The sequence below is a fragment of the Cerasicoccus frondis genome, from assembly GCA_031296915.1.
Lineage (GTDB): Bacteria > Verrucomicrobiota > Verrucomicrobiia > Opitutales > Cerasicoccaceae > Cerasicoccus > Cerasicoccus frondis.
Genome location: JAVDPC010000022.1, coordinates 57,672 through 112,821, shown reverse-complemented (window position 1 = coordinate 112,821; position 55,150 = coordinate 57,672). Strand labels below are relative to the sequence as shown.

At 53.8% G+C, this 55,150-nt stretch carries 48 protein-coding genes and 1 other RNA gene (1 of these 49 running past the window's edge); 16 read left to right on the top strand and 33 right to left on the bottom strand.

All coding sequences use genetic code 11. The annotated features are described in order from the left end of the window. The 5 genes from RBB63_RS16725 to RBB63_RS16705 form a co-directional block, all read right to left on the bottom strand. Positions 1 to 1,850: Ig-like domain-containing protein (locus tag RBB63_RS16725; protein ID WP_309386122.1), on the bottom strand; the 1,850-nt coding region annotated here is incomplete at its 3' end. Between the two features lie 494 nt (positions 1,851 to 2,344). Further along, a complete protein-coding gene (locus tag RBB63_RS16720) occupies positions 2,345 to 3,403 on the bottom strand; it encodes a hypothetical protein (RefSeq protein WP_309386121.1) in 1,059 nt (352 codons plus the stop codon). Between the two features lie 88 nt (positions 3,404 to 3,491). Next, the gene (locus tag RBB63_RS16715) at positions 3,492 to 3,635 is read right to left on the bottom strand and encodes a hypothetical protein (protein ID WP_309386119.1); all 144 of its coding nucleotides are present in this window, start codon (positions 3,633 to 3,635) and stop codon (positions 3,492 to 3,494) included. Positions 3,636 to 3,650: 15 nt separating this feature from the next. Continuing rightward, entirely contained in the window at positions 3,651 to 4,460 is an 810-nt protein-coding gene (locus RBB63_RS16710) for a hypothetical protein (protein ID WP_309386118.1), read from the bottom strand. Between the two features lie 84 nt (positions 4,461 to 4,544). Next, a complete protein-coding gene (locus RBB63_RS16705) occupies positions 4,545 to 5,162 on the bottom strand; it encodes a hypothetical protein (RefSeq protein ID WP_309386116.1) in 618 nt (205 codons plus the stop codon). A gap of 179 nt (positions 5,163 to 5,341) precedes the next feature. On the opposite strand from RBB63_RS16705, the gene RBB63_RS16700 reads away from it, so the two are divergent. Further along, the gene (locus RBB63_RS16700; RefSeq protein ID WP_309386115.1) at positions 5,342 to 6,694 is read left to right on the top strand and encodes a radical SAM protein; all 1,353 of its coding nucleotides are present in this window, start codon (positions 5,342 to 5,344) and stop codon (positions 6,692 to 6,694) included. A gap of 14 nt (positions 6,695 to 6,708) precedes the next feature. Here RBB63_RS16700 and RBB63_RS16695 read toward each other — a convergent pair whose 3' ends face one another. Further along, a complete protein-coding gene (locus RBB63_RS16695; protein ID WP_309386114.1) occupies positions 6,709 to 7,401 on the bottom strand; it encodes a hypothetical protein in 693 nt (230 codons plus the stop codon). A 173-nt stretch (positions 7,402 to 7,574) separates the two neighbouring features. Here RBB63_RS16695 and metK point away from each other — a divergent pair, with 173 nt between their 5' ends. From metK to RBB63_RS16665, 6 genes are all read left to right on the top strand, one after another. Then, the gene (metK, locus tag RBB63_RS16690; RefSeq protein WP_309386113.1) at positions 7,575 to 8,750 is read left to right on the top strand and encodes a methionine adenosyltransferase; all 1,176 of its coding nucleotides are present in this window, start codon (positions 7,575 to 7,577) and stop codon (positions 8,748 to 8,750) included. Between the two features lie 90 nt (positions 8,751 to 8,840). Beyond that, entirely contained in the window at positions 8,841 to 10,280 is a 1,440-nt protein-coding gene (gene ahcY, locus RBB63_RS16685) for an adenosylhomocysteinase (protein ID WP_309386112.1), read from the top strand. Positions 10,281 to 10,408: 128 nt separating this feature from the next. Beyond that, entirely contained in the window at positions 10,409 to 11,593 is a 1,185-nt protein-coding gene (locus RBB63_RS16680) for a DUF3095 domain-containing protein (protein WP_309386111.1), read from the top strand. 68 nt (positions 11,594 to 11,661) lie between these two features. Then, the gene (locus RBB63_RS16675; RefSeq protein WP_309386110.1) at positions 11,662 to 12,564 is read left to right on the top strand and encodes an HAD family hydrolase; all 903 of its coding nucleotides are present in this window, start codon (positions 11,662 to 11,664) and stop codon (positions 12,562 to 12,564) included. A gap of 90 nt (positions 12,565 to 12,654) precedes the next feature. Further along, positions 12,655 to 13,011, top strand: a complete 357-nt coding sequence (locus tag RBB63_RS16670) for a hypothetical protein (protein WP_309386109.1) — start codon at positions 12,655 to 12,657, stop codon at positions 13,009 to 13,011. A gap of 39 nt (positions 13,012 to 13,050) precedes the next feature. Then, complete coding sequence (locus tag RBB63_RS16665) at positions 13,051 to 13,830, top strand: endonuclease/exonuclease/phosphatase family protein (protein ID WP_309386108.1); 780 nt, start codon at positions 13,051 to 13,053, stop codon at positions 13,828 to 13,830. A gap of 70 nt (positions 13,831 to 13,900) precedes the next feature. Here the strand turns inward: RBB63_RS16665 and RBB63_RS16660 are convergent, their stop codons facing one another. The 3 genes from RBB63_RS16660 to RBB63_RS16650 form a co-directional block, all read right to left on the bottom strand. Continuing rightward, a complete protein-coding gene (locus tag RBB63_RS16660) occupies positions 13,901 to 14,266 on the bottom strand; it encodes a hypothetical protein (protein WP_309386107.1) in 366 nt (121 codons plus the stop codon). A gap of 88 nt (positions 14,267 to 14,354) precedes the next feature. Then, entirely contained in the window at positions 14,355 to 14,717 is a 363-nt protein-coding gene (locus RBB63_RS16655) for a hypothetical protein (RefSeq protein ID WP_309386106.1), read from the bottom strand. 454 nt (positions 14,718 to 15,171) lie between these two features. Further along, positions 15,172 to 15,954: a glycine zipper family protein gene (locus RBB63_RS16650; RefSeq protein ID WP_309386105.1), complete on the bottom strand. Its 783-nt coding sequence runs from the start codon at positions 15,952 to 15,954 to the stop codon at positions 15,172 to 15,174. A 195-nt stretch (positions 15,955 to 16,149) separates the two neighbouring features. Here RBB63_RS16650 and ssrA point away from each other — a divergent pair. The 3 genes from ssrA (at position 16,150) to RBB63_RS16635 (ending at position 18,294) form a co-directional block, all read left to right on the top strand. Next, positions 16,150 to 16,519, top strand: a transfer-messenger RNA (tmRNA) gene (ssrA, locus tag RBB63_RS16645). Between the two features lie 150 nt (positions 16,520 to 16,669). Beyond that, positions 16,670 to 17,842, top strand: a complete 1,173-nt coding sequence (locus RBB63_RS16640) for a tyrosine-type recombinase/integrase (protein ID WP_309386104.1) — start codon at positions 16,670 to 16,672, stop codon at positions 17,840 to 17,842. Continuing rightward, on the top strand, positions 17,839 to 18,294 hold the full coding sequence (locus RBB63_RS16635) for a helix-turn-helix domain-containing protein (RefSeq protein ID WP_309386103.1): 456 nt from the start codon (positions 17,839 to 17,841) through the stop codon (positions 18,292 to 18,294). The genes RBB63_RS16640 and RBB63_RS16635 overlap by 4 nt, the downstream gene beginning before the upstream one ends. Here the strand turns inward: RBB63_RS16635 and RBB63_RS16630 are convergent, their stop codons facing one another. The 11 genes from RBB63_RS16630 to RBB63_RS16580 all read right to left on the bottom strand — a co-directional run bounded on the left by RBB63_RS16630 (position 18,295) and on the right by RBB63_RS16580 (position 27,040). Further along, on the bottom strand, positions 18,295 to 18,510 hold the full coding sequence (locus RBB63_RS16630) for a hypothetical protein (RefSeq protein ID WP_309386102.1): 216 nt from the start codon (positions 18,508 to 18,510) through the stop codon (positions 18,295 to 18,297). Next, complete coding sequence (locus tag RBB63_RS16625) at positions 18,507 to 18,971, bottom strand: signal peptidase I (protein WP_309386101.1); 465 nt, start codon at positions 18,969 to 18,971, stop codon at positions 18,507 to 18,509. Before RBB63_RS16625 ends, RBB63_RS16630 begins: the two co-directional genes overlap by 4 nt. A gap of 2 nt (positions 18,972 to 18,973) precedes the next feature. Next, positions 18,974 to 19,453 (bottom strand): hypothetical protein, encoded by a 480-nt coding sequence (locus tag RBB63_RS16620; RefSeq protein ID WP_309386100.1) that lies wholly within the window; start codon positions 19,451 to 19,453, stop codon positions 18,974 to 18,976. An 81-nt stretch (positions 19,454 to 19,534) separates the two neighbouring features. Next, positions 19,535 to 20,866, bottom strand: coding sequence for a LamG-like jellyroll fold domain-containing protein (locus tag RBB63_RS16615; RefSeq protein ID WP_309386099.1), 1,332 nt, complete (start codon positions 20,864 to 20,866; stop codon positions 19,535 to 19,537). Next, positions 20,863 to 21,714: a hypothetical protein gene (locus tag RBB63_RS16610; RefSeq protein ID WP_309386098.1), complete on the bottom strand. Its 852-nt coding sequence runs from the start codon at positions 21,712 to 21,714 to the stop codon at positions 20,863 to 20,865. Before RBB63_RS16610 ends, RBB63_RS16615 begins: the two co-directional genes overlap by 4 nt. 2 nt (positions 21,715 to 21,716) lie before the next feature. Then, positions 21,717 to 22,079: a hypothetical protein gene (locus RBB63_RS16605; protein WP_309386097.1), complete on the bottom strand. Its 363-nt coding sequence runs from the start codon at positions 22,077 to 22,079 to the stop codon at positions 21,717 to 21,719. Then, on the bottom strand, positions 22,080 to 22,982 hold the full coding sequence (locus tag RBB63_RS16600; protein ID WP_309386096.1) for a hypothetical protein: 903 nt from the start codon (positions 22,980 to 22,982) through the stop codon (positions 22,080 to 22,082). Then, on the bottom strand, positions 22,979 to 23,683 hold the full coding sequence (locus RBB63_RS16595; protein WP_309386095.1) for a hypothetical protein: 705 nt from the start codon (positions 23,681 to 23,683) through the stop codon (positions 22,979 to 22,981). Before RBB63_RS16595 ends, RBB63_RS16600 begins: the two co-directional genes overlap by 4 nt. A 5-nt stretch (positions 23,684 to 23,688) precedes the next feature. Next, a complete protein-coding gene (locus RBB63_RS16590; RefSeq protein WP_309386094.1) occupies positions 23,689 to 24,312 on the bottom strand; it encodes a hypothetical protein in 624 nt (207 codons plus the stop codon). A 66-nt stretch (positions 24,313 to 24,378) separates the two neighbouring features. Next, entirely contained in the window at positions 24,379 to 25,857 is a 1,479-nt protein-coding gene (locus RBB63_RS16585) for a DUF4043 family protein (protein ID WP_309386093.1), read from the bottom strand. Between the two features lie 58 nt (positions 25,858 to 25,915). Then, entirely contained in the window at positions 25,916 to 27,040 is a 1,125-nt protein-coding gene (locus RBB63_RS16580; protein ID WP_309386092.1) for a hypothetical protein, read from the bottom strand. Between the two features lie 62 nt (positions 27,041 to 27,102). Here RBB63_RS16580 and RBB63_RS16575 point away from each other — a divergent pair, with 62 nt between their 5' ends. From RBB63_RS16575 to RBB63_RS16560, 4 genes are read left to right on the top strand one after another with little or no spacing between them, the layout of a single operon-like run. Further along, the gene (locus tag RBB63_RS16575; protein WP_309386091.1) at positions 27,103 to 29,049 is read left to right on the top strand and encodes a hypothetical protein; all 1,947 of its coding nucleotides are present in this window, start codon (positions 27,103 to 27,105) and stop codon (positions 29,047 to 29,049) included. After that, positions 29,049 to 29,540 (top strand): hypothetical protein, encoded by a 492-nt coding sequence (locus RBB63_RS16570; RefSeq protein ID WP_309386090.1) that lies wholly within the window; start codon positions 29,049 to 29,051, stop codon positions 29,538 to 29,540. Before RBB63_RS16575 ends, RBB63_RS16570 begins: the two co-directional genes overlap by 1 nt. Then, the gene (locus tag RBB63_RS16565) at positions 29,521 to 33,036 is read left to right on the top strand and encodes a hypothetical protein (RefSeq protein WP_309386089.1); all 3,516 of its coding nucleotides are present in this window, start codon (positions 29,521 to 29,523) and stop codon (positions 33,034 to 33,036) included. The genes RBB63_RS16570 and RBB63_RS16565 overlap by 20 nt, the downstream gene beginning before the upstream one ends. Position 33,037: 1 nt before the next feature. Beyond that, entirely contained in the window at positions 33,038 to 33,403 is a 366-nt protein-coding gene (locus RBB63_RS16560; protein WP_309386088.1) for a hypothetical protein, read from the top strand. A gap of 4 nt (positions 33,404 to 33,407) precedes the next feature. Here the strand turns inward: RBB63_RS16560 and RBB63_RS16555 are convergent, their stop codons facing one another. The 13 genes from RBB63_RS16555 to RBB63_RS16495 all read right to left on the bottom strand — a co-directional run bounded on the left by RBB63_RS16555 (position 33,408) and on the right by RBB63_RS16495 (position 53,276). Continuing rightward, on the bottom strand, positions 33,408 to 33,683 hold the full coding sequence (locus RBB63_RS16555; RefSeq protein WP_309386087.1) for a hypothetical protein: 276 nt from the start codon (positions 33,681 to 33,683) through the stop codon (positions 33,408 to 33,410). Positions 33,684 to 33,685: 2 nt separating this feature from the next. Further along, positions 33,686 to 35,872: a portal protein gene (locus tag RBB63_RS16550; protein WP_309386086.1), complete on the bottom strand. Its 2,187-nt coding sequence runs from the start codon at positions 35,870 to 35,872 to the stop codon at positions 33,686 to 33,688. Positions 35,873 to 35,898: 26 nt separating this feature from the next. Next, positions 35,899 to 47,322: a sigma-70 family RNA polymerase sigma factor gene (locus RBB63_RS16545; RefSeq protein ID WP_309386085.1), complete on the bottom strand. Its 11,424-nt coding sequence runs from the start codon at positions 47,320 to 47,322 to the stop codon at positions 35,899 to 35,901. Positions 47,323 to 47,852: 530 nt separating this feature from the next. After that, positions 47,853 to 48,152 (bottom strand): hypothetical protein, encoded by a 300-nt coding sequence (locus RBB63_RS16540; RefSeq protein WP_309386084.1) that lies wholly within the window; start codon positions 48,150 to 48,152, stop codon positions 47,853 to 47,855. Between the two features lie 98 nt (positions 48,153 to 48,250). Further along, positions 48,251 to 48,613 (bottom strand): hypothetical protein, encoded by a 363-nt coding sequence (locus RBB63_RS16535; RefSeq protein WP_309386083.1) that lies wholly within the window; start codon positions 48,611 to 48,613, stop codon positions 48,251 to 48,253. 47 nt (positions 48,614 to 48,660) lie between these two features. Continuing rightward, positions 48,661 to 48,840 (bottom strand): YegP family protein, encoded by a 180-nt coding sequence (locus tag RBB63_RS16530; RefSeq protein ID WP_309386082.1) that lies wholly within the window; start codon positions 48,838 to 48,840, stop codon positions 48,661 to 48,663. Positions 48,841 to 48,842: 2 nt separating this feature from the next. Then, positions 48,843 to 50,714 carry a hypothetical protein gene (locus tag RBB63_RS16525; RefSeq protein ID WP_309386081.1) on the bottom strand — a complete coding sequence of 624 codons (1,872 nt, stop codon included), beginning with the start codon at positions 50,712 to 50,714 and terminating at the stop codon, positions 48,843 to 48,845. A 33-nt stretch (positions 50,715 to 50,747) separates the two neighbouring features. Next, positions 50,748 to 51,155 carry a DUF1064 domain-containing protein gene (locus RBB63_RS16520; protein WP_309386080.1) on the bottom strand — a complete coding sequence of 136 codons (408 nt, stop codon included), beginning with the start codon at positions 51,153 to 51,155 and terminating at the stop codon, positions 50,748 to 50,750. Continuing rightward, the gene (locus RBB63_RS16515) at positions 51,152 to 51,412 is read right to left on the bottom strand and encodes a hypothetical protein (protein WP_309386079.1); all 261 of its coding nucleotides are present in this window, start codon (positions 51,410 to 51,412) and stop codon (positions 51,152 to 51,154) included. The genes RBB63_RS16520 and RBB63_RS16515 overlap by 4 nt, the downstream gene beginning before the upstream one ends. After that, complete coding sequence (locus RBB63_RS16510) at positions 51,409 to 52,032, bottom strand: recombinase family protein (protein ID WP_309386078.1); 624 nt, start codon at positions 52,030 to 52,032, stop codon at positions 51,409 to 51,411. Before RBB63_RS16510 ends, RBB63_RS16515 begins: the two co-directional genes overlap by 4 nt. Further along, the gene (locus tag RBB63_RS16505; protein ID WP_309386077.1) at positions 52,029 to 52,301 is read right to left on the bottom strand and encodes a hypothetical protein; all 273 of its coding nucleotides are present in this window, start codon (positions 52,299 to 52,301) and stop codon (positions 52,029 to 52,031) included. Before RBB63_RS16505 ends, RBB63_RS16510 begins: the two co-directional genes overlap by 4 nt. Next, entirely contained in the window at positions 52,298 to 52,792 is a 495-nt protein-coding gene (locus RBB63_RS16500) for a hypothetical protein (RefSeq protein ID WP_309386076.1), read from the bottom strand. The genes RBB63_RS16505 and RBB63_RS16500 overlap by 4 nt, the downstream gene beginning before the upstream one ends. A 73-nt stretch (positions 52,793 to 52,865) precedes the next feature. Then, positions 52,866 to 53,276, bottom strand: coding sequence for a hypothetical protein (locus RBB63_RS16495; protein ID WP_309386075.1), 411 nt, complete (start codon positions 53,274 to 53,276; stop codon positions 52,866 to 52,868). Positions 53,277 to 54,127: 851 nt separating this feature from the next. Here RBB63_RS16495 and RBB63_RS16490 point away from each other — a divergent pair. Then, positions 54,128 to 54,952 (top strand): hypothetical protein, encoded by an 825-nt coding sequence (locus tag RBB63_RS16490; RefSeq protein ID WP_309386074.1) that lies wholly within the window; start codon positions 54,128 to 54,130, stop codon positions 54,950 to 54,952. Between the two features lie 22 nt (positions 54,953 to 54,974). Further along, positions 54,975 to 55,150 carry the 5' portion of a hypothetical protein gene (locus tag RBB63_RS16485; RefSeq protein ID WP_309386073.1) on the top strand. 118 nt of this gene lie beyond the right edge of the window, so only the first 176 of its 294 coding nucleotides appear in the window; it begins with the start codon at positions 54,975 to 54,977; its stop codon lies off the right edge, out of view.

The window sequence follows — 55,150 nt, the reverse complement described above, 5'->3', positions numbered from 1 at the left end:
TCGCTGGTGGTAACGGTGATGACGTCGCCTAGGTCAGGATCGCTGGTCGTAACTACGTAGCTGTAGAGTGCATCTTCGTCGATGGCGGTGATCGGCGCGCTGGTGATGCTGGGTGCGTCGTTGACGTTGCTGACGGTGATGGTGAATGCTTGCGTGTCAGTAGCGCCTTCGAGGTCTGTGGCGTTGAGGGTGATGTCGTAGCTCCCGACGTCGTCATTGGTGGGCGTGCCGGATAGCGTGGCCCCGTCGAAGGTCAGCCAAGTGGGCAGATCGCTGGTGGTCAAGGTGACGACGTCGTCTAGGTCTGGATCGTTGGTCGAGACTGCGTAGCTGTAGAGTGCATCTTCATCAACGGCGGTGATTGGCGCGCTGGTGATGCTGGGCGCGTCGTTGACGGCAGTAATGGTGAAAGTCTCCGTTAGCTCAACGGGTTCGGCGATTCCATCGCTGACTGAGATGGTGAAACTAGCGGGGCCGGAATAATTGGCGTCCGGAGAAAAAATAAACCCGGTGTCCAATGCCCCGGTCAGGTCGCCGCCTGCAGTGTTTTCTACGGCAATGCTTAGCGTGTCGCCGTCGATGTCATTTGCCGTAATGTCAATGGCGGTTGGTGTGTCTTCGCTTATCGCAAATGCAGTAATTGAAGCCGTTGGGGCATCATTGACGGGCGTTATGGTTAAGGAAACGGTTGAAGGCGCAGATACTGCTTGGCCGTCATCGACCTGAAAACTAAAGGCATCGGCGCCATTGTAGTTCAAGGGCGGGGTGTAGGTGAAGGCGCCATCCGCTGCGAGTGAAAGAACGCCGTGGCTCGGTTGACTGGCCAAGCTGAATGTCAATGTATCCCCGTCGGGATCTGTGCCCGAAAGTAAGTTGGACAGCTCGGTGTCCTCCGCCAGTGTAAAGCTCGCTGAAGTTGCGATTGGCGCCTGGTTTTCCCCGCTATCATTTTCAGGTGAAACTAAGTTTGCTCCAATGACGACTCCGCCGCTATTCAGGGTAAAATACTTGCTGGAGCTGCCGCCTTGTAGCGTGGTGTTTCCGTTGACCGTGACGCGGCCATTGGGGGCAATCACGAGTCCGTCGAGCCGGCTGCCGCTGTTCAGGGTAAAGCTGCCCGTTGGCAGGTGTAGTTCGAGCCATTCAGGATGATCTTGGTTGCCGATTTGGCCGTTGGGATACCAACTGTTTGCAACCCGAATTTCTACTGGGCCGACCGCATTGATGCGGCCTGTGCCATTCAGGTTGAGGCGTTGAAAATGATAGACGACTGGTTCGGTCGCGCCAGCAACGCCAAGTTCTAGCCCATTGTTCGCGTTGATCGTAAAATTGCCGTAGGCGCCCGGCGGCACGGCGACAGTTCCCACCTGATTCTGTATCGTTAGATTGAGCAGCGTCGTGAAATCCCCGGCAGAGTCGGATGCGGAGTTTAGGTGGACGGTTCGGGCGCCGGTTGGGCTCTCGACTGGATTTGCCGTGAGGAGTGGGAGAGGGTCCGTTCGCGTGCGCAGGTAACCCATCGTTGTGCCACTGTTTAAGTACCAGCGATAGCCACTGGGCGAGGCGCTGCCGTCGCCCGGTTCAACGCCACTGTAAGTTGGCGAGCCGTTGAGCCGAAAGTCTGGTTCGCCGGGAAAGCGCCAATCGCCTTGCAGTGTGAAGCCGCTATTGACGCTACCGCCCTCGCCGTTGAGCTGCCATAAGTCACCCTGAATCAGCCCGGCGCTCAAGGATGGCGCATGGTAGACCTGAACCGCAACTTGTGATGCCGATGCTGGAGCAATAAGAGCCAGTAAGGCGATTAAGCAGAATAAATACGGCTTAGATTTTAAATGCTTGAATGTGTTCACGATTAAAACTAACAGAATTGCCCTAGATTTTATGCCAAGTGATCAGTTCAGGTATGGGAGAGAAGGCAATTAGGTGCTGTAGTTTTCAGTATCATTTTATAAGTGCAATTAAAAGTTATTCACAATTACGGAAAAACATTCCATCGCTTAATTAACTATTAATTCTATCCGCTCACCCTGTAAGCCGGGAATGTGTTTGGCTGGTTCAGCTGCAGCAGATCTTAGAGCAATTTGCTCAATCTCAACGAATGTAAGGCAGTTGTTAGGGCCTTCGGTGGAAATAGATCCACGAGCGGATGCTCATCATGCGAAGCATCCGCATGGCAGCTCGCTATCAACGTTGGACGTAAGCGCTCGGTAATGGCTTTGGGCCGGTTTGGAAGTTCGCTACGTTGACATTTCAATCACAGACTTGCAGCCTGCTCAATCAATGAACCTTGCGCTGTATCCAATATTATTCCTACCTGATTCAGCCAAGTCAGATGAGAAATGCGCTAATCTTCGATGAGCTCTTCGGATGAAGCTCGCGAGGACTCGTCTGTGGCTTCGTCGGTTTGGTCCTTTTGGTGCGCCGCATGCTCTGCAGGTGTTTCGCCCGTGATGAATTTATCGATTGCCGGCAGGGCGAAGGCGAGGGCGATGCTGATGGCCAAGCCAATAAGCGCCTTGATGGCGTCGCGTCCGCATTTGGCGTAAGCTTTCTTCATTTTCTGGTGATTCAGGCCCATGGTGAGCGCGAATTCACGGCCAGCCAACAGCCCCAGGAACACCCAGGTGGTGCTCATGGGCACGTTGTTAAGCTCCTTGAAGAAGTAAAGGACTAGGCCGTATTGGAAATCAATGATCGTTGCGGCGCGGATGTCGGTCATGTTGGTTTTGGACGCGACAATGTTCTGGATGGCGCCGCCTCGCTTGTAGAAAATCCAGGCATGGAGTATATACATGACCGCCATTGCCAGAATGAAGTGGACCAGTGTCAGCTCGCGCGGAAGGAAAGCAAATATGTTGGCTAAGTCCTGGATCAACCATTGACTCCAGAGCCAGCCGGTGGCGCACCATTGCAAGAACACCCAATAGCCTTCGACGGGCCTGTCTGCCTTGTTGCTGGCCAGGAAACGCTTTTCGAGGAACAGTAAAACAAAGCGAGCAATGATGAATGCCGAGGCGAACGCCACTCCATAGCCCAAGAGGCTTTTCTCAAGCATTTTGGGGAGATTGGTCGCTGCAAAAACGGTGAGGACCAGAAAGGTGGTGCTGACGGGCACGCCAAAACGCGTGAGGACCAAAATGAAAATCGGCGGAACGATCTGCACCCAGGTGATGCCGCCAGGGGGGAGGGGAAATTTGTTCAAACGGCCATACGCGACGTCGCCGACGACGAAAAAGCCATAGCACATAACCACTGTCAGAATGCCGCAGGCAAACAGCCAGAGGACCCACCAAGGGCGCTTCTCATTGGAGGAGAGAAACGTGCCCAGGGTTTGGATGGCGTCATTGGCAACGATGGAATACGAAGCCAAAAGAAACCCGACGATCATGAAAATTTCCTGCATGCGTGTATAAAGCCGAGCACAAAGTCGTGGTTCTGTCGCTGTAGGTCAATCTTCGTCCGCGCGGTCACAGACTCGTAACACAAGGCAGTCATTCCGCCTGGTGAATGGCCATGTTGTCCTCTGGCTCTTTTTCATTGCCCCAGATCATGAGTCCCATCAAGCCTGCAAGCAGGATGAGCAAGAGCACCGTTAGCGTCCGCGCTTCCTGGGGCGTGAGGCGAAACGGGCCCATGATCAGCCACCCGGATTAATCGAACAGGCCCTTGATCGCCTTGCCAGCCTTGTCCACGGCATCGCCTGCATTTTCGAGGGCTTGTGCGCCTTCACCGCCGGTCACGCTTTCGAGCACGGCGTTGGGGTCGTTGGTGATCTCACGCACCAGAACGGCGGCTTGCTCAACGACCTTCTCCAGCACTACGCTCAAGACGTAGTCGGCTGCCTCGGCGGGCGTAACACCCTGACCGCCAAAGTCTTTATTGATCTCTGGCAGGGCAATTTCGCGGCCTGTCTTCATCACGGCGAGATTGAGCGAGAGGTCGACCTTGGCTTCCTGCACCACCAGTTTGTGCAAAATAAGCGTTTTGGATGGCTGCTCTTCAGCGGGAGCTTCTGCGGGTTGATCGGAAGGCTTGTCGCCCGCCTTCTTAAATTTCTTCATGTTCTCATCAATCTGCTTTTGCAGTTTGGTGAGGTTGTTGGTGGCTAAATTCTGATCGTAGGTGAAGAGGGGCTTCACAATGCGGATTTCGTTCACCACAATGGTGTCGGAGAAAAGGCTGCTCGGCTCGATATCCACGTAGATCTCACCGCATTCGACGGCGCTGGGTTTTTCGAAGCCATCGGGATTGCCGATGAACAGGCCGTTGATGCCGATGTCGCCATCGAACACATTTACCCCGGTGCTTTCGATGAAGGTTTTAGTGCCAGTGACTTCTGGTCCAAAGCGGTTGAAGCCCTTGGTCACAGCGCCGCCAACAATCGAGTTGATGGAAAAGTAAACGGCGACCAAGCCAATGATGATGAGCAGAAGGAAAGCGATGAGAATCTTTTTGATCATAATGTCCCTATCAGTCTCAGTATTTTCAGACCCGGCGCGAGCCTAAAACTCAACCGTCAGCCACGGCAATTCAGGTGGAAATATTTATGGTTCACTGGTTTCGGAGCCGTCACTTCCTTTGGGCATGAAGCGCCAAAATTCCTTGGCGGGAATCGATTTCAGGTAGCTGAAGCCCGATTTTTTGAAAAAGAAGGCAATGCGCGAGTTGCCTGCATCGAGTGGCTCCACCCAAAAGCATTCGAAACGCTCCTGCCCAAGATCATTGAGCATGGTTTCGATGGCAGCCGGGTTTTCCCGGATGTCAGCCTGTTCGACTACCACCACGCGGTAATGCCAGGAACCGGCCTTTTTAATATCTTCCTGAGTCCAGTCTCGCGCGTCTTCATACCAACCGGAGGTCGTTTCCTTGGCCTTATCGTAGGCGTCGCTGGTGGCGCCTTTGGCTTTGTCGTAGTAGGCGCCGGTCTTGTTTTTGGCCTTGTCGTAATAATCGCCTGTGGCCTCTTTGGCGTCCTCATACTGAGTGCGAACGCGCTCCCAATAGCTCGCCTTTTCCTCCTCGCTGGCGTCCTCGGCGGGGGGAGTTTCCTCCAGTATGATGACCTCTTGCTTGGCAGGAGAGGTCTCCGGCGTATCGGCGATCACCGCGAGCACGGAAGCGAACAGAAGCAAACTTTGAGACAGGCAATGACGGATGAGCATGCTGTTACGCTACTCCGTGACCTGGGGGATGCAAGCATGTTGCCCCATCCTGTATGTAACCTCGGAATAGCCAGCTTGGGGTATTAGCGCAGCTAAAGCCGCCGTTGATTTGCGCTGCAAATGAGACACGTTATCTTATTTGAGTTGCGCAATAAATCAGCAATGCTAATCTGTTTGGCATGAACGAGCCTGCGACTACACCTACCAATCCAGCCTATGCGCGCGTTGGGGCGCCATTGTCCGAAATTTTTCCTCCGTCCAAGCGTCCTGGTGGACATGGGCATGGTGCGATGGGAGGTGGAAGCGAAGTTGGCGAACCGTTTTGTGAGTGGGCGCCGGAGCTTAATTCGCAGCGGCGTGATGTCCCGCTGAACCTCTATCTGCACACGCCTTTTTGCCATCATCGCTGTGCGTTTTGCCCGTTTTTTCAGAACACCACCAAGCCCGGATTCAGCCCGGCATATGCCGATCGGCTGATCCGTGATTTGGAGCAAAAAGCGGAATGGCTGGGAGACTCGCTGAATACACGACGCATCAGCTCAGTCTTTTTTGGCGGGGGCACGCCGAGTGATTTGGAGGCCGAAGATCTGGCCCGCGTCATCCGCACTTTGCGCCGACTGTACCCCATCGACAGCGAAACAGAGATTACCGTCGAGGGCCGCATCTGGGGCTTTACTCAAGCAAAGGCCGCCGCCTGGCGTGAGGCTGGCGCGAATCGCATTTCGATCGGCCTGCAGAGCACGAATACCCGCATTCGCCGGTCGATGGGGCGTCTCGCTGACCGTGGGCAGATCCGCCAAACGCTGCAAAATTTTGTGGATCTCGATTTTGTGACCATTGTGGACCTTATTTACGGTCTGCCTGGTCAGGACGTTGCATCGGTGGTGGAAGACGTACGCTTCCTAGGCGAGGAAACCGGGATCGATGGGCTCGACCTGTATGCGCTGAAACAATTCCCGGGCAGCCCCTTGGCCAAAGCGGTGGAGCAGGGCAGGATGAAGTCGCCCGCCGACATTCACCTGCGCGCCGCCATGTTCACGGCGGCCTCAGCGGAGCTGGATCGCCACGGCTTTGAACACTTCACGCCGCAGCACTGGCGCCGCAACGAGCGCGAACGCTCCATCTATAATCAGCTGGCCAAAACAAGCGCCGATATCCTGCCCTTTGGCTCCTCGGCTGGCGGGCGGTTGGGCGATGTCAGCATCAGCGGATTCCGCACATTGAGTGACTACGAGAGCGCCATTGACGGCGGTGAAGTCGGGGCGCGCTGCAACTTGGGCAAACCAAAGCCAGGGCAGGCCTTCACGGACGCGATAGTCGAACACATTCAACGCCGGATGCTGCCACCGTTGGCGCAATGGCCTGATCACGCCGCCGCTGTGTCCCTCATTGCCAACTGGCGTGATGCGGGGCTGGTCGGGGCGCCCGAAACCGATGGAATACCGCTGACGCAAGCGGGCTGCTTTTGGTTCCCCAAGCTACAGTCTCTGCTGGCAATGTGGTCGGCGCAGGCCGCGAGCCGCGCTGCCTGAATGCCGGTTGGATTTTAATATTTGCGCATTTCAAAAGACCGATCGCCGCTTTCAATTTGTTGCAGGAAATGAAGGTCGGCTGAGCTTAGATCGGCCTTTTGCATCTCATATTCCTTGCCGTCGAAACCGCGTATGCGGACAAATGAATTTCCCTGGCCCAAATATTTCCCCTCGATGAAAGTCTGCTGCTCCTGATGCTGCCAGAGGCGCTGTTGGGCCTGGTAGCCGGCTTCTTGAAAGATGACTCGGGTTAAATTTTCACCTTTCAGGTTGGCGATGTCCGTGCTGATTTCATGACAGTAATCAACGATGGGGCCATGCAGCCAACTCTCGTAGTTGCCTTTTTTATCCGATCCTGTGCTCCACGACAGGCGCATGTAATGTGGTAATTCGTAGGGAGTGTGACTGCCTTTGGTTCGCCCCTTGGCGACGCGCGTATACTGCGTTGCGAAGGTATATTCTTCGACAGGCGAAAGCGGTTGACCATTTATTTGGTAACGGATCGCAGCTGTTTGCCGGTACTCCCAGAAGGTCTCGTTGCCGTGATAGCGAACCTTGGGCTCGGGAGACAGGAATTTAATGAAAAACAGAATTTTCTCCGTTTTCAGCACGTAAGTTTTCTCGGTGATAAAGCCATAATACTGTGCTGCTGAAGCTGGGATGCAGAACATTAGTAAGCAGCTAAAGCTGAGAATGCGTCTAAACATGAGGTCTGCGTGGTTGGGCTGGCCGGACGGGCATAGCCTTGGGGTGTTTTAGGCAAACAGTGAAGCATTGGCTCGGCGAACTCTTATTGTTGGCAACTTCACATCAATAAATCTAGATGTATTGATTTAATGGCTTGATTTTCCTCAAAGGCTGCGCACTTTGTTGGACCCTTATGAGTAAATCTTACCACTTTTCTTCGGAATCCGTGGGTGAAGGTCACCCCGATAAAGTTGCCGATTACATCTCGGACAGCATCTTGGACGCCTGCTTGGCGCAGGACCCCAAGAGCCGCGTGGCTTGCGAGACGCTCGTTAAGAGCAACGTCGTGACCGTGGCTGGTGAAATCACCACCAACGCCAAATTTGACTACAACGCCGTCATCCGCGAAGCGATTCGCGACATCGGCTACATTAACAACGACGACGTATTCCACGCCGACGAAGTTTTCATCAACAACATCCTGACCAAGCAGTCTGGCGACATCGCTCAGGGCGTGGACGCCGCAGGCGCCGAAGGTAAGGACACGGAAGAGCAGGGCGCTGGCGACCAAGGCATCATGTTCGGCATTGCCTGCAATGAGACACCCGAGCTCATGCCCGCGCCGGTCATGTATGCGCACCGTTTGCTCCGCAAAATGGCGGAAATCCGCAAGGCCGAGAACAGCCCTGCGCCATGGCTCCGCCCCGACTGCAAGAGCCAGGTCGCCGTTGCTTACGAAGACGGCAAGCCGGTTAAGATCAACAACGTCGTTATTTCCACCCAACACGCCGAAGCCGTCACGCTGGCCGAAATCAAGGAATTCCTGATTGAAAACGTCATCAAGCCTGAGCTGCCCGCCGACATGATCGACGAGGACACCCAGTTCCTGATCAACCCGACCGGCCGTTTCGTCATTGGCGGACCTCAAGGCGACGCAGGCCTCACCGGCCGCAAGATCATCGTCGACACTTACGGTGGCTATGGCCGTCACGGTGGTGGCGCTTTCTCCGGTAAGGACCCGTCGAAGGTCGACCGCTCGGCCGCATACATGTGCCGCTGGGTAGCAAAAAATATCGTGGCCGCCGGCCTGGCCGACAAGGTTGAGCTGCAGGTCGCTTACGCAATTGGCTACCCGCACCCGACTTCGATCCACATCGACGCCTTCGGCACCGAAAAGGCTCCGCTCGAAGACATCGTTAGCGCCGTGAAGAAGGTCTTCAGCTTCAAGCCGGCAGACATCGTCAAGCAGCTTGACCTGTTGCGTCCGATTTACCGCGAAACCACGCACTACGGCCACTTCGCCAAGGAAGGTTTGCCGTGGGAATGCACCGCCAAGGCCGAAGAACTCAAAGCCGCCGTTGGCAGCTAGAAATTATGAATGATGAATGCTGAATTATGAAAATTACGTAGTTCAGCATCTTTTCATCATTCATACTTCATCATTCAAAATTACACATTCATGAGCACCGCAACAGAAACAACCACTGACTATAAAGTTCGCGACATCACGCTGGCCGACTTTGGCCGCAAGGAAGTCGAGATCGCTCAATTCGAAATGCCGGGCCTCATGGCCACGCGCGAAAAGTATGCCGGCGAGCAGCCCCTGAAGGGCGTCCGTATCATGGGCTCGCTGCACATGACGATTCAGACCGCTGTTCTGATCGAAACCCTGAAGGCACTCGGCGCTGACGTGCGCTGGTGCTCCTGCAACATTTACTCCACCCAGGACCACGCGGCGGCTTACGTCGCAAAAAACCTCGGTGTGCCGGTCTTTGCCTGGAAGGGCGAAACCCTCGAGGAATACTGGTGGTGCACCGAGCAGGCCCTCACATGGCCGGACGGCACGGGCCCGCAGCTCATCGTTGACGACGGCGGCGACGCCACACTTCTCATCCACAAGGGCTTCGAACTCGAAAACGGCGACAAGTGGGTCGACAGCGATTCCAGCAGCCTCGAAGAGCAGGTCATTAAGAAGCTGCTCAAGAAGATCAACGCTGACAAGCCGAACCACTGGCACAGCGTGATGGAAGACTGGAAGGGCGTTTCCGAAGAAACGACGACCGGTGTTCACCGCCTCTACGAAATGCACAAGAAGGGCAAGCTCCTCGTGCCGGCGATCAACGTCAATGACTCCGTCACCAAGAGCAAGTTCGACAATCTTTACGGCTGCCGCGAGTCCCTCGTGGACGGCATCAAGCGCGCCACCGACGTGATGATCTCTGGCAAGGTTGCCGTGATCTGCGGTTACGGCGACGTGGGTAAGGGCTGCGCTCAAGCCATGCGCGCTCAAGGCGCCCAGGTCGTGGTTACTGAAGTTGACCCGATTTGCGCACTGCAAGCTGCGATGGAAGGCTTCCGTGTATTGACCGTTGAAGACACTCTTGGCTGGGGCGACATCTACGTCACCACCACGGGTAACTTCGGCATCATCAGCGCCGCCCAGATGTCCAAGATGAAGGACCAGGCGATCGTCTGCAACATCGGCCACTTCGACAACGAAATCGAAGTCGACAAGCTCAACGACATGCCCGGCGTCGATCACGAGGAAATCAAGCCCGACAATCAAGGGGCGGTGGACAAGTACACCTTCCCGACCGGCAACTGCATTTACCTGCTGGCCAAGGGCCGCCTCGTCAACCTCGGTTGCGCAACGGGTCACCCGTCCTTCGTGATGTCGAACAGCTTCACCAACCAGGTTCTCGCGCAAGTCGAGCTCTGGAAGAACGTCGAAACCTACAAGCCGGGTGTTTACATCCTGCCGAAGCACCTCGACGAAGAAGTTGCTCGCCTGCACCTGCAGAAGATCGGCTGCAAGCTGACCAAGCTCTCGCCTGAGCAGGCTGAATACATCGGCGTAACGGTCGAAGGCCCTTACAAGCCCGAGCACTACCGCTACTAAGCGGAGCCGCTTTCAACAAATCCCTTTCAAACGGCTGCTCATGTGAGTGGCCGTTTTTTTGCATGAGTTAGTCAGAGATTTCGAATCCGCTCGCCATTTCGTCTAGAATCGAGTGGGTTTCAGAGCCCATGTCAAATTCCTCTGAGAGCTTTGTCGAACGGCTGCCCCTGATTAAATCGCTTCGTGAAGCGGTGGACCCAGGCGTTTATCGCCGTCTGCCGCAAGACTGGCTCATTGCGCTGACGGATGTGCAAGGCTCGACAGAGAACCTAAGCAAAGGGCGCTACAAGGAAGTAAGCGGCGTGGGCGTGGCTGCGATTGCTGCGGTGCGCAACCTGCATAAGCCGGAGGAAATTCCGTTTGTCTTTGGTGGAGACGGAGCAACGTTCTGCCTGCCGCCGGAGCGCCGGTCGGACGTCGAGGCCGTGCTGCGCGCGAGTTCGCGCATGGCGCGGGAGGAGTTTGGGCTCACGTTGCGCATTGGCATTGTGCCGCATGCGGACATCATGGCGCAGGGCAGGGAGGTGCGGGTCGCCCGGCTTCAGCTAAGCGACTGGGTCACGCAGACGATGTTCATGGGCGGCGGCCTGGAAAAAGCGGACGAACTGGTCAAAGACCCGCGACCGGACAACCCCTACCGGTTGTCGGAAAACGGTCCGCAGCGCGCCGATTTTTCCGGGCTGGAGTGTCGCTGGGAAAACGTTCCCAGCCGTCATGGCGAGACGGTGGCTTATATTTTCCGAGCCATGGGCACGGAGCATCAGCGAGCCTCGATTTTTCGTCAGTTGATCAGCTTGGTCGAGGAATGCTATGGCGACGCCGAGCAATCCAATCCTCTGCATTTGGGCGGTCTCAAACTAAGCAGCCAACCGGCCTTGCTGCGGGTGGAGCATCGTGTGCGGACTTTTGCGCACAACTGGGTGAAGCGGTGGAGTTATAGTAAATATCTCCAACTGCAAATTTTTGCCGGCCGCATCATCATGAAATACGGGCTGAAGTTCGCTGGGGCAGACTGGAGTCGCTACCAGCAGGACCTCATTGCCAACGCTGATTTCCGCAAAATCGACGACTGCCTACGTTTCGTCCTCTCCGGCAACCAGGCTCAGCGTGAGCAGTTACTGGCCCGTGTGCAGGAGTTGTTCAAGCCACAGGAGCTTGTTTACGGGAGCCATGTGGCGAAATCTGCAATCATGACCTGCGTCATCGACAACTACCAACACGAGCACCTGCATTTCGTTGATGGCGCAGACGGTGGATACGCGCTGGCCGCCAAGCAAATGAAGGCCGCCCTGAGGGCCCTGCAACCTGCCTGATGGCTGGAAGGTAAATTTAGGAGCAGTTTCAAATTGCCGCCGGTGGATCGCCACGCAATATTCCCATCATGGCACTTAAGCTGAAACCCGTTGACATCATACGTAACAATTCCCCGGAAATGGAACCGGTTCCGACCGGCCAGAAGCCCAAGCTCAAGAAGCTGAAGGGCATCCGCGCGGTGTTGTTTGATATTTATGGCACGCTCTTCCAGAGCGGTGTGGGCGATATTTCGCTCGTCGCCAACGACAAATCCAAATCCCGCGAGAAGCTGATCCGCCAGTCGATTGAAGAGGTCGGCTTCATGCTGCAGGACGAGAAAACGCCGATCAATGAGCTGTTTCTCGACACCATCAAGGCCGAGCAGGACATCCGCCGCGATCAGGGAACGCCGCATCCTGAGGTGGATATCATCGGCGTGTGGGAGGACTTGATTGGCCAGCTCGAAGCTTACGAGTTGATCCGCGGCCGCACCACACGCAACAACCTCATGCAGCTTGCGACGCTGTTCGAGGTCCGCGTGAATCCTGTTTATCCGATGCCAGGCGTGCTCGATGTGTTCGAAAGCTGCCTGGACAAGGGCAAGAGCATTGGCCTGATTTCCAACGCGCAGGCCTTCACGCCACTGCTGTTCGAAGCGTTTTTCGAAGACAGTCCGCACGACCTCGGCTTAGAGGAACTGCTTTGCATCTACTCTTACGAGCACAACGTCGCCAAGCCCGGCCTCGCCCTGTATGAGATTGCCCAGGAACGCTTGCAAGCGCTTGATGGCATTTCCCCCGCCGAAACGCTCTTCATCGGCAACGACCTGCGCAACGACGTCTGGCCCGCTCAGCAACTCGGCTTTAAGACCGCACTCTTTGCCGGTGATGACCGCTCCCTGCGCCTGCGGGAGGACGATCCGGACTGCAAGGACATCAAGCCCGACGTGATTGTCACCGAGCTTGAGCAGATCCCCGAGTGCTTGGGATAGCCGTAGGTGATATAGCCAACTAAGATGAAGTTGGCGCGTCTGATAACTTTTGGCCTGCTGGTTTTGATACTGGCAGGCCTCATTTTTGGCATGAAGCGTGGAACATGCGGTGGGGTTTCAGAAGAGCACCGCAAAAAGGTTTACCAAGCCTACTTTTACCATGCGAGTCATGGTGTGGTGGAGAGGCCACTATCCATGGCCGAAGTGCAGGGGCACTACTACACTGAAGAAAACTACAGGCCAGCAATTCGATTTATCACGAATTCAATGATCGAGGTGTATTACGAGCCAGACACCTCGGTTTGGTATGAGGTCCATTTCAAGCAAACTGAAAATGGTCGCCGGGTTGAGGGCTTTGCTGAAAAGCACCGTTTTAGAAATGGCGATTACTACACGCTGCCTAGTGAAGAGAAAGTCGCGCCGCGAACACGGAGTGGATCGCAGTAACCGCTTGCGCGATGGGTAGATTTACGCACCTTTACCGACGTGCCTGACAAACTACGACTCGTCACCTTTAACATCGCGCATGGGCGCGGGCTGTCGCTGTATCAGAAATTTACCTCGCCGGTGCGCATCCGCAAAAACCTGCGCGCCATCGGCGAGCTGATGACCAAGGTCAACGCCGACATCGTCGCCATGCAAGAGGTCGACGAGGATTCGCACTGGAACTGGAGCATCAATTTGCTCAAGGAAATTCAGGCCGCCACTGGCTTCGAATACGCGGAGCTTGGCGTGACGAATCGCCGGGAGGGCAAGCACCCGCTCGCCTATGGCAACGCCATCCTCTCGCGCTACCCGCTGGAGCACTGGCATAACCAGGCATTTGGGCAGGCGACGCTGGGCGAGAAGGGTTTTCTCTACGCGGAAATCAATTACCAGGGCAGGGTGGTGCCGCTCCTCAATGCTCACCTGGATTTCCGTTCGCGCAAACGGCGTGTGGAGCAGGTCGAGCAGATCGTGGATTACATCATTGAGAACGCCCACCGCGGACCCGACGAACGGCCCTTGGCGCCGATCATTTGCGGTGATTTCAACAGCCGTTCGCGGCCCAAGGCCGACGCGGTCAATCACTTGTTTCAGCACATTCTTAAACACCGTGAATACCAGCTTTATCCACGAGACAAGCGCACCTTTCCATCGCACTTGCCGAGCAAGATCATCGACTTCATTTTCCTGCCCGAGCCTTATCGCATGACGGCTTGCGAGGTGCTGCCGGGCTTCCTCTCCGACCACAAACCAGTGTTGCTGGAGTTTGAGGTCGGGTAGGGGCGCTTGCCCTCATTTGTCCAGTTTTAGTGGATGGGGCAAAAGTCAGAAATTCTTTTCCGGTCGCGTCTTAATGATAGGCGCAGTCCATCGATCCGACTTGATCGCAGCTAGAGCAGTCTCCAGATGGTTGCAGGGAGTCGGGGTCGTCAAAATGCATGAGGTAATGAAACTCGATGGCGTATTCGATTGAGTCGAGGCCGTCATAGTCAAAAAAACTGTATTCATCGGACAATGGCTTGCCGAGCAGCACATCGTGCATCGCGCATTGACGAACGTTGCCGTACTTTTGATCCAGCTCGGCCAAGTGCCCGGCGATGTCGACAACGAAGGCGTCATTTGCCGTTTCGTGGAGGGCATCAAGCATCTTGCGAATGCGCTGTATGCGGCAGATCATGTGGGGAGAATTAGGCTCAAAAAAGAGGGAAATATTCATAGCAGGATTCAGGGAACAAATGGATGTTGGGGGAGGGGTTTAGCAGTTCTGCAGGGCCGACTTGAGGGACCACAGCACTGAGCATCAGTCACGCGCTTAGAGCGCTCATGCTGAGCGACGCACGCTTGGGGGAGCGCTGTAAGGAAAGCGATTGCTCGCTTGGTCTTACTGGCTTGGGAAGCGTGCTCGAAACCTTGTTCAGATTCTCTTGGAGAAAACGCTCGACCGAGCACTCGCCAGGAAAATCAAACTGTTTGCATTGCTCGGGGGGAGAGCCGCCGATCAACACATGATAAAGCAGGTAATTTTCGGGGGTCTGATGAAGCTGGCGGATTTTTTGGTGGTGTGCGAGCACCTCGCTGTGGAACGCGTAATCCGTTTTTTCATAGATATCAAGCAGCTGTTGATATAAACTGGGTAAACGAGAATTGGTGGGGCGATAACTATCCATAGGGGTAATACGGTAGTCTATTTGTGGGGTTCAGACGTTAGAGTGTAGGTCAATTGAACGGCGTATGAAAGTAAAAATTAATCAAAAATTTCTGCTTCAGCGATTTTTGATGCATGCCATTCATTGATCCGATCGATTGATTCGATTCTGGGGCCGGAAATTTTTAACTGAAACCTAAACCACTCGTGCTGCGCAGTTGCTGGTGTTGGGTGAAACTCCGGGTGGTTTTTCGGATTGAGGATAACGAATTCGAAGAATCGAAAAAACTCCTAATGTGTGGTCAGCGGAGTTTGGTTCATTATTCTTCCTGTTTCAAGGTGGAGCCTGGTGTCCCTATCAAGCTCTATTGTGACACAGTAAACAGGATGAAGCAGCCCGGGCGGGACGCCGGGCTACATCTTTTAGATCAATCGAACTTGTCTAGCCAACCGCCGCTCAAATCTGCATGACCAGCCTACAGACGCACCGAGCTTTCGAGGGTGAAGGCCAACACCGATCCGGATTGGTATTCGACGTTGTCCCCCTTGCGCAGCAAGCCACTGGCGCTGCCAGCCGCCGCACCCGCGGCCGCCGCATCTCCCGCGTCTCCATCGATTGCGCCGACAATGGCTCCCAGCGCGGCGCCTTTGGCGGCGCCCCCGAGAATGTCACGACCGCCGTGACCCTGTTGGGTCTCCTGCTGGGGGCTGGTTCGCACGGCGATCAGTTGCCCTTGGTAGTTGATGGCGTCGATGGTTAGCGTGAGGTCAGCGCCCTTGCGAAAACGCCCAGCCGACTGCGCGCTGACTACCTGCCCCTGCAGGGTGGTTCCCGCTGGCAGGACAACTTCATTGCCGATGCGGAGGTCTGACACCAGGATTGCCGGAAAACTGGAACCCGCCTTGACGCTGCCGGAATTAATCGACGTCTGCAACGAGGCCACCAGCGTGGCGCCAGCCGGAATTTCCGCCACTGCGCTCGTGGCAGGGGCTGCGGCTGACTCAGCAACGGTCGATGCTGAAGCTGCTTCGATGGGCCTGCCCGGCGCCTCTTTCGAGAACGTCAGGCTGGCAATGTCCCCCCGGTTATATTCCTGGCTGGAGCCATTGAAATAGAAGCGCACGACATCAGGAGTCCCCCCCTCGTAGGCGCCCTGTAGAGTCGAGCCGTTACGAAGCTCCAGCGTATCAGCATTGAGCATTGGCAGAGAGGCCGTCAGGCCAGTGAGCAGTAAGGAAAAACAAAGTGGTGCTTTCATGAGGAGAGCTTAGCTAAATTGCCTGCCTCGCGAAAGCGTAAACTACCGCTAAAAGCCCCCTGGGAGTGAGGACATCCGGGTGAACTTACCCCCGGAGCTCATTGGAGTGCTGCTTGACAAAGCACAAAACATGAGCGATTATTCTACCTTGATCTTTGAGAGGCATTTCATGCCCATGCCTCCCCAATATGCAATGGGGGTGTTCCGGATTCGACCCGGAGCTGTAGGTTATGGCTGCAGGACGGAGATGATGGTTGGCTCCGTATCAAATCCATCGCACTATAATTGGCGAAAATAAAATCGTCGAGTTCGCTCCTCAGGGCGAACTTATGGCTGCTTAAGTCGGCCTCGTCTCACCCCGGATGCTCGTTAAGGGAATGAGGCGTCAGCTAGCGAGTATAGTTTGCATCGGGTAACCGGGTGCACGCCGTATCTAACAGGTTAATTGGGGCTTCGTAGCGTGTCTGTCCGCGCCGAAGCTTTGAAACCAAAAGACTGACTATTTCTGTAGACGCTATAATTGAAACCTCCGGACACGCGGGTTCGACTCCCGCCACCTCCACCATTTTGCATCCGTCGAATATTTCGTAAGTGGCTAATAATCAGCATAGATTAGGCCTTTTAGATTTCCGACGCTTCGACTAAAAGTACGTCGTTTACCATGGTTTACCATCGTTTTCTTGACTAAAATCGACCGAAACCGCACGATGCTCCAATGCCGTGTAATTCCAAGCTACCTCGCGGGATTCGTGAAATCCGTGATGGCAAGCACGATGCTAAACCCTTTCAGGTTGAGCACCGTGGAAAGCGCAGCTATTTTGCTACTGCAGAAGAGGCGATTACGGAGAAGAAGCGACTCAAGGGCCTGGAGGTCAAACACGGCACAGAGTCGATTCAGTATTCGCGTCATGCGCATGCTGAATACGAGACGTCCATGAATTTACTCAGGGCTGCTGGGATAGTCGCTACACTACCCGATGTCACCCAATTTTATATTCAGCATCATCAGACTGCTGATGGTGCGCCGAAGACAGTCATTGAAGCGGCCCGGTTGTTCTTGGAACGGAAGGAGAATCTTAATCGATCGACACGTCACGTGAAGGATCTCAAAAGTCGGCTAAATCAATTTTCTGCGCAGTTTGGTAATCGTCAATTGAGCAGTCTGACCCGCAGTGAGATCGAAGAATGGTTGCTTGGGTTGAACCTCAGCCCACGTACGATTCGGAACTATTTCATCACGCTGAGCAATTTTTTTAATTCGCTTACCCGATGGAGATGGACTCGGGAAAATCCAATCAGTGATATAGCGGAAGATGATTTGCCAACCGTACCTAATGTGATGAAGCGGGCGTTGACTCTTGATGAGGCCAAGGGATATATGGCCCATATTGAGGCACATGAACCTCGCTATGTGCTGTGGAGTGTAGTCCAATTGTTCTTAGGGATTCGAAACGCAGAGGCTGAGCGCTTCAAGGTAGATTGGATCGACTACGAACAGCGTCGGGTAATAATTCCAGGATGGGCTTTAGTTGGTGATAAGGTCCAGCAGGGCAGCAAAACTCAGGATGATTGGGTTATTTACGACGTTGAGCCCGTTTTTTGGGAATGGGCTAATGCCTATCCAGAGTATGCTTTTGCACGAAATAAGGCGACGAATCGAATACGCCATGCATTAGCAGACAAAGGGATTATCAATAAATGGCCTTCGAATGCGTTACGTCGCACTTACACAACTAACCACATTTCTCTTTACCGCGACGCCCCACGTACAGCCCTGGTGCTACGCCACCAAAATCCTAGACGTCTGTTAAAAAACTACCTTGCAAGGATGGTCCCAAAAGATCAAGCCGTGGCATTCTTCAATAATATTAAACCGACTAAACCATGAACAGAGACAAAAGTGATCTCGCCCGATATTTCATCCAACTGCGTCAGGACAAGAAACTGACACAAAAGGATTGCGCAGAGCGTGCTGGCTTCAGCCAATGGATTATCACTAAGATAGAAATTGATAAGCCCGTGAAGGTTGACAGCTTGAAGGCAGTGGCGAAAAAAGGTCTTGGACTGGATGAGAATTCGAAGGAATTTCGAAAATTGATGGCGCTATGGAGTGTCAATCGTGGCGCATTTGATTCTGCTGCAGATGCATCCAAGCTCGCGACTGGGGTCAAAGTCTCCACCAATGCCAAGTTTAATCGCTTTATCAGCGATGTGGCGATTGCCCTCAAGGACCTGCCCCCATCCAAGTATGAGATTTTTGCCGAAGCATTGGGAAACCGAGATATACAAGATATCATCCCCAAACTGCACGAGACGTTTGGGAACAAGGTCGAAGAGTAGCTATTTTGCTCGCTCAACTTTTCTAAGCTTCCTTATCTGCAGAATCAGTGTCGTCAGCCCAACTGCGATGCCGATGAGCATGGAAATTATCCCCAAGGCTGCTTGAACATGCTGCATTAGATTTAAGGCGCCTGTAGCCGTTGGCACTGCTGCGGCGAGCCAGCCGAGGGCGGGTTTGCGTTCAAGAAGTGCTGCGATGTGTATTAGCCAATTCATTTTAAAATTCTTCCATACGCCACGACCTTCCCTATGTAGTCATCGGCGTTGATTAATTTGCTGTCAGGGTAAGTGTTGTTGTCTCCTTTCGTCTGCCACTCTTGACCTACTTGGTGTATCAGTCTGTGGACTGCGGCTGGCTCATCTTCTCCATGATAGAAGACTATAATGTCTCCCTCTTGGAGTAGGGTATAAGGAAAGGAAAAATCCACGGCCAGTGGGTCACCGGGCATCATGGTTGGCGCCATTGAGTTGCTATAGCTGATGCCGTCCTCTACCCACGGGCCCCTTTTCCATACACCGTTGCCCGCCGGGTAATGACCCACTGTCCATATTGCGATACCAGGCGGGGGCTTATTGGGCTTGGCGGCGCAGGCAGTCAGCACGAGCACAAGCAATCCGAGGCAGATCGCCACGAGAATCGCCTTCAGTGTATCTTGTGCTGACTGCCACCAATCCATTTTTATCGAGTCAGATTGTTAGCACCAGTCGACACGCCCTTGATGCCGCAGATGAATCCAATGAAAGCCGACAGGGCATTGCGCATTTCAGGGAAGTTCACAAAGCCCGTCACATTTTCAACTGAGACGCTTGGGGCGAATTCAATCAATCCCCACAGAAAGGAGTCACCAGCCTGCTCGGTGATATACGCTGTTGGAATTTCAAGCCAGCCTGCATACCATGCCAGCAGGAATAAGGTGCCTACAACGATATAACCGAGAATAGAAGTGAAGCTTAGCAGCTTTACTCCGCTTCCTCGTTTGGCGGCATCATTGGCATCTGCAGCTCGCAATTTAAACCATGCCCGGCCCTCCTTGCTATTAGCCATTTGAAATTCATGCCTCTGCTTGTCGGCAGACATTTTAATTTTAAACAGTTCGCTGGCGATCTGTGTTGCAGCGCCAACTCCGGTGCCGACTCCAAATGATGTGAATGTGTCCATGATTTTCCTTGGTTACGTTACCGCAATATCGCGGACGATAAATTGGTTGTTATTATGTTTAGATCAGTTTGAGATTTATGGTTAGAGAAGCGCCTCGATGGACGCGCGACTTTCAATCCGGTCACTATTGAAGAGTGCGAGGCTTAGGATTTCGCCAGTTAGTCCGTTGCTGCCATCGTCGTTGGCCAGCAGTGACAGGGTGGTAATTGTAGACAAAGCAACTGGAGTGTAGGGAATCGTCGAACTCACCAATACATCATCCACATAAAGCGTTCCGGTCTCTGCAACCGTATCCAGGAACAAGGAAATCGTATGGTCATTACCATCAGCAAGGTTGCTTCCATACTCAGCATCTGCGGGATAAAAATACAGGCCACCGCCAGCGCCAATGCCGATGATCAATGCGTCATCTAAAGCCAAAATGGTCTTATCAGTGCTGGTGGCGTTAAATCGCAAGAATACCGAAATATCATCTCCAGTTGTGAATCCGGAGAGTGCATGCGTTAAGGATCGGCTGCCATCGCCTTGCGGCCCGTCAGCCAGCACTCCGTTTACCACGATCATTGGTTGGCTTCCCGCTGTTGATTGGCTTGCTTTTTCCGAAGCATCGTTCTCGTTGAACCATTCCTTTACGAAGCCCTTGCCTCGAGCGTCTGGAGCCCCAATCACTGAGCCATCAGCATCGCCTATCTGGTCCACCCAATTTGCGTCTTGGCCACCGGCGCCAATAAGTTGATGTCTCAGTGTTGGAGTCGGTCCACTGATGTCTCGGTAAACACTCAGATTAGCAATATAGCCATCAAGGTATTTGGTAGCCCATATATTGCGTTTACCAACGTGGATCGGTGCTGCGTGGTATTGGTAGGTGAAGGTTTCTCGGCTATCGTCAGAGGTTGGCAACTGCACGTCGTCGACAAAGATATACATGCCAGTGGCTTCGCCGGAGCCATCCGCGATTACCTTCACATGATGCAGCGTGTTTAAGCTAAAGGCAATGTTGTCGGTGATGATGCCAATGCGATCAATCGAAGATAGCCCGTAGATGTGCCAACGTAGCTTTCCACTGTTGGTTGTGTAGATCGCAAAATCCCCAGTGTCGCTATTTATGTCCTTGCATATCAGTGGTTGAACATCGCCCAAGCTGTCGAAGTAAACGTCGAATTCTATCACAAAATACTGGTCCGGATGCCAATGAGTGGAATTCGGAATCTGCACATAGTCATTTCCTGCAAAGTCCATCCTGCTAACGAAGTTTGAAAGCTGGCCGTCTTGTACCTCCTGAGTCGTGAAAGTCGCCTCGCTATCGTCATCCTCGCGACGCACGTTTACATGCTGTCGAAATAAATAGACAGCTTCCTTCAGTAGGTCGCGCTGTGATGCGAAGAATGGTTGTATGGCTAGTCCGGCGCTCATCCTTCGCTGATTATGGCATAGCGCAGTTCGCCTTTGCCGGTTACGATTTGTATGCTGATTGTGAAGGCGCTCCCAGTCGGTAGGCTGGAGATGTCCTCAAGTGAGATGTGGCCCATTTGAACTGGCGTCAGGCCTGCTGCCGTGATCGAGCTTATGCCATACTGGACAGTGTCATGCTGTGTCGCATCAATGCTCCCACTCATGTTGCCAGTCCAATTGCTTAGTACGATGTCTGCATTGTGGCTGAGGGTTAGTTCCTTTTTTACACCGGTTGACAGATCCCAGGCAATAGAGGCAGCGCTCGTTAATTCCGTGCCTTGTAGGTATTCAGTGATCACGGTGTTCTTGGCAGCTTCAAGTGCTGTGCGGCCAGCTTCAGCATCAGCCAATGCAATCAAGGTTCGACCAAATGCTGTGATGTCCGCCTTTGTCATGGCGCCGGTCCCTGTAAAGTAGGCCAGTTTGTTTGCTTCGCCTGCCAAACCTGCCAGCGCCGTTAGATTCACGTGGGCGCTCTGTTTAGCTGCCAGTGCGGCTACCAAGCCATTTATTTTATCTTGGCCCAGCGTCTGCACTTGGCCCACGCCAGTTCCACCTCCGTTGATGATGAGAATGTAACCTGCGGTAAATCCGGTAACGCCAATATTGTTAAGTTCATCAGCGCCTCCACCACCTCCACCAGACCCCTCAAGCGACGCCAGCCAATCCACTTCACTGCCCACAAATCCATTTTGCACGGCCACTTCGTACGCGCTCTTTCCGCGCATGATTCCCATGTTTACGGACATGCGCTTTTGCGTGACGTAGAGCTTCACGCTGGGCTTGGGCGATTGGATTGAGTCAGACATGATTAGATTGGCAGGTTCGTGATGCGCCACTCGCCATACACCACGACGAAAGATTCCCCATTGGCAGGCGTGATTTTGATCCCGTAATAGTAGCGCTTGGCCGGCAGGGTGATGTTGCGTCCAACCACCTTGAACTTGCCGTTTACGGCTTCGGAAATCGTGATGCTGCTATCTGCGGTGGTCCACGTGGCCACGGCTACCGCGTCCTGTGCCTGGCTTTCCTTCACCTCGAGCACGATGGTCGCGCCACTCAGGTCATAAGCCAGCCCGCCGGATTCATCTTCAAAGATTTGAATCTCGTCGAAGCCTCCCCACCACGATTGCGTGGGGTGAGCTGGCAGGTCTAACTTTTGGGCGATAAACATTTAGTATCCTTCAGGCGTGCCCACTCGGTTATTGGACGGGATTAGGTTGTTTTGCAGCGTATCCAGATTGCGCTCCGCTTGGTAGCCGCGTTCGATGTTGGCGCTCTTGGTGCTTGGGTCTTTCCACAGGGCGCCATTGGCCAATTCGCCTAGTACCAGGGGCAGCAGGAAGCGTTCGGCATGTGTGTTGCGCACTGGTAAATCTATGGAGGTCGTCAGCGCACTCAGGTTGATGCGGAACGGGGCCACAATTGCCTCAACGCGCAGCGTGTAGGCTTGGTCGGGCAGGGGATAAACGCGGAGCAGCCCGGCTTGCGATTCACGGCCAGCGGTAAGGTCGTTGAAGTAATCGATCATGTGCCAGCGTGGGCTTCCAATGTCGTAATCAATGCCACTGGCCAGATCGCCAAGATCGCGGAAGAAGCGGCCGGGGTGCTCACGCATACTGTTATCTGGCGCCAGCACGCGGCCATTATTCAAAACCGGGTAGGTAATGAACCGCTCGATGTCGTTAAACTCGAGCTCCACCACGTCGCTGTAGATCGTGGCTTGGTGGTCGCCGCTTTGACCGAGATAGGGAGATTGCAAGGCGCTGTCGCCATCCACCCGGTTCCACTGGTCATCGCCATCCACGCGAACCATGGCGCCGCGCGTTTGGTTGGCAAACGGCGTATCGGCCAAGGCGGTGCTGCCGTTGGTGGTGGTAATGGTCACGGTTTGCGGGGCCGAGAGCAGGTAGCTTTTGCTAATGCGCCGGTAGTTCTCCGGGGCTGCGGAAAAGTAGGTGGCCAACGCCACGTTGATCGCATCCAGAATTTCCAGATGCGCCTCAATCGGCATTTCGCCCCAGTCTTTGTAGATCAGGTGGCGTAAGATGCGCTGCGCTAGTCCGAGGCTGGTCATCGTCCAATGCCCTCCGAGGTGTCAGGGTTAAGTTGTGGGTCTTGCAAACCAAGGGAGATCATCGCACGCGCGTAGTCCTGATCATACTGACCGGACTTAAACGGATCGTTGTGGTATTTGCTCCGACTAAACTCGCGGCGGGCAATTGGCAGCAGCAGGGACTCTGTGAAGTCATGCGGCATTTCGATCTTTGTTTCGCCGTCGTAGTCGCCTGGTCCGTAGGACTCCGGTTCATTCACCACGTCGATGCGAAACTGATCACCTGCCTGCGGTGTCGGCTTCAGTAGGATGATGGCGACGGCGTTGTCGTAGCTCTCTCCTTTTTCGCGCTTCACGTAGTAGGCCTGTGTCGCGTTGTTGTTGATCGGTGTTTCCGGCTCGTCGAGAAACAGTTGCTCGTAGTTGAGCGCCTGCACTTCGTTGGTCAGCAACATCAGCGGCTTATTAGTCGCCAGATTCAACACGGGCCCAATCACCTTGCGCACGGTCTGCGGTAGCTGGTATTCGCTGGTGTCTGCTTCAGCGACAATCGTTTCGCTCTCACGAATGAAATAGGTGAGTGGCGTGCTCCAAATCGTTTGCACGGCCAAGTTGAGCGCGTTGATTGCCTCTTGCACCAGGTTAGAGGGCACGTCTTCTGTGTCCTCAATGCCGATGCTGCTAAAGAGATCGGCGCAAATACCAGTTACCGTCAGTCCCATGATGCTTAGAGGTCCAGTTCTTCAGGTGCCCCGTTCTGGCAGAGGAGGTCCACGGCGTCAGTTTGTTGCTTTTCGATGGACTTGCGGCCGTCGATCTTCTGGCCTGTCACCGCTTGCACGACTTCGCGCAACTGCGTGGGCTCAAATGCCTGCACATACTGGCTTACCTCATCCTTGGAGAGCTCTTTCCAGAACGCTGGATCATTGAAGCCAGTTGGCTCTGATTCTTCGCTATCAGCCTCTTCAGGCGGTTCTGGTTCTTCCGGCTCCTCGGCATGATCGTCCTGATAGTCCACCAGCGAGTCGTCAAAAGGCTCCATTGTGGCGCCTTCGGTGATCGCGCGCAGTTCGTCGAGCTCGCCTTGCAAGCGTTCGAGTTCGTTGCGTAGCGATTCGATTTCCGGGTTCTCGACTTCGACCGCGAGAAACTTCAGGTAGGCGTTCTTGATCTTGGCGTTCTTCAACACCTCGTTAATCGCCTGGACAAATTCCTGTGCTGTCAGGAAGCGGCCAAGGTAGGCGAGCACGCCTTGGGGGAAGCCTTCGATAATGGCGTGTCGGAATTTCCCCGTTGGGTCTTTGGGCAGCACAAACCGCGATTTGCGCTCAAGAATGATTAAGAATTTCATTTCAAAAAGTGGGTGGGTTGGAGGCGACCGCCCACGAGGGCGGCCGCCGTTCAACAACAACGATTGTTAGACAACAATCGGGAGAGAATTCAGCTCGGGATACTGAATCGCATGCTTCAGGCGCACATAGCCACGGGCGCGGCTTTGGGCGTCTCGACGAAGCGCTTGACCGAAGACCGAGGTGATGTAGCGGCGTTCCACGTGGCCACCGTCAGCCTTTTCCTTGGAGCGCTTGTTCTTGTATTTGCCGTAACCACGGATCATGGCACTGGCGCCAAGCATCAGGGTTTCACCAATCGGCACGCCCTTGGCGTTGCACGGGATGATCGTCGCGCCAATTGGGTGGACTTGGGTGTGCTTGTTCGCCCACACGCCAGTATTCCAAGTGACGTCGCCAAGCGAATCCACTTGAGCGACACTGTCAGCCGGACCAAGGCGGTTCACGATGGTGATCGTGTTGCCGTCGTTGCCCACGGTGTAGGAATACATGCCGATCTTGTTCGGATCGACAGCGGCATTCGACGGATTAACAATTAGGAAGTAGCGCGTTTCATTTTCCGGGGCCAAAACATCGCCTGCCAAGAACTTGTAGGCGTAGCCTGCGAAGTCTTGGAAGTAGAGGATGTTGGTCAGGGCTGCGGCTGCTGCACTGCCACCACCCTTCACCGTGAAGACTGCAGTGCCAGCGGCAATTGCTTCACCGAGGAAGGCCTTCGGAGCCATCGGGCAACCAACCGGGCCAAAGCCGTCATGATCGATGGCTTCGTATTCGTGGAACACGTGGCCATCGATGTCCGGGTAGCCACCCTTAAACAGGTGATTGGCATCGCCGCGGGCACCGGCTTCCTTCAACGCTTCACGGTAGTCGTCGTCATGCTTCATGCTGAACATGCCGGGGACCGTGCTGACGATGTTGTATTTCTTCACCGGCTGTCCATTCGCGCGGCCCATCAGTGCCGGGCGTCCGCCATTCGGCTTGATGATAGCGCCAAGGCCAATGACTTCGTCGTAGTTGAGGACATCGGCCGAAAGCAGTTCGTCCACGCCAGATTTGCCGCCAGCAATCACGAGGTTCTGCGCATCGCCCTTCTCGCGGAAGGTCATGAACACGCGGTGGGACTTCTGACGGCCCATCCATTTGCCGAGTTCCGCAGCAGCGCCACCGTTGAGTTCACCACGCATACCCATGACTTCTTCCATGCGCTCGGTTACGGCATACGCATTGCGCAACCAATCGACTTCAACACTGTAGGCGTTGATCAGGAGCTTTTCGAAGTCAGTAGCGGCTTCAAAGTGCTCATCACCTTGTTTGCCAGGGCCATAGAAGCCCGCCATATTGGTGATGGTTACCTTTTGGCCTGCGCCTTTGCTGAGATCGGTACGGGTAGCGATGGGTGCATCGCGGGAGGGGCCTTCAAACTTAGCCCACCAGTCTTCGTTCTGGTCGTGCATGTCCACCGTCTTTTGCCAAAGCTGGCGGACACTTTCCGGACTCATATTGGCTAGAGCCGAGCCGGTATTAGGAGGTGCAATTTCGTATGCCATTGTGTGTGTTCCTGCTTAGTGCAGGGTCACTCACAGCGCCTCCGATTGCGTGATATGCTTAGTAGTCGATTCCAAGCGACTCATTAAGTCGCTCTAGGTCATGCATAGATTTCACGCCATCGATTTGCTGATCCAACCCTGCTTTTTTTCCTTTGCGTTGCGTGCGGGCATTGCCGCGCGCGAGGGGCGCCACAGCTTGGCGTTTGGCGGAAGGCTTGGGCTTGCTTGCAGGCTTTGGGCGCTTGGACTTTGGCGGAATATTTAATTCTGCTGCTGCCATTTGCGCCAGTTTCAGCGGCTTGTCGGCGGAGTTGAACAGGGGATCGTCATTGGCTTCCAAGTCAGCATCGATTTTTGACATCAACTTGCTGCCTTCGCTGTTTGGGTCATTCACGAAGTCGTAAAGTCCCAGGGCTTTCGCCTCCGACTCACTCCATTGCGTGTCAAACTCGCGCTTAGCCTTCTCCTGCTTACTTTGCTGGGCATGGGATTCGTGGTTCTTGGCTTCGGTGAGTTGGTCACGCAGGGCGTCCAGTTCGTCATCGATCTCCAATCCACGAGACACGTCCAGGTCTTCCGTCAAGACTCGCTTCTTCTCTGCTTTTAGCTCCTGGATTTTCTGCGAAATGCTTTCGCTGGATTCAAACTTTTGCGAGTTGTCATCCGGCAAATCGTCGTCTTTGGAATCGTCCTGACCAAGTTCCTTTCGGGCGTAGTCAAGGCATTCTTCAAGACCCCAATCTCGGTTGCGCTTCATCAGTTCCAAGGCGCGCTTATCGATGTCAGACTTGGGTCGGAAGCGCATGCGAACACTGGTGTTCTCTGCCTCAGCTTCGGGTTCAGACTCGTCGTCCTCTTCCTCTTCTGCTTCCTCTTCGTCTTCGTCGGGTTCAGCTTCCTCGGTTTCATCCTCTTCGTCGTCTGGCTCTTCGCCTAGATCGTCAGGTTCAGATTCCTCATCGTCATCGCCCTCATCGGTAAATTCTGCCTCATCTTCGTCCGTTAGCTCGTCCTCTTCAGGCGCGGGCTGTCGGGCATTCTCCAGATAAGCCTCTATTTCTTCCGGCGTAGTCAGAGCGTCAAACTCTGTGCCATTCTGTGGTGCGTTCGTATCTTCCGGGGCAATCTCTGCACCGGTTTCGTCTGGCGTTGTATCGGCTTTCGCCTGATTGAATGCGCTCATGTGCATATTAACATTGAAAGTGCGCCGTGTTGTCAATACCGCTATTATGTCACTTTTTAGAAATGAACCAAACTATTTTCCAAGAGCTGGCGCCGATTGTCCGTCGGATCGAGGCAGACCAGCGCCTCCAAGTCGTTCGACGTTATCGAATCGAACCGGATACGATGCTCACGCCGGGCATGCTGGAAAAGTATTGTTGGCAAGATCCTGGAACACCTGATGGCGAATTTTCGGGTGATGCTAAGCAGTTCATTCCCCGCCCAGATAAAGTCTTTGCCACCACGGTTCTCATCGATCAGTACACCGAGCCCGCAGATAACAAATATCACTTTGTTCGGGTCTTTGAGGAATTGGACGATACCCTACGTCAAATTGGCCAAGATGCCCTGCGCTGGCGTGATGATGGGTTGTTGGAGCTGCGACGCCGATTTATAACGCTCCATTCTACGGAGGTTGATCCAGATGTTGGCGCGGACCATGAGACTGTCACCACCAAGACAATAGAGGAAGGTGACGACAAGACGGTCGATGTTTACCTTTCGGCAGTTGAAGAAGACACCCCGAATCGCGTGGCTAAGGTTGTCACTTTCGTTTACGTTCAAAAGGGCATCCTCAATAAAAGTCGCGGCTATGGAGACTACGCGCGATTGTCCTACCAAGTCATTGGCTTAACCGAGAACGAACTTCGTGGTGTTGAAACTGAGGACGAGTTGGAAAACTATGTGCTCTTTGACACTGGCAAAGGTAATTATCAAGGGCTTCAAACCGTCTCCTATGATTTCCTTAAAAATGGCAACATCGAGGTAACAACCGACCCCGAGCGCAATAAGAAGCTAATCAAAGAGTCGCTTTTTGATACATTGGCTAATTTTGATGAAGACGAGGAAGAAGCACGCAATGGCGCCAAGACCTTCGATACTGCGGATGAGTCCTATGAAGATGGCGACATTATTCAAGTGCGGTCATATTGGCGAAAAATTGATGATCGGGTTTTCATCACACGCTTCTATGAAGAAGTCCCAGCAGGTCAAAAAGTAGTCATTGGGGGTGATCAAATCAGTTACCTGAAGGACGGTCTACTGCGGGTTGACCAGGTTTGGGTTGTTCGAAAGGCATTTGATGATGGAGCTATCAGCATTGGATCTGATGATTCGAGCTTTAATAGCGTCACTTGCTATCGTGGAGCTTATCGCCGAATTCCGATCAACCGCACACTTGATCGTATCGAAACTTCTTGGGTTCAACCTGGTGTGCTGAGTGAAGTGCGTAGGCCGCAGCGATATGGTTTAATCGAGGTGACCCGTGTTTACCTTGGGGTTGATAGTTCTGCTGCGGACTTTGGTGCAGTTACTGGTAAATTGGCTATAGTCAATCGCGATACCGCAGACTACGAGGGGCTGAAGACTTACACTGTCACTTGGGTTGCCCGTGCGGATGATGTTGCTTTTTCCCACAGTTCACCTGTCTTTAGCATTGGGACGCACGTTAACTTCACGAAGCCTGGCGTCGCGGAGGCATCGGAAGAAACCGTGGGGACAAAGACACTGTACGACATCGATATTACTTCACCGGTTACGATGTTGGTCCCAGCCACGATCTATATATTCTTTGGTACGGCGTTGCACGACATGGATAAGATCGAATCGTCCGACTACACCTACTCGTCTTCAAGTGGTTTTTGGAGCCCCAGCTCTTGGGCCAATGCCAAGGTCAAGGGCGTTGGCCACAGTTACACACCAATTCTTAAGAAGATGGGGCTGCGCGGCGTTCGCGCCCATACGACCAACGATACTGTTTCCGGCACGGGAGACGGATCAACCGGTGCCAAGATCGTTTTTGGTCGGCGAACTTATCAGGATGAGCCGTTTTCCATCACCATATCGGGCGGCCCGGAAGACCCTGTTGGCAATCGATACGTGGTCGACGTGGAGATTGCTGAGGCCTTCCAGGCTGAAGACGGCTCCCAGTGGTTCCGTAAGGCAATTGTGCTAACCGACTCAATCCCCTGATGCCAGATCCGATAAAACAGTCTATTTCTCCTCACATCATGCGGGCCATGGAAGCACGGCGTCCAGGCTTTGCCGAGCGATTACAGAGCTCATTTGATCAATTTGGGGAAAACACTGTAAAGGGGTATAAGACTGGTAGTGCGTTTGTTCAAAATATTGAGATCCCCGAGTATCAGCCACCAGGCAATCAGCAGGGCGCGCATGAGGATGTGAACCAACGTGGTGTCGATGACATTGCCCGACTCAGTGATGCCGCACCCTCCTCCGAATTGGAGGAAGAGTTGGAAAGCCTTCAGGATTTGCTTGATGAATTGGCGGCTGATGTGGCTGCCCTCAAAGAGCTGCTTTATGGCGAAGATGGTGAGCCGGGAGGAGACGATGGTGGTCTTGCCGAGCGCTTGGCCAATGCCTGTGTCGACTGGCAGTGTGAAAGTGACGGGACCCTCAGTATAACTCTCAGAACCGACGGCCATGAGTGTACATCAGGATGATCCATTAAAAGAACGTCGCCTCACAATTGGTGACGACATTAATCAGCGGGGCATCGACCATACTCAAGGTGATGGCCTCGGGCCACTGGATGATCAGGACCCGCTGGCTGAGTCCGGCGACGTTGTTGAGGTGGACGAGTCTGCGCTTGCTGCCGCCATTGATGCTGCCCAAGCACAAGTTGCATCACTTCTGGACGAAACGGCGGCGCTTCTCAGTGCAATTAGTGAGGCAGCAACAGATTTGAATTGTCTGCACATCGAGGGTGATTGTGCGGAGGGCACTGGCATTTTAAGTCTGTCCGTTTCCACTGATCCGCCATCGGGTGAAACGGAAGAAGAGTGTGATGGTATCCACACGATGCGCACTGAGCATCCATGCCGTTGTTGCATGAGTCCCCCGTCGCTTACCTTTGCCTGTGAGCATCTGCGAGCGGAAAAGAAGTTGTGTGGCTGGCCTGGTTTTGGCGAGCCTCAGTTGCGATTCACCACCTTGTCCATGACTGCGTTTGAACTCGGGGTTGCCAGTGCCGAGTGGGATGTGCTCAAGCATAGTGAGGGAAACGCAGTTCGGGAGGTTTCTGAGTCTGAGGGTGTCTGTACGCCTGGTGCCTCTCTTTCGCTTGAGTTCTCTGGTTGGCAGGCTATCTGTGACCCGGGCGACACCGATTATGACACGCATGCGGTAAATGAAACGCTATTCTTTGAGTCTGCCAAACTGCTGTGTGGTTGGAATTTTGAGGGACCTACGGTCTTTCCTCGCTATGCTCTGGCCAATATCACAGGTGCGACGAAATACACCGCGAGCGTCGATCATGATTTTACCCGTCACGAAATTAAGGTATCAACTGCTGGCGCTGCACTTACGGTGGAGAATGGATCAGACTCTTTCAGTTGCACTAATGGAGTTCAGTTTCTTCAAATTGAGACTCAGGCCATTGCTATCGCTTGTGGACAGGGTGCAGTGACTTACACCTGCACCGGAAAGCGGGGCACACGAACTATTTGTGGTGTGCCTTCCTTGGATGGGTCAGAGCCTGGTGTGCTCTATGGCGCGATCAGCCTTGCAGGCACTGCATGGTCTACTCATGTTTCTGCGGATAAGGCTTATCGTCACCAGGCAGGTGGAGGCTCGGTTTCGTTCGACCTCAATATGGGAACCTGTGAAAAGTCTGGTGATCTTTCCATAGAGAAGCAATTGGTCACTATGTCGTGCCTGAACAATTGCCAAGGGAACCCCACTGGACCTTGGACAAGGAACACATCAATTGAGTGTGCTGATAGTGTCAGTAGCTTTAATTGGAGTTGGCCTTCCGAAGGCAATATTGAGTCAATGGCCAGCGCCAGTGAAGACGATGATGGCGAATGCGAGATAGAGTTTACGTTGGAAATTGATGGTATCACCGTTGCGACCATTACGAGGGACGGGTCCACTACCTTCTTACGTGGTGATGGTGTAGAATTTCGTGTTTTTGGCGTGGATCTAGGAGGTGGGTCCTACTCATTCCGAATCGAGAACCTGGGTACAGAGACATGCTGCGAGACGCTCAAAGAATACGAGTCTGAGGGTGTTGATAACTTTTGCTTGGATGATCTACCTTCGGACTTCAGTGGCATCACTGCTTCGGGCCCGACAAGTGGAACACTGTTGTTGTCAAATAAGCAGGGTAGTGCGAACTATGCCTGTTCTGGAGATTGCTCTGGGTTGGTTGTGCCATATGGTTCGAGCTCAGACATTGAGCTTGAGCTGTCCAACCGCCGGGAATGGGCCGATGGGGCAGGGACAGTTACGGACTTGGGAGTGCTGGCAGATTGCACTTTTGGAATCACACAGATTGTTCAAGGTGGTGGAAACTGTTGTGGCGCGGGCGCCTGCCAGATAGATGTATCTGCACAGACAATCGAATTGGATATCGAGGCAACTGCTTTGATTCCAGGTGAAACCTATGAGATAACGATTACATACCAGGGTTGTGAAATCACCCCCAATGGCTCAGGTGATGTGTCAGGTGGCGATGTTTCCGGGGGCCTGTGTTCTGAGTCTGGTGACGCGCCCGTGATCTCAACGGAAACGATAACATTCGAAGCAGAGTCTGCAACTGAGTTGATCAGCCACTCTCCAAGTCTTCAAGCGGAAGGCTACACGTTTAAAGTCACGGGTGTTGATATCGCCCCAGTATCCGTTCCCGACGGTTGCTTCGAAGAGGAGCAGGACACATCAACTTTGTCGTTCAAGCCGACTGGTAGCGTTGCAGGTTACAGTGCCGAAATAGAGTCTGCTATTTCGCGTAAGCTTACTTTAGGTGCTGCCTTGCTTGAGGACACCACGTTCGATTGCGGAGAGTGCGACGATTGGGAGCTTGAGCAAGCAGGCTCCTCTGATTTTGATATCACACTCGCTTCCCCCGCCGACTATGGTCAAGGCGTAGACCTGGATTTCGTGCCAAGTCATGTCCGTGACTTCATGAGCCTATATTCCCTTGTCAGTGAGTTCCAAGGCGATGTGGAGTTGCGGTATCACCCGAATTATCCAACTGGTTTAGTCACCCGCGCCAGACGCCGCCGTGTGTTCTTTTACCTCAGTGGAGCCGCTTCGAGTTATTATGTAGTCGTTCGTTATACCCGGAATCAGGATGGTAGTTCAAGTGAGCATCAATTATCTGGCATCGTTAATGGTGGTGTGGCTTATCCTTCGGTGAATCTCAGTAGCGGTCACTACCTTGAACTGCCCGAGCCAGCATTGGGTGAGACTATTGCTTACGTCAGTCATCAAGCAACGCCTTATCCGACCTCTGGCGCATCATGTGATTTGGTTCAGAATGGGGAGGAAACCTTTGCATCATTCCTGTTTGAGCCCTCTGGCTATAACCTGGTGACAGACTCGGCTGTCCTTGCCTCGGTCACAATCGAAGAGGGGTTGTTGGACGGTCAGGAGCTCGCCTGTAGTTCTGGAGACTGTCAGGATAACACGGGGCATGACTATTGTGATTATGTTGCCTGTGGTTCCATCATCTACAATTCGCCCAACGATGGATTTCAACTGGTGCTGAGTGGGGCGCAAGACTTCCACATCGACGGCTCTAGCATCCAGACTTTCAGCAGTGGAGTTGACGAGAATTGCATCGCTGGCGTTACAAATATAGCCGAGGGCGACCAATTTACTCAAGGCGGTGAAATGGTGCTTTTGTCTGCGACCATCATTGGCCAGAGCATCGAGCTCACGATTGACGCTTCCAATCTCTATGTTGGCGTCACCTACCAAATTACGATACTTTATGCGGTATGTGAAATCGCAACCAATCTAACTGGGGATGTCTCGGGAGGCCTGTTGGATGGGGAAGGGGATTGTTCCGAATCTGGACTGCCCCCAGTTGATGAGGAGGACACGATCACTTTTGTTGCAGAAGATACGACTGAAGAAATTACTCACCTCGTGGAGATGCCCCCATTGGGCAAAACCCGCAAGGTCATTGGTGTCATCATCGAAATAGACTCATAGCATGGCCAAAATCATTAAACGCACTCGCAACGGGGTCGATATGCCCCTCGATCGCTACGCGCCTGTCACATCGACCGTGAATTCTGGAAAGGCCCCCACTGCTCCTGCAGTGCCTCCACCCATTGCGCCCCCCACCATTTTGGAAATGACCTCGAACTTTGCGGGCGCCATGCTGCGCTTTGCCAAAAGCGGCTTCAAGACCGTCGACGAGCCTACTGCACATTCCCGCCTTGCTGTCTGCCGTTCATGTGAATTCTGGGACGAGAAAGCCCGTAAAGGCCTCGGCAAATGTAAGCATTCAAAATGTGGCTGCACCATCATCAAGCACTACCTTGCCACCGAAAAATGCCCTTTAAATAAGTGGTAGTCTTCTACTTCTGCTCCAGCAACTTCAAGGCAGCGTCAAAATCCCGGTCGATCATTACCAGTAGTTTGCTGTATTCCAGCCACACCTGACGCTTGGCTTCTCGTTCCGACGCTGTGAGTTCTTCGTCCGCTAGAATCTCCTGTGCGATGGCTGTTTGCTTTTCCCTGAGTCGCCGTAGCAGATACCGCTCCAGTCCCTCACATTTTCGCAAAGCATCAATGTCTTCGCAATCGCGCTTCGCTCTTTCGATGACTTGCTCTTGTTGAAATGCGTCACGCATGGCTAGTAGTTTAGTGCTGGGGTGGATGGTTTGGGAGCTGTAGCCGCTGTGGCTTGATTAGCGTCTAGGTTTGGTCCAGACCCTGGGGCCACGGGGATGTCGATGGGTTGTATCAGCTCATCTGCGTCGATCTTCATATCCAACGCCTTTAGCATTTGTCGGTAAAGAGGGGCAACCTGACGTTGCACAAGAGGGTGCAGGGCATAGTAACGCTCAACGATCTCCGTTGCCTGCAGAGCCTGCTGTATCTGTTGCTCGCCCTTGTAACGAGTCAGAAGCAAACTCACACGCAGGTTGATGTTTGCCACCTCTTCACGTGTCAGTGTTAGCAGACGGTCATCATCCTCGGCTGGCGACATAAATGCCTCCTCTTCGTCGATGTTCGCCAACGCTACTTGTAGCTCTCGGTTCAGTGCCGATTCCAATCCAGGCTCGAGGGCGGACAGAAATGCCCCAAATATTTCCATCCCGCTCTTTTCAATATTGCGGATTCCGGTTGCCAATTTCGATTGTTCCAATCCCGCCATGTTGGCGTCGTTGGCGTTCTGTACCCCGCTTTCATTCATTGCCATTTGCAGGAACAGTTCGAAGATTGCCTGCACCTGCTCATGCTTGATGTCATTGAGGTAAACAGATTGCAGAGCGTCTTCCGCTTTTTTGCCTGGCTTTAAGGTATAGGTCCCCCCCCAGTTGAGCTGTAGGTTTCGCTCCCGATCGCCTTCCTCTACGGCATTTGGATTCCAGAAATCGACACGGCCAGAACCACCTTGTGCGAAGTTCCAGCGGTTTACTTGCAGGTCGATGACGCTCTGGTGTGTCTCAAAGAGCTCCATCATGCCCACGCCATGCCATTTGCCTTCTACTTCGATCCAGCGCACGGTGTCGAAGGGGCGCTCGCCATCCACGGTGACGTTCGCCGTGTATTCATAGTAGATGGGCCGCCTGGTATGCCGGTCGACGATTACCATGATCTCCTCGGTTAACCCGTCTCCGTTGGCGTCATAGCGCAGATAACACTCGGCTATCTCTGCCACGGGGTTGTTGTTGGCGTCATCTGCTGTATGCTCCACCTCTTCGCCTTCATCTCCTATTCGGTTGACGCCAGATTTCGGCTTGGAGTCGTTGCTTGCTAGCTCGCGCAGTAGTTCGACGCCTTGGGCAATGCGTTCTTGAGTGTCTTCGGGCGATTCACCTCCGAATGCCTCTTGAAACTCTTCCACCATATCCATCACTGGCACGTCATAGAGGTGGGCGCAGAATGCTGCGTCCTGGATGCTCTCTGCGTCTTCTGCACACAGGAAGTCAGTGAAGAACACTGGTTTGCTCTTGGGTCCGTGGTATCTTTTGAGCCTTCGTGTGACCAACTTTTTGACGTAGACCAGCGCTTTTGGACGCAGGGTTACTTGGTCGCGCTGTAGCACAGTGATTGCGGCTGGTGTCACGTCATCTACCTCACTGGGTGGCGTGATCTCTACCCACACATCGGATTCCGTTATGTAGTCGCCATCCTTGGCGATAATCGGCTTACCATCTTCATCAACCAGCACCTTATCTTCGACCTGGTAGTAGTCCCACTTGCTGGCATGCGTTGTTTTGATAACACACTCATTTCGATAGGCCGCGATCTCGACCGCCTGCTCCTTGGAGTGCTTCGACCCAGCCTCGCGCAGCTTGTATTTGCAAAAGCTCTCAATTCGCTCTGCCAGGTCTTGGTCTGGTATATCGCGTGGCTTAGCTTCAAACCACGGGTCGGTGGCGAAAAAGTAGTTATTGGCGCGCGCCCATGCCTGTCGGCAAATGCGGCGGGAAATAGGCACAACGAAATTCGATTCAGCAAAAATTCCCCCGATCACGGTTGAGCGCCAGTCTACCCGGTTGTGGTAGACTTCTTCAAAGAGTCGACGCTTTCCCATAAAGGTCCGTGTCAATTTACTCTTATTGTCAATGTTCGCATTGTGGTGCCAGTTCTCATCCAGCACCTCGTTGCGTCCCAAGTCTTGCTCTAGCGTGTCAATCTGCTCAAACACGTGTTCCAGCAGTTCAGACTCTTGCTCTTGGGTTAATCGGTAGTTGGTGGGAAATGGCATCAACGGCCCATTAGGATCAGGTTTGCTTTCCCCCACGGTCTTGTCGGCGCGCTCTACTGCTCGCTCAAGTTGTCTTTTTCCTTCGTGCGTTCCGTTGTGCATGTCTTTATGTCAACTAAGTTAAAATGTCACTTTTCGGCAAGCAAAGAAGATCGCATTTGCCGTTTGGTGGTTTCCCGAGCTAGCCGTAGTGCTCGTTGGACTTTCTCAATGTCACCCTCGGTCGGGTTTTCATAGTTAAAGCTCATGCCCTTGAGCAGGTTTGTAAACAGTTGCCCCGAGCGTTCCCGGTATGCTTGCAGTTGCTTGGGATTCAGGTCAATCCGCTCGCCATTGATTGTTACGTAGCGCTGGGTTGGTGCTGGCGCCCAAGCCTTTGCTCCATCAGGTAGATTACGATTATATCGAAGAAGCATAGCATCTACTTTTCTTATCTTTGGAGCCTCACCAATTGTTACTGGGAAAATCGGCCTGAGAATGCTACTGCCTTGCTTGATTTCTTCTTCGCCATATACGTTCACCGATGGTGGTGCCAGCATCGGAAACATTCTCAGTAGAACAGATTCTCCAAGACTATCAGCATCTGTCTCCCTGTATTTTGAATCGATTTCACGTAATGGTTGTTTGATTATATTCGGCACCCAAGAAGCCAGAAAATTAATAGCGAAATTTTCTAATTTATATCCTGTGTCGATTTCGCCTTTTTCATTTATGTTTACGTCTTGCATTGATTCAACGATGTCGCCAATGCCTTTCAAAAAGGTTTTCTCGGTGGACTGGCTTGCGATACTTTGTAGCATCGCGATAGGTAATCTTGATGCGATGATCCCAGCTGAGTCTTCAGAGCGGACACCTGCCTTAACCGACCGAATGAGATCGACCGTAGTGCCTATGGTAGTAGCAAACGGCTCGATTCCGCCATATTTGAAGCTATTGTTCCCAATGCGAATGGTGTAGGAAGTCATTCCTGTTCGTTGTTTTAATTCGTTCGCTCCCTGACTTGTCCTTGAATGACCACCAGTGACTAAAATGAACTTATCCTCATCATCATCGTCTCCCTCTGAAATTCCCCATAGCAACGCAGTCCCAGCCCATGCCATCACTTGTTGAGTAAAATCACGTACAAGCTTGGGTTTGGGGTATGTCTGTCCAATTGGAACCCCGTCTTTCCACTTGACCATAGAAGCCATGCTTAGCTTTGCGATCACTCCCATGGTTCCTATAGGTGACTTCCCTATTCCTTGTAGGAGGATATTGAATGGCGAAGTCACAAATGGTACAATGTAGCGCGCCCCGGGGACTTTACTTCTTCCCCAATTAATACCTGTTAATACATCGCCCCAATTAGCTCCTTTCTTTTTTGCACTAATCAGGTTGAAGCTTCTTCCAAATACCTCAAAAACGCTAAAAAATGATCCCTGCTTACGTTCTTCGTGCGTATCCTGATATGTCAGTTCTATTGCCTTCTCGGCGGCTTGGTGCCACGCCACAGAGCCCGGCATGTTGATCAGCCCGGTTATACGTCGCTCGAGCGCTTCACCTTCCAAGCCTTCACCCTTGGCAATCCGGTAGGCCACGGCGCCAGCTTCCACTTGCGCTATTAGACTTTTCGAAAACTCATCCGCGAACAAAAGCAAACGCCCAGGAATGCGGATAGTCTTCCCAGTTTTTCCAGGGATAGATGCCCGGATACTTCCCTGTTTGTCGAAATATTCAGGCAATATTTCCAATTGTTGATTTAAGACGTCATTTGCAAACAATGGTGTCTCTGCGGCCCAAGAGTTCAGTGCATTACGAATTCCCCTTGCCATGCCTGGTAACATTCCACGAGCCATATGTCTGAACTCACCAAGTTGAGGGGCATTTTCTGAACCCATTCCGAATTTAGCCAAAGTCGCATTCAGCATGGCTTCACCCAAGCGTTCGAATCCCAAATCCCATGCTGCGTTCAACGCATTACCTAGAATATTGCGACCTTGCGTCAGTGGCCCACTGAGCACGGAGTTTACCCAGAATTCAAAGGCCATATCAAAGCCCCCTCCATCTATAGATTGTAGTGTCCGTGCGACCTGCGCCACCTGCACCGGGTCACTGACGTCGAACATCGGCGGGCCATCTGGGTCCGTTAAATCCCGCTGCGCGGGCTTCGCATGATGGCGGTCCTTGGCGCGCGGTTTGTCGATCTCCCAATCATAATCTTCAAAGGAGCGTTGCAGGCTGGTAGCCGTGCGTTTGTTGCGTCCCCTGCCAGTCTTCACACGGCTGCGCTTCAGTTGCTTCCGGCGCGTCTGCGCCAGCGTGTCGGTATCAGCGTCATCCAGCCCCATGGCGGCGATGATTGCGTCGATCTTGGCTTTGCGCTGCGCCTTACTCAGGCCTTCGTCACCACGCGCCATCAGGGCCTCATCGTCAAAGGATTCCAAGTCTAGCGCCGCGTCACCGAGTTTGGCCAGCTTCTCCCGCATCGCACGCTCCATGTCCTGCTTGATGCGCTTCACCTCATCCAGCGGGATATTCAGGCGCGTGGCAATCTCCTCGGATTTTAGACGCTTCTGGTTCAGCTTCACCACTTGGCGCTTCACCTGATCGTAGTTCAGTGTCTTTACTACGTTGCCAATCATCTTGGAGCCTCGCAGGCGCAGATAGGCTTCACCGTTAAAAACATGATTCAGGGTTACGCCCATGTTGGCTAGAGCCTGCTCAATGCGCTTCAGGCGTCCGCTGTTCTCGTCGGCCATGAGCTGCATTTTGTCTTTCGTGGCCTCAGTTTCTGCCAGTTCCTTATTCAGGCGTTTTAGCGTTTTGTTTTCACCTCGTGCCTTAGCCCTTTTGATTTGCCCCTTCAGGTCATCAATCAGTCGGGATTTTTCCAAAGGACTCAGGGCCTTACTGACACGTTCCTTAGTCGTGGCGTTGGGGTGGAAGATCACACTGGCTAGGAACTCCCGGTAGCGATCAGCAGGCTTTTTAAATGGATCTCGGCGGGCGGCAAATGCACGTGCTTGTTCGCTGCCGGATTCGCGGTAAGCCCAGGTCAGTTGTTGCGCCTCCCGCATTTGCAGGGCGTCTCCCGAAGCCGTGGCCTGCTTGATCAGGTCATTGACGAGGATTTGCGCCGCCTTCACGTCTATCGGGTCGCTGATGCCTTGACCAGTAGCAGCCATTTCCAGCAGGTTGCGCTTCACGCCGTCGCGGTCCTGCGCAATGCGTTCGCGCGCCTGCTCCGCCCAATCCGCGTGCGTCTGGCGCTCAGCTTCCATTTTGCGCGCTTCGTCCACTGCGTCGACCAAACGCCGCGCGGTTTCTTCTTCGGCGGGATTCGCGAGATCAGGGCGCCCGATACTCTGCGCGCCTGGAGCCTCCAGACCGGCTTGCCGGTACATTTCATCGATGTCGGACTGACTCGGGATTTGGAGATTCAACGCCTGCAGGAAGTCATTGATCGCCGCCGCATCGTCTCGGCGGGAAAGCAAGGTGGATAGATCATCATCGCTGCCTTCAGCTAATGTCTGTGGGTTAAATGGCCCTGCCGACTCAATGTAGTCATTGATCGCGCTTTTGATCTGCTCAGCTTTTTTCAGTAGGTCCACACCCATGACATCGAAGCCGCTGATCACATCCCCAATTAGATAAGGGGTGATTTCCTTCTCATGGGATGTTTCCCCATAGTGCTTGGCAAACATCCCGACAATAATAGCACGCTCTTCGGGAATGATCAGATTCAGCAGCGTTTGCTCAAGTTCGGCATAACCTGAATTTGGATCCTTCTCGGCAATGTGCGCAAATTCATGCGCCAAAGTCCAGGCGAGGGGAGCGCGGTCACTCTTCGCATTGACGAAAATGACCGTGGGCATTGAAGGGATTACGAAGCCTTCTTCGGTGTCACTGCCTTCACGTTGGTAGAATTGGATAGATGCGCCAGTTGTTTCTTCATCTGGGAGGTGTCGGGCACGTAAATGCGCCGAATCGACTGGTCGGATTTTCTGGGGGTTGATGGCTGCTTGGATTTGCTCATTGGGTGCCTCTGTTGGTTCAAATGTGTATTCGGATGGCGTTTTTTGCAATGCTGGACTCTTCAACGCACGTCGCAGGTCGCCGCGTGCGCTCAGTACATCATTACGTGCTACCCCTTGCTCTGTCATCTGGTTTTTCAGTTTTCCCAGGATTTTATTCATCCGTTTGCGCATACCCTCACGGCTCAAACCTTCACGACGCCCAATCTCGGCCAGCGAACTGCCAGCCATAAAGGCAAAGGCCAACTTGCGTTCGTCATCGTTCAGGCTGGCCAGCGCACTGCCCAGCAGGCGCTTGCGCTCGGCGCGTTGTTCTCGGTCGTAGGGGGTGGGTCCGTCGCCTTCGATCAATGAGCCCAGTGTGTCGCCAGCCTCGTTAATCGGTGTGTCCAAGCTGGAGCCTTCCCGCTTGTTTTGCGTGCTCTGCTTGCGGTAGAGATCATTTAGGCGGTTGCGAATTACCCGCCCGGCGTAGCCTGCAAATGGAGTGCCTGCCGTATCGTCAAATTTCTGTCCTGCCTTCATCAGGGCGCGCCGTGCTTCCTGCACGATGTCGTCATGCTGCGCGCTGTTGTTCACGGTGAAGTAGCGTACCGCAATGTCAGTGGCCAAGCCCAGGTTGTCTTGCACCAGTTGCAAACGGTTCAGTTTGCCGCTTGGCGTCTTGGGCAATTTTGCCTTTGTGCGACCGTCTAAAGCCTTGAAGAAATCTATTTGATGACTTCCATCCGTTCGAGCCCCTAGTGTTTCGTTTTCATCCAGCAGGGTTTTCAGCGCGCTGACTTGCCGTCCCCGCAGTTGGTGAATGGCCACGTCAATCGGCACGACCACGCCTTGGGGTGTGCTGATAAAGTTGCCCTCATGGGCGTCCATCAAAATCACATGGTCCGTTGGGTGTGCCCAATCAATTGGATGGCCAGGCAGGGGAGTGAATCCCGCTCGCTGCAATGTCTGCCCAATTTCGTAAAACGTGGCTGGACGCCCGACAATGTATGGTTGGGATGCAACCATCCGGCCATCTGCGAGAACACCTTCAAAAACCGTTTTGTTGTCGTCGAAATAGTGATTCTGCAGTGCAATGCGCTCTAGGAAGCGTGCCGGGGTTGACTCCCCGCCAATATCAAAGAATACTGACCCATCTGCGGCGCGTTCTGCCTTGGGATAGATGCCCCAATCACCTGCATGCGTTACCTTATAGACTCGGTTGCCGTCAAGATAAACGCTGACTTCCGAGCCCTCGTCTAAATAGCTTTCTTTGTCGGGCTCTTGGGCTTCGTATCCGGCGTCACGGAGTGCTTGAATTTGAGCGTCTGGGCTTGGGCTTCCTTGAGCGATACGGTAGGCTGTTCGCCCATCGTCTTGGAGATCAACTGCTTTTGCTTCAGAGCTTCGGGGCTGAGTTCCTTTTTCATTTTTGGAATCCGATTTGCGCGATTTGAGTGTTGGTTTCTTTTCGACTACTATACGCTGAAGCTCGTTTTTGTCACTGCTTTTTGTTTGAGCTTTATTCCAGTCATGAGTTCCCCGTAGTTCGGGGTTCACCATGCCAAATGCATCCCACAATGCTTGAGAGTAGGCGGCGGCTTTTCCTTGGAACTTGGTTTCCAGCACTTGCGCCATGGCTTCTGGCGTGTTGACGCCTGAGCCAATCAAAGCCTGCGCAGCTTGCACGAAGGCCCCGATTTTCTCCGGGGGCAGTCCCTTCTGCGTCATGTCTGCCGTACGTGCTCCCAGCACATCGTCCTTATCTTGGTTGACGAAAAGAATGCGGGAGAGTATATTAGATACAGAATCCGAGGAAGCGCTGGAAATCTCAACCTCACCCGAGGCACTGGAACCAGTCTTAAACGCACCTCGGATTCGTTCTTTTGTATAGGCCTCGTGTAGGTAAAATCGGGTCTGTCCTTGTTGGCGCCGAGTCACGACAACCAATATTACGTCTTCGCTTCCGATCTTCACCGGAGCTGCCAGCACCACACGGGCTTCACCACGACCTCGCCAGTTTTTGCTTTGGTGAATGATGCGGCCGTTTTGGATAACGTCGGGCACGGCGGCAAACGCCGCAGCCTTCAAGCTTCCGGCGCCATGCGCCCACGAGCTTTTCACCGAGTTGCGGTTTAGGATCACGTCGCCCAATTGTGGATGCGTGGACTTGCCATCCATGCCTTCAAAAAAGGCTGCCACCTTGTTGAAGATCGAAATCCCGCTGCCATCACGTTGGAACTCCTCGCCAGTCAGTTCAATTATTGGTTTACCAAGTAGGAAATCACGCATTTGCTGGTCGCTAGCGCGGGAGAATAGACCCTCAAAAGCGTTATCCAAAGCCTGGTTTGCTTCTCGGGATATTCCTTTCAGATTTTCACTGACTTGTTTCGGTGTTGGCGGCGCAAAGAGTTCGCCGGTTTCTCCCGGCTCATCAAATAGGGAGCCTTGTGCGGCGTCGCCCGCATCACCCACCAAGCGTTTGGCTTGCCGTTCTTCGAGCTCTTGGCGCTGTTGTTCTTTCCGGGTGCTTTCAGCTTCGCGCTCACGGTCGCTAACCAATTCCTCCTCGGTCTGGCCAGCCAGTTCAAAGTCCTCATCCGTCAGGAATTCGACGGGGGCGTCATCGGTGTCAGTTTCCAGGCTTCCGGCATCGATCACCAGCGGCATTTCTGGAGGCAAGTCCTGCACGCCAAAGCGTGGGCCGTCTTTCACTTCCACTTCACCCGTATCCGGGTCGATGTCCGTTACCTCGAACTCCTCACCCTCGACTTCGAAACGGTCGCCAATCGCCAACTGCTCCGGGCTCACGGTTTCACCACCGGGGCGATCCTCGGTCACGGATTCAATAAAATCCTGATCGCGGTCCTTAGCGTCTTCGGTCTGTCCGGTGGCGCGACGCTTGGCCGTGCTGGCCACCAGCTCAAAGAATTCACTCGTACCCGCGCCTTCATTCAGCAGGTTGCGCTCCACAGCCAATGCTGTCAGTTGGTCTGGCGCCTGCCCGGTAGACGTCACTAGGCTATCGTAGCGATAGAGTGGCAGCAGGTCTTTGTGCAGATTACGGCTACCAAAGGCTTCATCGTAGCCGTCATACTCTGGCGGAAGCTTGGCGGATTTGCCTGCTTGCTTCTGCGCTTTGATGGCATGGGTCTTGCCCAACAGTCCGCCTTCGGATTGCAATAGGTCAATCACGTCAAAGGAATCGGCATCTGTGGTAAACGGGAAAGCAGGCCGCACATTCTTGCGATTCACATTCCGCTTCGGCTTGGCCTTCTTCGGTCCAGCGGGACGCTGCTCTAGTTCCTTGCTGGAATCTGATCGCTCAGTTCCACGATCAGGGCTCCGAACAGTTTGAGGGTCTGAGAGTCCATTGCCATTCCTGGCGGGATCTCGGCCACTAGATGGTGCATTGTCTTCGGCTTTTGTGCTGGTTGACTCGGCAACAGTTGATCGTCCTCGCTGTATCCCATCGGATTGTCCATCAACTACCTTACGTTCGAGATTGGAAACGTCACCGGGTTTTTCGATTTCCAGCAACTTTTCTTCAATCTGCGTCACGGTGGATTCCACGAGGTCCACCACTTCCGGCGCCGCGCCGTCTGCGCTCAGGCTGCCACGTAGATCGCGGAAGTAATCGCGCAAACGTGCCAGGGCTTTGCCGATCCGCTGCAATAGGCTTGGCGACAAACGTTCTTCACTGGTCACCTTATCTTTGCCCTGCGCTAGATTGATCCGACCTTGCACCACCATCCGTAGAAACTCATGCCCAAGCTGCCAGTCCTGTGCAGGACTCCCTCCTTCTTCGTATACCTTCCTGACGACCTCTTGTGTGGCGTCTGGCAATTTAATCCATATTTGCGCAGCTTCTAGCTTAGGCACTATCAAGGTTGCGACTGCATGGATTGCCTCTTCCTGAATTAGCAGTTCAAGACGCTCAGGATCGATTAGATTTTGAGCGTTATCTGGAGACACGAGGTCTGTCACATTCACTAGCAAACGCTGCCCCAAATCAGTTTGTACGCCTCCAGTCCCTTTAGCACCTTGTTGAATGCTAATGCCCGAAAACAGAGGAGCATACTTGTCTATTGCTGCATTGACATCGCGTGCAACGTTTCGTGCAACGGCAACGGCCCGTCCGCCGTCTATTTCAATGCCATCCACGCGGGCATTGTTGACAATTTCCCGAAGTAGGTCGGAGGCCTTTACTCGGTTACCTTCGATTTTCACCGGGGCGTGTTTAGGCGTCTTGGGCACGGACGTCTGTATTTCAACATCGCGGGCTTCAATGCCTTCCTCCGCCAACCATTGCGCTGCATTACGCGCCGTCACCGGATCGCCATTGGCCAGTGTGGCGCCGCTTGGGATTTGAGTTTCGTCTGCCTGTCCATCATCCCCGGTAAAGCTTACTGTCAGCCCTGCTTTGGCTTTGGTCTTTGCTTTCGGTTGTTCCGCACTCTCTGTGGTCACCGAACTCGCTTCCTGAATCCGTTCCAACTGCGCTTGCTCACTACGGGGAAGCAAGGCTTGCGCGCTAGGCACGCGCTCTAGCAGCCAGTCGCGCGCTTTATCGGTGATCACGGCCTTGCCGCCCACCATCCGAATAGCCGAGGTTCCGAGTTCTTGGCCCACGATGCCCAGGCCAACTTGTTCGCCTTCGGTCATCTGGTCCCCGGTCACGCCATTGGCCGCACGAATCAACGCCCGGGCGCCATCACGATAGGCGTCCACGTGCGTGGAGTCCTGAACGCCGGTCACATCCGCTGGCTGATAGCTTTCAATTTCCGCTATCTCCTCAGACACATTCTGCCCCAGGGCCATCCGATGTTGGAGGGATTCGGCCACCTGACCGACATAAAGCACCCGTTCGTGGCGGTCCTGCAAATTCACCGCCCGTTCTTCCAGGCTATGTCCCTTCAGTTCTGGGGAGCCTTCCAGCACAGTTGCGGCAAACTGGTTGAAAGCTTCAATTTCGCCTGGTTGTATCATTGAGAGAGCTCGCTGCGCTTGGATCGCGCGAGCATCACTTCCTTGGGCAGTCGAAGCTAGCGTGTTGATGTCCGCGATCCGATTCGCCATTTCTGCCGTTGCCTGACCGTGTTGACGGCTCAGGTTTTGGTATTCCTTTTGAGTCCGAATTGCACCACGTGTGTGTAGCAGTCCCATACCAAGCACGGCGCCAGCATTTCCCTTCAGAATCTGATCAAGCTGGTCCATCGGGTTCTCGCCCTTGATCCAGGCTTCTGAGAATTCAGAAATATTTTCTCCGATGAAGGCGCCCAGAGTATTGGTTCCCTGACGTAGTAGAAGGTTGCTGGTTGTTGCTTGGGCGCCTGCCAGTTTTCCAAATTTTGCCTCGGCTTTGTTGCCCAACCCTTCTGCCGCTGCCAACGTAGCTGCCTTCAAGCCCACATCCGCGAAGCGATCCAGAAAACTCATTTGATTCGGATTCTCTGAATAACTTTGTGCTACGCCCATTTGCGCATAACCCAAGCCTGCTGAAATGCGCTCAAGTCGTTTTCCTTGGTTGAGCACTTCTCCAATCTTACTGACCTTTGCCAGATTGCCGACTGCGACATTGCCCATTCTTCGGGTCATCATGAATTGACCCAGTGAACCAGCGACCATGCCAGCAAGCGCGGTATTCGGATACTTCTCTTCGATTATCCGCGCATATTCCTGTTGGAGTGCATTGAACTTTGCCAGTTCTTCCGGGTTAGTCCGATCGATCTGCGATTGCTCATAACTGTAGTCAACGCCTGGAACTAGATTTACGAGGTTCAGTGTCGAAAATAGCGTTTTTTGGAACTCATTGCTCGCAACGTTCCCGCGATCTGCGTTGTTAGTATCAGCATCCCTTAGTTGATTGACCAAGGCTTGGAGCACAGGCAATTCTCGGGCGTCCTGGGGCTTGGACCAATCCAGCTTTACGGGGTCTACGAGGTTCCCTCCCTCCTCAAGTTTTTGCGCATACTCAATCGTTTTGCGCATCGCAGTTTTAGCTTGTTCGCCCCGTAAATCTCCAATGAGCATCCGTGCTCGAGCCGCATTCGAACGTTTTTCAATATCTTCTGCTGTCATTCCCTTGAACATATCGAACACGGCGCCAATCGACTCCGATCCATGTCCAAGGTTGGTCAGTCCAAATTTCCAGATACTGTCTTCGCTTTGAAAACTCTGTGCGACGCGCTCTTTTCCTGATTCAATTCGGCTTCCAGCCTGCTCGATAGCTCCAGTGCCATAACTCCCCAGAAAACCAGGGTCCGCTTCAATGTCTGCTTCGAGTTGGGCCACCATATCTGAAAGGTGTTTTTCCCCTGCAGCTTTTGCTGCGTCGCTGTAATTTGCGCCCTTGGATTCGATATAGCCTCGCAATCGAAGTAGGCTATCCCGGAGTTCGCGTGCTTCTGCTACCTTTGCGTTATGGGCTTCTGGTGTTAAAACGCCGCCTTCGAGTTCATTCAGTAAGCCATCCAAGCGTGTGCTCTCATCCTCATAAATTGCAACTGCGCTGGCTATGGTGTCTGCTTCACGGTCAAATTCTGCATCGGTGGAATCAGCTTTTAGTCTGGATGTTGCAGTGTTTCGTCCTTGCTCCACCAGCGCATTCAACCGTTCTTGTTCTGCAACGGCTTCAGTCATTCCAATTCCTAGCTTCTGTCGCTGTTCTGCGATATTCGCCAGCATTTCGGCTTTTAACGCCTTTGGCAGATTGGAGTTGGTTTCGATGCGCCCTTGGATTTCGTCGTAGGCTGCCAGTTCAATTTCCGCTTTGACGACATTGCGCGCCGCCCTCAGTTGCTGCTGCCGCGCATGAAGATCGCCACCTTCCATTGTCCTCTGAATGATCTCCTGATCTCGGGCGTTCAGTGACTCCAACTCAGCTTGAACTTGGGGGACGCGTGCAGCCTTCTTCGGGCTATCTGGCAAATTGCCAAACAACTGTAGTTCGCGTTCTGCACGATTTCGCTTCTTAGCTATTTCCGCAGATTCGAGTTCCATACCACTGACTTCACGGTCGACTTCCGCTATTTGGCGATCCACAACCTCAAGCGCAGATCCCTCCACCTGTTTCTCGCGGGAAGCACGGGCCTTTTCAGCCGCCACGCGTACCTTGGGGTTCTCGTGGTTCAGCGCATCATCGCCGTGGAATGCCCGTTCGCGCGTGCCGTCCGGTAGGTCATAGTAGAAATGCGGGTCATTCGGGTCATCAGCCGCCACAATCTTCGGCCGCTCAAATTCCGTTTCGCCATACTGGTTGCGGTGGGCGAGGAACGGCTTGCCGTCCCCGTCGCGCATCACGCCCATATCCTTTTCTGTGAATAATGGCCGCCCCGTTTCGTCGACTGATTGACGCATTACGCCATCGGCCGTCGTGTAGGTCTTCGCGCCTACGGTGTTCGCCCAAATTTCAAACTGGGTCTTGGCGAGCTTCTGCGCATTCGGCGCCGCATCGCGCACCCCGCGATTCACCACGCTACGTTCACCTGGAGCAAGCCCCATCGCGCGTTGTCGCCCAGCGTCGTCCATCCGTGCCGACCAAAAGGTGTTTCGCATGCGACGTTCATGCTCACTGATCTCTGAGGGCGTCGGAGATGGTGCAATAGCCGAAGTAGGGGAGTCCTGTGCCGTTTTCTCTGGAAGAAAATCTTCGCTGGTCTTTGGCTGTGTCTGCTTGATTTGCTTTTCAGCCTCTGCATGACGCACACTGTCTCCTGGGACCTCGCTTATCGATGGACCGTTGAGTGTTTGGGCAGTTGAGTTTTTACCACGAAGAATGGGCCGACCGTTCTGATCTTGTTCTACTCGGACGTTATTATCTGCATTCGCCTTAGACCCTATCAGAACTGGACGTCCTTCTGAGTCTTCAGTTTTTGTTACCCCACCTGTCGGTTCAAACGCAGGATTAAGCTTTGCAGGTCGTTGTGTTTCTTGATCTGCCGTATCTACGGCCCGAACACGTGGACTGCCTTGGGTGCCTCCTTCGGGCGCAGTTTTGTCAAAGTGTCCAGGGATGACTGGCTTGTCATCACGGGCTACTACCGGGCGTTTACCTTTTTTGAGAACAGTGCGGAATTCATTCATTATCAGATCGCATCACTGCGACCCGATTTCTGCTTATCCGCGCCTGGTGTCCCCGCCGGTGGCGTAAACAATCCAAGTGGGCGCTTCTTTAGGCGGGTCGCGAATTTTCCAACGTCTTCACTGCCAGAGGCCTTTTCTACGTTGGTATCGCGGCTTGCGCCTGCCATACTTTGACTCTCGCCCGGTCGTTTCAATGCCGTGCGAAATGCTGAATTGTCACTGCTTGCAACGATCTGATCACCAACCGAACCTTGGTTTGGCTTCTTCAGTTTGCTTAATCCAGTAACTTTGGCCCCTTGCATTTAGTAATTCAAAAAGACAAAAGTGACGAAACGTCAATATGTTAATTCTATGATCCTCAATTGAGGTTGAAATATTTAACATGCAAGAATCGAGGCCTTTAATCCCTACTTTCGCCGCTGCGCCAAACTCTAAGCGTGATCGGTAGCCTATGGCTTTCGATTACAGACTTCAACCGATCAACAAACCGCTGATCCTTGTCAGATTCCATGATCAGGATAATACCCGCAGGCCGCCCACTTTGTGTAGAGTAGTTTAGGCTTTGGCCAATGGACTCCGCCCATTTATCAGCAAAGTCCACCTCCCAAGCACAATCTGCGGTTAAGAGATCGCAGTAGGTCCCATTGGACATGCGGACATTCTGATCGCCTCCCAAGCTCATCTGGACGAGGTCCACATACCAGGATTCGGGGTTATCACGTTTTGCGTGAAGGCTTACAGTCAGCAGGAGGAAAAATAGCATTATCCGCATAGTCACGAATAATGCTACTGTATCACGTAGTGTCAATATTATTGTGATGCTCTGAGAAGGGCTAGATTACGTTCTGCATCTGCCTTTCTGGTGAATCCCTGGCTGGACGCCCCAATGATTTCGTTGTTGTTGGATACCACCCGCCAACGCCACTTATCTGCGCGGTCGCGCAGGTAGGTAGTGCCTGGTTTTAGTTTGGTTTTTGCTTTCTTTTTCATGATCAACTCCATGCCCCCCGGCGACCACCTCGATCCTCGTCCAACAATCGCTGAACATCTGGGGGAAGTCTGACTAAATCATTTTTCGGATAATAGGCCTGCGCGCCCTCAATGGTTGCCAGCCCAATGGCCAATCCAATCACGTCGTCATCGTGGGATCCGTCCATTGCTTCCTCTCGACCATTGGGCTTGCGTACAAATGCGTTCAGTTCGTCGACGATATGCGAACACCAAAGTTCAATGCCGTCGCCCGCGCGGTCATACTCGCGAATTGCCCGTGCAAGTCCCTCCACCAGTATCGGTCGCGTTCTGGTGGTAGTCTCCCAACCATAAACGTTTTCTCGGCGCATTTCACGCTGATTAAAAATCTCTCGTTGGTAGATCGGAGCGCCCCACAACTTCAGCAGCTCAATCAACGCCAAGCCCGGGCCGTTGACCTCGGGCACGATCAAACAGTTGTAGTAGGCCCAGAGCCGGTGACACCATTCGTCGACCAAATCAATGTCCCAGCGACACGGCGGCTTCACCCGGCATACCACCGCTGGAGGCTGCCAACCACGAGTCCCAAAATATCCAGCGCGGAGCACCAGCAACGAGTGCGCGTCTGGGTCTTTCCCAGCATCCTGGCTTTCGCCACGCATCGTATCCACCGCAAGCGAATACCGCATCCCCTCGGTCGGTTGCTCCCAACGATAAATGATGCCCTCATATTCGTCAGTCGGGCGCCAGACCACACGCCCAGTTTCACGGCCGCCCTTCTGCCACTCCAAATACCCCAAATCCGGAGTTCGCTGCTGGCTCAGTCGCTTCAAATGCCGAATGCCCACCGAGTTAAACCGCTTGTTCCCGGAAGTGAGGAACGCCGTTTCCCAAGTCGATGGGTAATCCTGCTCGAAAATCCGGGCATCACGTTCGCATTCTTCCTCGATCGCATAACGCCGCCAACTGATTTGCCCCAGACTCAGGCTGAAGCGCGCCATCATTTCACGCTCGTCGCCAAACTCCGGGGACGTGTAACGCGGATTCGTGCCCAAGGTCCGTTCCACCTCGGCCGCCTGCGCTGGCGTCAGATCATGGCATAGCTCCTCAAAGGCGAACCACGGAGCGAAAACCCGGATGTATTTACCGGCCATCATTTCGCCTGCCGCATGACGGCGCTGGAACTCGTCTATGTCGTAGGCCTTGCCCCAGCGCTCATAGAAGTCGCCACTTGCGCCGGCCGCCGTCGTTTCCATCAGGATGCATGTCCCTGGCTTGGTCGCTACGCACTTCACCAGGCCGGATAGAACCTTGGCCGCATTCGCCACGCCGTCCTCTGCCCAACGCGCCACTTCCGTCGCCAATACAAACTGATAAGTGCCCGAACGTCCTGGGTCATACTCACGCGCCGAAAGCTGGCCAATCAATGACTCCCTGCCATCGGGGAAAGTGATCTTGCCCGTCTCGGTCTGTAGGTCGCGCTTTGTGCCCCAGTCGAAACCATCACACCCTGAGTAAACGCCAACCTTGGAATACAGGTTCTTCGACTGGTCGCCCTTGGCCCCAATGATCGTGCAGTTGATCGGGTTGTTGTTCGCCTCCACGTAAAGACCCGCCGTCGAGAACGTGGAGCATCCGCGTTGGCGAGGTTTGAGCACGAGTATCCGAATTGGAAGGCCCGTTTCCTTGAACCACCGGACGGCCTCGGAGATCGCCCGTTGCAAGTAATTGGCCATCGGCTTCACCCGGTTGCCGCCCGCATCGTCAATCTCACCATGCACCTCAAACCACGAAGCCCAGTCACCCGCAACCGCAGCCGCCTCCAAACCACGCAGCTCCTCTTCGCTCAGATCCGAAAGGTCAATGTCGTCCAGTTCAAAGTCCAATTCGTCCATGTTCTCAATGGAGAACTCTAATCGTCAACACCGTCAAATTGTCAACACAGATTCCAGCAATTCCTCAATCGCACGAACGCTCTTAATCTCCACGACGTCGATGCCATGCCGGAAAAGCATCAGCTTCTTGCGCAACGGCCAATCGCGGGCAAGGGCGCTGCCGTCGGTCTTCACATCGATCACGAGGGGAGGGAAGTCCAGACCGTCGAGCGTCAGCACGAAGTCAGCCGTGTATTTCACCGCGCGCACATTCTGACCGGCGGGCGTCACCTGCTTGGGCAATAGCTCATATTCGCGTTGAAGGTCGCACTTTAGCCGCTTGTCACGAGCCATCGCATCGCGCACCCGCAACCAGCACTCCGCCTCATGCGCTGAGTCGAACAGCACCCCGTCGACGTCCACCTTCTTGCCGCCAAACTTACCTTTTCGCTTCCGCTTCATCGTATCAACTGGGCCGAATCAACCACGCAGTAAACGTCGCGTCCCTGCTCTTGCACCACCACGATTCCCACCGGATAGCAAGTGCGAAGGACGTGGCCATGTGTTTTCGGATCAATGTCCCATTCCATTGGCACACCGACAGCCAGCATAATGCCTATTTTCTCTGACTTCGTTAATTCCTCCACCGGCTTAACTTCGCTTGGCGGCTTGAAATGCTGAAGCATGAGCTCCACATAATTGTCCTGAATCGATTTCATACGTCCACAAATTCCCCTTTCTGCTCCAGTCGCCACTGCTTGCGGATCTGCGAACACGAGCCCGCCGACAAGCCACTGGCCTTTTGCAGTTCGGGCAGCTTCGCCTCCGGGTTGCGCTCCAGCGCATCGATCAACTTTTGGCGCTTGGCCAGCGCACGGGGCTTGCCGAGCAGCTTGCCCTTGGCCCGCGCATTGGCGAGTCCCGTGCGCGTCCGGTCCCGAATGATCGAGCGCTCAAACTCCGCCACCGCACTGAGAATGTGCAACTGCAGCCGCGCACTTGGGTTGTCCTCGCTGGTGTCAATGCCCTGGCTTGGCACAACCAGGCCCACGCGCGAACGCTCAAGCTCGCCAAACACCTGCGCCAAGTGCGTCAGGCTGCGCCCCAGCCGGTCCAGCTTGTAGCACACCACCACGTCCACCCGGCCGGCGCGCACTTCGGTCATCAACTCATCCAACGACTGCCGCGACGACTTTGCCCCCGAGCATGTGTCAACAAACTCCCGAAACTGCGCCCAACCACGCCGCGCCAGATACATCATCAGCTCCCGCCGCTGGGATTCCACCGACTGTTCGCCCGTGGACACCCGCAAGTAAACCGCCACCCGTCGCTTACTCATGGCCAACAGGGGTTTGCAAGCCACTCAACCAGAGGTTTGCGGTTATGCGCATCCACCACCCCAGCGAGATCGGTGAGATTGATTCGTGCAAAGGCGTCATCCGAGCGCGTCCAAATTGCGTAGAGGCAGCGAGCGATAACTTGCTCGCCATGACTCATACGCCCCGCAGCACGCTTGAGCGCTGGCACATTCAGTCCCTCATCGTCCCAGAACCTCTGGGCAAACGGATACTGCGCCAATAGTAGAAAAAATCGTTCCTTGTCGCTCATCGCTCACCGCCTTCCGCTTCCTTCACGACAGCCACACAATGGTCGTAGGCATCCTGCATCGGCTTGAACAGCCGCAGATACTCCGGATCATCGCCCCCCAGTCGCCGCATTTCAATTTCCTCCTGCACCTCGGGCAGCAACTGCTTCAGCGCCGCCAGGACTGCCGACTGATCGATGAAGATTTTGTCTTCTTCGAGGTAAGCCATGTCGCAGGTATCACGTTTGGCCTCATCCGACTCCCACCACGCATCCATGACGTCCCGATCTTTTGCCCCACGGTAGCCAAAGCTTTGCCGCGACTCGTAAAGCGCCTCCAACGCCTGTTCGTAATCCGTGAACAACCGGCATCCATGCCACGAGTCCACGTCATAAACGAATTTCCAAACCTTCACCAGCTGCCCCACAGCCTTCGGTCCAAGATCCACGCCTGCCTCATGGCATTCGCGCGCATTCGCGTTATTCGTAGTTTCAAAATCAACGTTTGTTTTCATGTCCAACATTACGTTCGAGTTTTCAATCGTCACCGGATTTACCTTCAAAAAAGGAAAATATTTTGAAGCCTGATTAGATATCCACGAATTCGGGGGTTCCCGAGCTCTCCGCCGCCACCCCTTCTTGTGAAGCCTGCCGCTTCTCCACATCGTCAAGCAGTCGCCGCAAGCTGGCCCGCATCGCCGCGCTGCCTTCGAGCTTGGTCCGCAACGCTTCCGGGTCTGGCGCCGTCCCATGAATGATCTCCTGCCGCTTCACCGGCGTCCCTTCGACCGTGTCCCGCAAAAATTCCAAATACTTCAGCCGCGTCAGAAAATCCGGCGCCTCAACGATTTTGCCGTCCTGCTGGAAAAACTTCATCGCCTTCAGCCCGTCGATAACTGCCTGGGCCATCGCTTCCGCGTCCATCGCCTCCGCCAACGCCTGCTTAATCAAGTCCTGCCGCTTCCCCCGCTTCGCTACTGCTGCCTGTTGTTTCGCCATCGTGTTAATTTGATACTGGGTTATCGATTAGGTTTTTCCTCGGACATTTGCTGGCCCGATTCGCGCACGCGCACACGATCCTCCGTCCTCCGCTTTTTCGGTTTGAATTGCGAAATTGTCAACCACGTTAAATTGTCACCTTCACAAAACACCTTTTTCATCTTCATTACCCGAGGTAGTCCATTGGACTGGTTACGGCGCAGCCGGGAGGCGTGTTTGCTCAGGGTAGTCCATAATACCCCTATACCCCCCTTAAGGGGGTAGGGGTTTTGGACCACCTGAGAACCGCCCTCCGCCATGGGGAGTCCATAACCTCCGTGGACTGGGTTTTGGACTGGTTTTGGACTCCCTTCATTTCGCACCTCGATTCCTGCCTTCACAAATACACCGACCCCGTTTATTATACCCGCCAATACCTGCCTATTTTTCAATCGGCTGTCTATTGCCGTGGGTGCTTGCGCGGGTTGGTCGCCAGTGGTTGGGTAGTGCTCATGCGTCAATGTGTTCAGTTGCCCAATGGCCGGTTTGTTCGGATGAACCGGGAGTGGAATTACCTTGAAAAGTGCTGGGAGGTGCGTCCGTCGAGTGTGCCAGAATCCCCCGACGCCACGGTCTTTCACGATCATAGGAGGCGCGGTGATCGCGACCTTCAATGCTGCTTAAATTCGGCTACATCAACTATGCAGTCCAGCTTCGGATTCAAAAAAAATCCAATAAATTACAATATATGCCTTGACTAGGTTGCCTAAGTGAGCAAGAGTGGCACTTACAACAAACGAGGGCCAGCTGCTCGAAACAACCTGGCCCTCTGGATTCAAGAAACACAAAGCTAATAACTAGGATTCAAGAACATGAAAAACGAAACACAGACCACCGCCGCCAGCAAGACAATAGTCATCGTAGCCATGAAGAAGGCCCAGGATAAGCTAGGCACCAAGGGCTACGTCAAAGCCAGCACCGGGTTTATCGACCGTAAAAAATTCACTGGCGGCAGCTACAGCTGGCGCGTCGAGCTGACCGACATCCGCGAGGGCGGATTGCCGGTCGATGTGCGCTTCGTTCATTATGAAATCGGCGGCTTTGAGCCGGTCAAGCTCTGGGCGCGGATTTCACTGATCGATGGCAAACTAGCCTTCGCAGACTTCGACGGCAATGCAATCACGCCCCCGGATTGGGTCTTGGCACAAGCCATCCTCGGTGATCACGAGGTTCATGAACCTGTTGAGGCCGAAGCCGAGGAGCCCCAGTCCGAGCCCGAGCACACGATGACCCTGATCGTGGACGCCACCCCTAAGCGCTATTGTGTTTGCAGCCACGACGGCACCCCGGTCTGGTTTGGCAATTTCTTCGCTGAGGACCGCGTGACGGATGAATTCCGGGGCGAACTAGAAGCGGCAAAAAAGGCCATTTGGCTCGCCAGCAAAGCCAAAGATGAGCTCTGCCTGCCCTCCCTGAAGGTGATCATCAAAACCGACTCGACCCGCGTCGCCCAGACCGCCCTCGGCGATCTCCGCGAATCTGCGCGGCGGAATCATATCGATGCGGTCGAAGCGGTCATCATCCCAGGTGCGGAGAATCCCGCCGACAAAAACACGCGCGGCAAGGGCTTCCTGCGCTGGAGCGATTTTAATCTGAATCAACTGTTCACCAAGGCCGATTTGGCTGCAATGCGGTAAAACTCAACCAAAGTAAATAACCATGGAAAACGATCCAGAATTCGCAACCCACAGCGCAATTTTCCTCAATAACATGCGCCATTACGCCACTCCTACGTTCGCCCTTTCCTTGGCTTCGGCTGACATCGGCGTGGGCGAAGACGACGGGGGAAACGCCGTCTACTTTGCCTGGGGAAATGACGTGGCGGCGACAGGCCT

Coding starts and splice junctions, on each gene's coding strand:
- RBB63_RS16720 (WP_309386121.1), bottom strand. CDS start 3,403: ATGCAGGAAATTTTCATGATCGTCGGGTTTCTTTTGGCTTCGTATTCC.
- RBB63_RS16715 (WP_309386119.1), bottom strand. CDS start 3,635: ATGGGCCCGTTTCGCCTCACGCCCCAGGAAGCGCGGACGCTAACGGTG.
- RBB63_RS16710 (WP_309386118.1), bottom strand. CDS start 4,460: ATGATCAAAAAGATTCTCATCGCTTTCCTTCTGCTCATCATCATTGGC.
- RBB63_RS16705 (WP_309386116.1), bottom strand. CDS start 5,162: ATGCTCATCCGTCATTGCCTGTCTCAAAGTTTGCTTCTGTTCGCTTCC.
- RBB63_RS16700 (WP_309386115.1), top strand. CDS start 5,342: ATGAACGAGCCTGCGACTACACCTACCAATCCAGCCTATGCGCGCGTT.
- RBB63_RS16695 (WP_309386114.1), bottom strand. CDS start 7,401: ATGTTTAGACGCATTCTCAGCTTTAGCTGCTTACTAATGTTCTGCATC.
- metK (WP_309386113.1), top strand. CDS start 7,575: ATGAGTAAATCTTACCACTTTTCTTCGGAATCCGTGGGTGAAGGTCAC.
- ahcY (WP_309386112.1), top strand. CDS start 8,841: ATGAGCACCGCAACAGAAACAACCACTGACTATAAAGTTCGCGACATC.
- RBB63_RS16680 (WP_309386111.1), top strand. CDS start 10,409: ATGTCAAATTCCTCTGAGAGCTTTGTCGAACGGCTGCCCCTGATTAAA.
- RBB63_RS16675 (WP_309386110.1), top strand. CDS start 11,662: ATGGCACTTAAGCTGAAACCCGTTGACATCATACGTAACAATTCCCCG.
- RBB63_RS16670 (WP_309386109.1), top strand. CDS start 12,655: ATGAAGCGTGGAACATGCGGTGGGGTTTCAGAAGAGCACCGCAAAAAG.
- RBB63_RS16660 (WP_309386107.1), bottom strand. CDS start 14,266: ATGAATATTTCCCTCTTTTTTGAGCCTAATTCTCCCCACATGATCTGC.
- RBB63_RS16655 (WP_309386106.1), bottom strand. CDS start 14,717: ATGGATAGTTATCGCCCCACCAATTCTCGTTTACCCAGTTTATATCAA.
- RBB63_RS16650 (WP_309386105.1), bottom strand. CDS start 15,954: ATGAAAGCACCACTTTGTTTTTCCTTACTGCTCACTGGCCTGACGGCC.
- RBB63_RS16640 (WP_309386104.1), top strand. CDS start 16,670: ATGCCGTGTAATTCCAAGCTACCTCGCGGGATTCGTGAAATCCGTGAT.
- RBB63_RS16635 (WP_309386103.1), top strand. CDS start 17,839: ATGAACAGAGACAAAAGTGATCTCGCCCGATATTTCATCCAACTGCGT.
- RBB63_RS16630 (WP_309386102.1), bottom strand. CDS start 18,510: ATGAATTGGCTAATACACATCGCAGCACTTCTTGAACGCAAACCCGCC.
- RBB63_RS16625 (WP_309386101.1), bottom strand. CDS start 18,971: ATGGATTGGTGGCAGTCAGCACAAGATACACTGAAGGCGATTCTCGTG.
- RBB63_RS16620 (WP_309386100.1), bottom strand. CDS start 19,453: ATGGACACATTCACATCATTTGGAGTCGGCACCGGAGTTGGCGCTGCA.
- RBB63_RS16615 (WP_309386099.1), bottom strand. CDS start 20,866: ATGAGCGCCGGACTAGCCATACAACCATTCTTCGCATCACAGCGCGAC.
- RBB63_RS16610 (WP_309386098.1), bottom strand. CDS start 21,714: ATGTCTGACTCAATCCAATCGCCCAAGCCCAGCGTGAAGCTCTACGTC.
- RBB63_RS16605 (WP_309386097.1), bottom strand. CDS start 22,079: ATGTTTATCGCCCAAAAGTTAGACCTGCCAGCTCACCCCACGCAATCG.
- RBB63_RS16600 (WP_309386096.1), bottom strand. CDS start 22,982: ATGACCAGCCTCGGACTAGCGCAGCGCATCTTACGCCACCTGATCTAC.
- RBB63_RS16595 (WP_309386095.1), bottom strand. CDS start 23,683: ATGGGACTGACGGTAACTGGTATTTGCGCCGATCTCTTTAGCAGCATC.
- RBB63_RS16590 (WP_309386094.1), bottom strand. CDS start 24,312: ATGAAATTCTTAATCATTCTTGAGCGCAAATCGCGGTTTGTGCTGCCC.
- RBB63_RS16585 (WP_309386093.1), bottom strand. CDS start 25,857: ATGGCATACGAAATTGCACCTCCTAATACCGGCTCGGCTCTAGCCAAT.
- RBB63_RS16580 (WP_309386092.1), bottom strand. CDS start 27,040: ATGAGCGCATTCAATCAGGCGAAAGCCGATACAACGCCAGACGAAACC.
- RBB63_RS16575 (WP_309386091.1), top strand. CDS start 27,103: ATGAACCAAACTATTTTCCAAGAGCTGGCGCCGATTGTCCGTCGGATC.
- RBB63_RS16570 (WP_309386090.1), top strand. CDS start 29,049: ATGCCAGATCCGATAAAACAGTCTATTTCTCCTCACATCATGCGGGCC.
- RBB63_RS16565 (WP_309386089.1), top strand. CDS start 29,521: ATGAGTGTACATCAGGATGATCCATTAAAAGAACGTCGCCTCACAATT.
- RBB63_RS16560 (WP_309386088.1), top strand. CDS start 33,038: ATGGCCAAAATCATTAAACGCACTCGCAACGGGGTCGATATGCCCCTC.
- RBB63_RS16555 (WP_309386087.1), bottom strand. CDS start 33,683: ATGCGTGACGCATTTCAACAAGAGCAAGTCATCGAAAGAGCGAAGCGC.
- RBB63_RS16550 (WP_309386086.1), bottom strand. CDS start 35,872: ATGCACAACGGAACGCACGAAGGAAAAAGACAACTTGAGCGAGCAGTA.
- RBB63_RS16545 (WP_309386085.1), bottom strand. CDS start 47,322: ATGCGAAACACCTTTTGGTCGGCACGGATGGACGACGCTGGGCGACAA.
- RBB63_RS16540 (WP_309386084.1), bottom strand. CDS start 48,152: ATGCAAGGGGCCAAAGTTACTGGATTAAGCAAACTGAAGAAGCCAAAC.
- RBB63_RS16535 (WP_309386083.1), bottom strand. CDS start 48,613: ATGCTATTTTTCCTCCTGCTGACTGTAAGCCTTCACGCAAAACGTGAT.
- RBB63_RS16530 (WP_309386082.1), bottom strand. CDS start 48,840: ATGAAAAAGAAAGCAAAAACCAAACTAAAACCAGGCACTACCTACCTG.
- RBB63_RS16525 (WP_309386081.1), bottom strand. CDS start 50,714: ATGGACGAATTGGACTTTGAACTGGACGACATTGACCTTTCGGATCTG.
- RBB63_RS16520 (WP_309386080.1), bottom strand. CDS start 51,155: ATGAAGCGGAAGCGAAAAGGTAAGTTTGGCGGCAAGAAGGTGGACGTC.
- RBB63_RS16515 (WP_309386079.1), bottom strand. CDS start 51,412: ATGAAATCGATTCAGGACAATTATGTGGAGCTCATGCTTCAGCATTTC.
- RBB63_RS16510 (WP_309386078.1), bottom strand. CDS start 52,032: ATGAGTAAGCGACGGGTGGCGGTTTACTTGCGGGTGTCCACGGGCGAA.
- RBB63_RS16505 (WP_309386077.1), bottom strand. CDS start 52,301: ATGAGCGACAAGGAACGATTTTTTCTACTATTGGCGCAGTATCCGTTT.
- RBB63_RS16500 (WP_309386076.1), bottom strand. CDS start 52,792: ATGAAAACAAACGTTGATTTTGAAACTACGAATAACGCGAATGCGCGC.
- RBB63_RS16495 (WP_309386075.1), bottom strand. CDS start 53,276: ATGGCGAAACAACAGGCAGCAGTAGCGAAGCGGGGGAAGCGGCAGGAC.
- RBB63_RS16490 (WP_309386074.1), top strand. CDS start 54,128: ATGAAAAACGAAACACAGACCACCGCCGCCAGCAAGACAATAGTCATC.